Source organism: Victivallis lenta (assembly GCF_009695545.1).
Taxonomy (GTDB): Bacteria; Verrucomicrobiota; Lentisphaeria; order Victivallales; family Victivallaceae; genus Victivallis; species Victivallis lenta.
In genome coordinates this window covers 57,672-110,831 of sequence record NZ_VUNS01000020.1, presented here as the reverse complement: position 1 = coordinate 110,831, position 53,160 = coordinate 57,672, and the positions used below count along the sequence as shown (strand labels likewise).

Here is a 53,160-nt window from a genome sequence, read left to right as displayed (position 1 = left end):
GGCGGCGCGCGGGGCCCCCCGCCCCCGGGGGGGGGGGGGGGGGGGGGGGCCCCCCCCCCCCCCCGCCGGAGGCTGCCTGCGGGCGGAACGACCAGCTCACAAACCGAATCGAAGATTCGGACGGGGAGCACGCACGGTCTGTTGCGCGAATGCGCAAAAAGACCGCGCCCCGGAAGGGGCGCGCCTCCCCCAGTCTGCAACATTGATAGCTCGCATTTTAACAAGGTTCGCGGCTCCGGTCAATCATGGTTGACCGGAATTGCAACGCGGCGGAGCCGCCGTCGGCACCGGCACCCTGCCGGTCTGGGGTCCGGGGGCGAAGCGCCCCGGACGCCGGAGGCAGTCTGCGGGCGGAACGATGCAGAAGCTGACCGTAAAGATAATGAAGTAAAAGTCAAGGCGGCGAAGCCGCCGTCGGCGCCGGCACCCTGCCGGTCTGGGGATCGGGGGCGAAGCGCCCCGGCCGCCGGAGGCAAGCTGCGGGCGGAACGACCAGCTCACAAACCGAATCGAAGATTCGGACGGGGAGCCCGCACGGTCTGCTGCGCGAATGTGCAGAAAGACCGCGCCCCAGAAGGGGCGCGCCTCCCCCTGTCGGTAAGTTTGCAGGCGCGCGATTGTTTCGACTTTATTCCGCAGCGGCGAGGCGAATTCCGTGGTGGGTGAATTCATCCGGCGCCAGCTGCAGGAACGGCAGCGCCGCCGCGAAAAATGCGGCGTCTCCTCCGGTCGCAATCACGGTTACCGAATCAAGTCCGCCGTACGGCTTCGCGGCGGTCTCGACCAGCTCACGGACCAGCCCGATCGCTCCGCGATCCACACCGAACCGGATCGACTCCATCGTACCGTTGCCGATTCGATCCGGCAGTTCAGTCGAAAACGGAACTTCCGGCAGCTGCGCGGTTCCTGCTGCGAGTGCGTGCCGCATCAGTCTCCGGCCGGGTGCAATCGCTCCGCCGCGAAAAATCCGCTCCGCATCGACCACTTCAAGCGTGATCGCCGTTCCGCAGTCGACCGCAATCGCCGGCAGCGGGTGGAACGCCGCCAGCGCAATCGCATTGGCAACCCGGTCCGCTCCGAGCGTCGATGTGTCGACCTGCGTGAAATCGACCAGGCAGCCGCAATGGCGGGAATCGATAAAACGGATATCCGCACCTGCCAGGCGCTGCTTCAGTTCCGGCACTACTGTGGCCGCGACGACCGGCATCCCGGCCGGCAGGGCTGCCGATGTCAGTCGCACGGTTTCGATGCGCGGCAGAAATTCGAACGCGCTTCCGTTCCATAGTGCCGCGCGGCTGTATGTGTTGCCGATGTTCAGGATGACGGTCAAAACCACACCTCACTGAAACGGATGAAGTTCCGGACGCAGGCCGAATGAGCTCAACAACTCCTTGATCCGCTGTGCCTGCCCGGCATGGCAGACAAGCGTCGCATCCGACGTCGACACAATGACGAGATCATCGACTCCGATCGCTGCAATCAGGTGATCCGGGCGCCCCGAAACGATCAGATTGTGCGAGTCGATTTCCGCGAAAAGACCAGTCGCTACGTTTCCGTCGCTGTCGGCGGTCAGGTGATTGCGCAATGCCGTCCAGCTGCCGATGTCATCCCAGTCGAACCGGCATTCAGCCACGGCCATATGCTCTGCTTTTTCCATGACCGCGTAATCGATGGAGAGCTTTTTCTGACGGCAGAAGAGCTCCGGCAGCACTTCCGCCAGTTTTCCGGACCGGCTGAGTTCACAAATCTGTCCGAGCATGTCGGCCAGCTCCGGGCATTGCCGCTTGAGTTCGAGCTCGAACGCTTTTATGCGGAACAGGAACATCCCGCAATTCCAACGGTAGTTTCCAGCCTTCAGGAACTCTTCCGCCGTAGCGAGATCCGGCTTCTCGCGGAAGCCGAGGCTCCGGCAGAGCCGGGTCTCCCCGGCCAGCTCCAGCAGCTCCCCGCACCGGATGTAGCCGTAAGCCGTGGCCGGCTCTGTCGGCCTGACGCCGATGGTGCAGATCCATTCCGGCCTCCGTTCCAGAAAATCCGTGATATCCGCCAGCACCGAAACCAGATCGTTCGCCCGTTCGATGACGTGATCGGCCGGCAGCAGGATCATGACTGCATCTTCCCCGCCGCGCGCTTTTACGATTCCGGCCGCCAGGGCGGCGCAGGGCGCCGTGTCGCGGGCCGCCGGTTCTCCGATGATGTTTTCTCCGGGGAGCGACGGCAGCAGCATGCGGACCGTATCCACATATTCGCAGTTCGTGAGGACCAGGATATGTTCCGCCGGCAGCAGCGGCTTCAGCCGTTCCACCGTCTGCTCGATCATGGTGCCTTCACCGAGAAGCTGCAGGAACTGCTTCGGGCGGCAGCTCCGGCTCTGCGGCCAGAAGCGTTCTCCCCTGCCGCCCGCCATGATGACGGCATAGACATGATGCAGCATAACGAACTTTCCCTCCCGTTACGGAATAAAGCGCCCCCCGGAGCCGGGGGGCGTTGAAATACCGGATTGATCCTTTTTGCCGTGTCAGCTCATCTTTTCGATGATCTTTACCAGCGGCGCGAACAGCGCGACGACGATGCCGCCGACGATCACGGCGAGGCCGACGATCATCAGAGGCTCGATCATCGAGGTCAGCGCACTCACCGCGTTGTCGACCTCTTCGTCGTAGGTATTCGCAATCTTGTCGAGCATCTCCGGCAGTTTGCCGGTCTCCTCGCCGACCTCCACCATGGAGATCACCATCTCCGGAAAGATCTTGGTCGCCGAAAGCGGGGCCGCGATGCCTTCGCCCTCCTTCACTGCGTCGTGCACCTTCTGGATGCCTTTCGCGACGACTTCGTTGCCGGAAGTCTCCTTCACGATGGAGAGCGCCGACAGCACCGGCACGCCGGACGCCATCAGAGTGCCGAGCGTACGGCCGAACCGGGAAATCGCCGTCTTTGAAATAATCGGCCCGAACAGCGGCATATTGTACTTGACCCAGTCCACTCCGTATTTCCCGGCCGGTATCTGCACGGTTATCTTATATAGAATGATGATGCCGATGATGCCTGCCAGATACCACCACCACTGCTGCACCATCGTATTGCTGACGTCGATGACGAACACCGTGATGCCGGGCAGCGGCTCGCCTTCGAGCAGCTCCGCGAAGATTTTCGTGAAGTTCGGCACGATGAAGATCATGAGGCCGATCACCGCGCCGATGGCGATGGTCAGAACCACCGACGGGTAGATCATGGCCGACTTCACCTTGCCGGAAATGCGTGACGCCTTCTCCATGAAGCTCGCGAGACGGTCCAGAATCGTCTCCATCGCACCGGAGGCCTCGCCGGCGCGCACCATGTTCAAATAGAGCTTGTCGAACGATTTCGGATGCTGCGCGAGCGCTTCGGCGAAGGTCGAGCCGCCTTCGACCGTTTCGGCGGTCCGGCCGAGAATCTGTTTGACTGCGGCGTTTTTCGACTGCTTTTCAAGTGTGCGGAGCGAGCGGATCAGCGGCAGCCCCGCGCTCAGCAGAATCGCCAGCTGACGCGTGACCACGGTCAGATCCTTGCGTTTGATCTTGACCGCGCCGATGGTCATGTTGAGGGCGCTCTTCTTTTTCTTCGAGCCGGTTTTCTTGACATTCTTCGCCCCGCCGACCTGCTTGATCATCGTTGGGAACATTCCCTTGCTCTTCAACTCTGCGGCAACGGCGTCTTCGGAAGCGGCGGTCGTCTTGCCCTTCTGCTCCTTGCCGGACGCATCCATCGCTGTGTAAGTGAATTGCGGCATTTTATCTTCTCCGGATTGATATAGTTCTGAGAAATCTTATATTAAGTGTAACGAACGACTTCGTCCACGGTTGTCTCACCGTTCATCACGGCGGCGAGGCCGTCTTCGCGCAAGGTCCGCATGCCGAGCTCCCGCGCTTTTTCGCGCAGGTGGTTGGCCGGAGCCTCGTTCGCGATCATTTCACGGATTTCGTTGTTCACCACGAGAAGCTCGGTCAGCGCTTTCCGGCCTTTATAGCCGGTATGGTTGCAGTTCGGGCAGCCGCGGCCGTAGCAGAACTTGTGGTCGCCGACCACGCTGCGGTCGATTCCGAGGCGCTCCAGGTCGCTGTCGCTCGGCACGTAGTAGGTCTTGCAGTTCTTGCAGACCCGGCGCACGAGACGCTGGGCGAGAATGCCGGCCAGCGAGGAACAGATCAGGAACGGCTCGACCCCCATGTCGACCAGACGGGTGACGGTGCTGGCCGAATCGTTGGTGTGCAGCGTGCTGAACACGAAGTGGCCGGTCAGCGACGCTTCGATGGCGATCTGGGCGGTTTCGAAGTCGCGGATCTCGCCGACCAGAATCCGGTCGGGGTCCTGGCGCAGGAACGCACGCAGCGCCCGCTGGAACGTCATGCCGACCGCGTCGTTGATCGGTACCTGAACAATCCCTTCAATGTCGTATTCGACCGGGTCTTCCGCCGTCAGGAGCTTGTCCTCAACCGTATTGACCTCGCCGAGCGCGGAATAGAGTGTCGTCGTCTTGCCGGAGCCGGTCGGGCCGGTCACCAGCAGAATGCCGTTCGGCAGGTGGATCATCTCGCGCAGCTTGTCGAGCACGTCCTGCCCGATGCCGAGCGAATCGAGCTGCAGGTTCACGACCGTCCGGTCGAGCACGCGGAGCACGACCGATTCGCCGTAACTGGTCGGCAGGCACGATACGCGCAGGTCAACCGGACGCCCCTGGAACTTCAGCTGGATACGTCCGTCCTGCGGACGGCGGCGTTCGGAAATGTTGAGCCCTGAGATGATTTTCACGCGGCTGATGACCGGAATCGCCAGGCTCTTCGGCGGCGGCGGCATCTCATAGAGCGCGCCGTCCACACGGTAACGGATGCGGAACTCCTTTTCGAACGGCTCGAAGTGGATGTCCGATGCCTTGTCTTTGATCGCCTGCTGCATGACCACGTCGACGAATTTCACGATCGGTGCGTCGTTCGCGCGCTCCTCGTCGGATTTCGTCGAATCTTCGAGCAGCTGGCTCGGTCCGAGCTCGGCGATGATATCGGCCACCGAATCGACCTCTTCCGGATAATAGCGTTCGAGCTCTGAGTCGAACATATCCGGATCGACCGCCACCGGCAGGATGTTCTTGCCGAGGATGAAACGCAGCGATTCGACCGTCTGGTAATCGAGCGGATTGCGCATCGCCAGGTGAAGCGTGTCGTCTTCGAGCGCCACCGGAATCACGCCGTAGCTGCGCGCGGTATTCGTGTCGATGCTCGCGATGACCTCTTTTTTTACATCCGCGGACCGCGGGTCCCAGACGTACGAACCGAGACTGTTCGCGATGACCTGAAGCAGGTCGGCCCGGGAGAAGAGGCCGTAGTTTTCGATGATCTCCATCACCGGCTTGCCGCTGCGCTCGACCTCTTCGGCCACCTCGTCCAGCTGTTCCCGAAGGCCGGGATTGCCGGGGGCGTAGTCGGTTTTCAGCAGGTCGATCAGGGCAGAATTTTCAATATCCAGCATAATTACACCATCTCGAAATTAATTTTCATCCATCAGCGTCACGAAGATCACCTCTTCCAGCGTCGAAATGCCCGCGGCCGCCTTGCGCATCGCGTCGTCGCGCAGAGAACGCATGCCGTTGCGCCGGGCGGCGTCGCGGATCACGCCGGTGGGTTCGTTGGCGAAGATCAGTTTGCCGATGTCTTCCGTGATCTGGAAAATTTCATAGATGCCGATACGTCCCTTGTAACCGGTGCGGCCACAGCGGTCGCACCCCTTGCCCTTGTAGAACTGATGGTTCTCGAGATATTCCGGCGAAAGCCCGAGCATGCGGATTTCCGTCGCGGTCGGCGTATAGGGCGCCTTGCAGTTCGGACAGATCCGGCGCAGCAGCCGCTGGGCCATGACGGCGCGCAGCGCGGTCGCCACCAGGAACGGCTTGACCCCCATATCCACGAGTCGGGTGATGGCGCCCGGCGCGTCGTTCGTGTGCAGCGTACTGAATACGAGGTGGCCGGTCAGAGCGGCGTTGATGGCGATTTCGGCGGTTTCGAGGTCGCGGATCTCGCCGACCATGATGATGTTCGGCGCCTGGCGCAGCATCGAGCGCAGCGCCGCCGCAAAGGTCATCTCCACATGCCGGTCCACCTGCACCTGGTTGATGCCGGAGAGCTGGTATTCGACCGGGTCCTCCACCGTGATGATTTTGCGGCTGGTCGTGTTGATCGTGTTCAGGAACGCGTAGAGACTCGTGGTTTTGCCGGAACCGGTCGGGCCGGTCACCAGGAAGATGCCGTCCGGCAGACTGATGATCCGGTTCACGATTTCGAGGTCGTCGGCGTAGAAGCCGAGTTTCGGCACGTCGAGCTGGATGCTCGATTTATCGAGAATACGCATGACGATCGATTCGCCGTGAACGGTCGGCACCGACGATACGCGCAAGTCGATGTCGCGGTCGCCTACGGTGACCTGGATGCGGCCGTCCTGCGGAATCCGTTTCTCGGTGATGTCGAGCCGCGCCATGATCTTCACGCGGCTGGTGAAGTTCGCCTGCATGTATTTCGGCGGTCCCTCGACCTCGCGGAGCGCGCCGTCGATGCGGTAACGGACCCGGTAGCGCTTCTCCATCGGCTCGAGGTGGATGTCCGACGCTTTCATCTTGAAGGCGTCGATGATGAGCTGGGTCACGAGGCGGATGATCGGCGCGTTTTCATCGTCCAGCGATTCGGCCTGGCCGATGTTGCTGACCAGCTCCGTGTCGAGATCGGCGTCTTCGGTCATCTCCTGCAGGTAGCCTTCCACGCTGTCGGCGCCGGTACGGTAATGGCGGTCGAGGATCGCATCGATCTGCGATTTGCTTGCGACCATCGCATCGACTTCGGTGCCGAGCAGGTAACGGAGCGCGTCGAGCGTCTCCATGTCAGTCGGGTCGCTCATCGCGATGGTCAGCACGTCGTCGTGTTTCATGACCGGGACGACCTTGTAGCGCGACGCCACCTCGGGGGTCAGGCACTCAAGAATTTCCGGGGGGATTTCATAGCTGTTGAGGTCGAGGACTTCCATTCCGTACTGCTGCGCGAGCATCGCGAGCAGATCCTGTTCCCGCACCGAGCCGTCTTTCTTCAGGCATTCCACCGGATCGAGTGTTCCGCCGGAGGCTTCCGCCTCCTCCCGGGCTCTTGCGACCTGTTCCCGGGTAACCATTCCGTACTCCACAAGGAGTTCGAGAATATATTCCGTATCTCTGGCCAAAGTTACATCTCCTGTATAATGCAGACAGTAAAATCATCCTTGACTGAAAGTTAATCCATGCTTCGGCAAATTTCAAGCGATTGTTTCGATATCTGCGATTATTTTTTCCAATACGGCCGGATAATCCGGGATTTTCCGCTCTTCCGCTTCGGCCAGGGATTCCGGTGTCGCGGTGGCGGGCGAGGAGGGGGCGAAAACCGTGCAGCTGTCCGGCACCTGCGTGTTGGACAGGTCGTAGCTGCCGATCATTTCGGCGATCCGGATGGTTTCGAGCTTGTCGGTTCCGACCAGCGGCCGCAGCACGAGCATGTCGATCGCCCGGTTGATCGTATTCATATTGACCAGCGTCTGCGAAGCGACCTGCCCGACCGCTTCGCCGGTGACCAGCGCGCGGCAGTCGGTCTGCCTGGCGACCTGTTCGGCGATCCGCAGCATGGCGCGGCGGTAGAGCACGGTGCGGAACCGTTCGGTGCAGAAGTCCCGGATCAGCTTCTGGAGCGGCGCGAGGTTGCATAAATGGAGCTTGCCGTGAATCTGCCAGCCGTTCAGGAATCCGGCGATGCCGCGGACTTTGTCGGTCGTCTCAGGCGGCGTGTACGGCGCGCTGTGGAATGTGATGAAGTCAGTCGGGCAGCCGCGCTTCATGATCATCCAGGCCGCGACCGGAGAATCGATGCCGCCTGAAAGCAGCGTCAGCACGCGCGGATTGCTGCCGACCGGAAGACCGCCGGGCGCCTTGAATTCATCCCAGTAAAGCAGCGCGAATTCGTCGCGGACTTCAACGCCGAGCGTGTATTCGGCATGCTTCAGATCGATCCGGAACCGGTCGTCGCCGAACGGCTTCGCAATGGCGCTGACGAGGTCGATTTCGATTTCCTGCGAACGGAACGGAAATTTTTTGAAACTGCGGCGGGCGCGGACGCGGAATGTGACGGCGGGCTTTTCGGCGAACACCGGGTTCAGCACCTCCGGCGCGAGCTCGACCGCTTTGGCGCGGATCGCATCCATATCGACGGCGACACGGGCGGCCGGCGAGAACGATTCGAGTCCGAACGCCTTCGCCAGCTGCGGCCTGATCGCCTCGAGCTCCTCTCTGGTGAAGTCGCCGTCATGGGCCGGTTCCACCCAGACCCGGCCGCGCACACGGTGGACGCGGCAGGGTGCCGCGTCGCGCAGCAGGTGACGGATATTTTCAACGAGACAGCGCTCGAACATGTTCCGGTTGTTGCCTTTGGTGGCAATTTCGTGGTAACGGCAGATGATGGAATTATACATGGGAAGGAGCTCCTTCGTATCGCTTCAACCGCAGTCCGGCAGGACCGGACCGTCCTCAAAAAAACAAAGCCCCGGCCTTTCGGCGGGACTTTGTAACATGCTCTGCATTCCGCGAAAGCGAAATCAGCGCGCGTAGTATTCGATGACGCTCATGATCTTCACGCCGACCGGAATTTCTTCGAGCTGCGGCGCCCGGGTCAGGGTCGCCTTGAGATTCTCGAGATCGACTTCCATGTACGGCGGAATCGTCGCATTGCCCTTCTTGGCCATCTCGGCGACAGCCGGAGATTTGGCGGCATCGATGGAGATGGTCTGGCCTTCCTTCAGCTGATAGCTGGAACGGTCGACACGCTTGCCGTCGACGAGGATGTGACCGTGGTTCACAAACTGCTTCGCGGCGAAAATGGTCGGGGCGAAACCGGCACGGTAGACCATCGCATCCAGGCGCTGCTCAAGGCTGCGGAACAGCTTTTCATGCGCCTGGCCGATACCGGCCTTCGCTTTGGCGTAGGCGATCTGCAACTGCTTTTCGCTGATCGCGTAGTAGTTCTTGAGCTTCTGCTTTTCCATCAGGAGTTCGCCGTAGGTGGAGAGCTTGACCCGGCGGCCCTTTCCGTGCGGACCGGCCGCATACGGACGCTTTACGCTCGGGCAGGTCGCATCTCCCCAGATGCACTGACCCACGCGACGACAGAACTTGTGCTTCGCTCGACTTGCGGTTGGCATAACCAATCCCTTTCTTTTTTCCCCGGAAATCCGGGAATTTTGATTGATACGCGGAATCCGGGTGTCAAGCCTGCAATGTTATATTGGGGCCCGGAATCCGATCGGTACAGAAAACTTAATATATCACGCCGTCGCGGCTCCGTCAAGCCGCAAATGCCGGATAATTGCCGGAAATACGATGAAAGCTGCCGTATCCTCATGCTCCGGCGCATGCGGACGGTAAGGATCAGAGCCAGTCCCGGAGGCCTTTGCCGAATACGAAGTCCGAGCCTTTTTCCGAGCGTTCGCGGTTTTCCCGGCGGATCGCCTTGATTTCGTCGTCCTCGATCCGTTTCGAAGCGGCTTCGCTCTTTTCCAGCACGGCGCGCTCCTCCGGCGTCAGGGACGAGCTGAGGAACAGGGAGTCGTTTCTCTTTCTGGGGGAGAAGACGGAGAAGATGTCGGACTCCTCTTCCCCGGAACGTTTCCGGGCCTCCCGCCGCTGCTTCGCCTTTTCGCGTTTCTGCTGCGTCACCGCCGGATCTTCGTCGAAGAGCGCACGGAACGTCGAGCAGCCGCCGCACAGCAGCAAGGCCGCAAGCGCGCCGCATATTCCGAGGGATACTTTCATTGCAACTCCATTTTGCCGGATTCAAAAAAGGCGCCGCTCGGATGCGGCGCCTTCGGGGGGAATTACTGGAGAATTCCGCTGATGCCCAGCCACTGCTGGATCGTCGGCGAGAATTTGATGATGACCGGCGCGAAGACGATGCAGACCATGCTCATAAGCTTGATCAGGATGTTCAGCGCCGGGCCGCTCGTATCCTTGCACGGATCGCCGACTGTGTCGCCGATCACTGCGGCGCCGTGGGTCGGGTTCTTGCTGCCGTCCGGCAGTTTTTTGCCGCCGTGCGCGCCGTTTTCGATGTATTTCTTCGCGTTGTCCCACGCGCCGCCGGCGTTGTTCAGCATGGTCGCGAGAACGAAACCGGTTGCAAGTCCGCCCGCGAGCAGGCCCATCACGCCCGGAATGCCGAGCACGAGGCCGGTCACCACCGGAATCACGATCGCCAGCAGCGACGGCAGGATCATTTCACGCTGGGCGCCGGCGGTCGAAATCGCCACGCATTTCGCGTAGTCCGGCGTCTCCTTGCCTTCCATGATGCCCGGCTTGTCCTTGAACTGGCGACGGACCTCCTCGACCATCGACCCGGCCGCGCGGCCGACCGCCTTCATGGTCATCGCGCAGAAGAGGAAGGCGACCATGCCGCCGAGGAAAAGACCGCCGAGCAGCAGCGGATTCATAATGGTCAGCTGGTACTGGTCCACGAAACTCAGCAGCGACATCTTGCTCGCTTCGGCGACGTTGATGCCTTCGCCGAGGCCCGAATCGAATTTGCCGATCCAGATTTTCGCTTCTTCGATGAAGCTTGCCAGCAGCGCCAGCGCAGTCAGCGCCGCGGAGCCGATCGCGAATCCCTTGCCGGTCGCGGCGGTCGTGTTGCCGAGCGAATCGAGCGCGTCAGTCCGCTGACGGACTTCCGGCGGCAGGCCGGACATTTCGGCGTTGCCGCCCGCGTTGTCCGCAATCGGGCCGTAGGCATCGGTCGCCAGCGTGATTCCGAGGGTCGAGAGCATACCGACCGCCGCGAAGCCGACGCCGTAGAGCCCCTGCGCAAACGCACCGGCCTGATCGCCGAATCCGCCTGCGAAACCGAAGGCGCAGAGAATGCCGATGACGATGGTGACGACCGGGAGCCCGGCCGAGTACATGCCGGTCGCAAGACCGTCGATGATCGTGGTCGCCGGACCCATCTGCGCCTGGAAGGCGATGCCGCGGGTCGGCTTATATTCGGCGCTGGTGTAGTATTCGGTCGCCTGACCGATGATCACGCCGGCCACGAGGCCGGAAACCACGGCGCCGAAAACACCCCAGCTGATGAAGTCCAGGAAGATCAGGAAAAGCAACGCGATCAGCACGAAAATCGAGCTGCCGAGCGTACCGGTCAACAGGCTGCGAAGCAGTTGCTTCTGCGAGGCCCCCTCCTTGCAGCGCACGAGCCCGATGCCGAGGATCGAGAGGAACGTGCCGAAACCGGCGACGATCATCGGGGCGAGCACGAGCTTGGTCGCCTGTTCGGCTTCGAAGGTGCCGCTCTGGGCCGCGACTGCCGCGCCGAGAGCCGCAGTGGCGAGGATCGAGCCGCAGTAGGATTCGTAAAGGTCCGCGCCCATGCCCGCGACATCGCCGACGTTGTCGCCGACGTTGTCCGCGATGGTGGCCGGGTTGCGCGGGTCGTCCTCCGGAATGCCGGCTTCGACTTTGCCGACGAGGTCCGCGCCGACGTCGGCCGCTTTCGTGTAGATGCCGCCGCCGACGCGGGCGAAGAGCGCCTGGGTCGAAGCGCCCATGCCGAAGGTCAGCATGGTCGTCGTGATATGGACGAGTTTTTCAGCTTCGGTGCATCCCTGCGAGACAATGTCCATGCCGAGGAACGAAAGCCCTTCGGCCATGTGGACCGGCGTATAAACCAGTTTGTCGAGGATCAGGTACCAGAGGCAGATGTCGATCAGGCCGAATCCGACCACGACCATGCCCATCACGGCGCCGGAACGGAAGGCGACCTGCAGCCCGCGGTTCAATCCTTCGCTGGCTGCCTGCGCGGTCCGGTTCGACGCGCGGGTCGCGGTTTTCATGCCGATGTAACCGCAGAGGCCGGAGAAGAAGCCGCCGGTCAGGAAGGCGACCGGCACGAACGGATTCTGGATATGGAACAGCGCGAGAAGGGAAAACAGGACGAAGAGAGCGATGAAAACGAATCCGACCACCTTGTACTGCCGCCAGAGGTAAGCCATCGCGCCTTCGCGGACGTAACCGGCGATCTCCTTCATCCGCTCGGAACCTTCGCTGGCGGCCATCATCTTCTTGTAGAAGACCATGGCCATCAGAATGGCGAGAATTGCCGCCAGCGGCGCTGACCACCAGATTGCGGGCATGCCCCACTGCATCGGAATTGACCACGTGGCCGGCACGGCCGCCGCTTCTTCAGCGGCGCCGGCGGTGATCGCTCCCAAGGCGAGGAGCAGACAGGAGAGTGAGAGTTTTTTCATCCAAACCACCTATATAATTATGTTGCCGGTCCAAAATCTGAACCGCCGTTCGGGGAACACTCATTCAATTTCGCGGACCCGGAACTCAGGCGAAAATCTGCCGCCGGGGCAAAAAAAATTTGCGGCGGCTTTCATTCCCGGAAAATCATATTCGGTTTTAAAATAGTTTCATTTTTTTGAATTGCAAGATCACCGGAATGGTGATACATTAATTTTATTGCATTTTATCTTTTTCAATTCAGAAACACAGGCAGGGAAATGAGTGAAGAAAATCTGGCCCCCGCGGCCGGTCAGGCCGAATCCGGCGCCGTCGAGCAGGAAATGAACAATCTGATGCAGCAGCGCATGCTGAAGGTCAGGGAACTCCGGGAAGCCGGCGTCGAGCCGTTCGGCCGCGCCTTTCCCGGAGCGCAGATGATCGGCGACGTCCGCGACACGGCCGCACCGGCTGAAGGCGAGGAGTTCGGCCCGGTCGTGACCGTTGCCGGACGGCTCATGGCCAAGCGAGGCATGGGCAAGTCGATTTTTGCGGACCTGAAGGACAGCTCGGGCAAGATCCAGCTTTTCGTCGGCAAGAGCGAAATCGGCGACGATGCCTTCGCCATGTTCAAAAAGCTCGATATCGGCGATATCATCGGCATCTCCGGTCCGACCTTCGTGACCCGCATGGGCGAACTGACCGTCCGGGTGAAGGAGTGCACGCTGCTTTCGAAGTCGCTGCGGCCGCTGCCTGAGAAGTTTCACGGGCTTCAGGATGTCGAGCAGCGTTACCGGCAGCGTTATCTCGACCTGATCATGAACGACGAAAGTTTCCGGGTGCTGAAGCTCCGCAGCCGGATTCTTGCCGAGATCCGCAACTTCATGAACGACCGCGGCTTCCTTGAGGTTGAGACTCCGATGCTGCAGCCGCTGGCCGGCGGCGCTTCGGCCAATCCGTTCAAGACCTATTACGAAGCGCTCTCGTCGACGATGTACATGCGCATCGCGCCGGAACTTTATCTGAAGCGGCTGCTGGTCGGCGGCTTCGAGAAGGTTTACGAGCTGAACCGAAACTTCCGCAACGAGGGCATGGACCGCCGTCATAATCCGGAGTTCACGATGATGGAGGTCTACCAGGCCTACGGCGACTGCCGGACCATGATGGAGCTCATTGAATCGCTGGTCACGACCGTGGCCATGAAGACGGTCGGCACGCTGAAGATCGATCACGGCAACGGCAAGGTCATCGATCTCACGCTGCCGTGGCGCCGCGCGACCTACAACGAACTCTGTGAAGAGAAGGGCGGGGCCGACTGGTTCAAGATCACGCCGGAGGAGCGCGTCGCGCGCGGCCGGGAGATGGGGCTCGACATTCCGGACGGGATGTCCGATCTCGACGTGACCAATGAGCTTTACGAGAAGATGGTCGAGCCGACGCTGATCCAGCCGACCTTCGTCTGCCGCCTGCCGGTCGAGCTGCTGCCGCTGGCAAAGGGCTGTCCGGACGATCCGCGTTATGTCGACGTGTTCGAGCTCGGCATCAACGGCGTCGAAGTCGCGCCGGCCTACAGCGAGCTGAACGACCCGATCATTCAGCGGCAGCGCTTCATGGAGCAGTTCGAACGGACGAAGGAGGAGGGCGACAAGCTCTCCGACAAGGTCGATGAGGATTTCCTCAACGCGCTTGAATACGGCATGCCTCCGGCGGGTGGCATGGGAATCGGCATCGACCGTCTGGTCATGATCCTGACCGGGGCGGAGACGATCCGTGATGTGCTGCTTTTCCCGCAGATGCGCCTGAAGAAGCAGTAAGCGATGAAGGTTCTGTTTTTTTCGGACGTTCACGGTTCACCGGAGAGCGTGACGCTGCTCCGGCGGCAGATTGACCGGCTGGCTCCGGAGCAGCTGGTCCTGCTGGGCGATGTGCTTTATCACGGGCCGCGGAATCCGCTGCGGCCCGACTATGCGCCGCAGCTGGTGGTCGAACAGCTGAACGGGCTGAAAGAGCGGATCACGGCAGTGCGCGGCAATTGCGACAGTGAAGTCGATCAGATGCTGCTGGCGTTCCCGATCATGTCGGAGTACGCGACGCTGCTGGCCGACGGGCGTCGTTTCTTCCTGACGCACGGCCATCATTGGGGGCCCGGCAATCCGCCGCCGCTGCCGGCCGGGGCTGTGCTTGCCTGCGGGCACACCCATATTCCGCAGCTCGAGGTGCTGGAGAACGGCATCGTCGCCTTCAACCCCGGTTCTGTCTCGCTGCCGAAAGGCGGTTGCAAAGCGAGCTTCGGTGTTTACGAAGACGGAACGCTCCGGATCTGCGAACTGGAGTCCGGCGACGAAATGATGTCGATGCAGTTGCAGCAATCGTAAGGGGAGCGAAGCGACCGGGTTCAGGGCCTTTCGGCCCTGGCGAGGTTCCAAGGGGCGCGGAGCCCCTTGGCGGAGTCTGAGGCGGCGCCTCAGGTTGACCCGGGCAAAGCCCCAGCGCAAAAATCCGCAACGAAGTTGCGGTGCTTTGCCCAGTGTGAGCGACGCGGCGAATGCCGCGGAGCGGTCAAAGGGTCTATTGCGTTGCAATTCCGGCTAACCATGATTGATCGGAGCCGCGAACCTTGTTTGAATGCGCCTCCCCCTGATGTTACAACACGCCTGTGGGGAGCGAAGCGACCGGGTTCAGGGCCTTTCGGCCCTGGCGAGGTTCCAAGGGGCGCGGAGCCCCTTGGCGGAGTCTGAGGCGGCGCCTCAGGTTGACCCGGCGAAGCCCCAGCGCAAAAATCCGCAACGAAGTTGCGGTGCTTCGCCCGGTGTGAGCGACGCGGCGAACGCCGCGGAGCGGTCAAAGGGTCTGCCGCGTTGCAATTCCGGCCAACCATGATTGACCGGAGCCGCGAACCCTTGTTAAAATGCGAGCTGTCAATGTTGCAGACAGGGGGAAGCGCGCCCCCTCCGGGGCGCGGTCTTACTGCGCATTCGCGCAGCAGACCGTGCGTGCTCCCCGTCCGAATCTTCGATTCGGTTTGTGAGCTGGTCGTTCCGCCCGCAGCTTGCCTCCGGCGGCCGGGGCGCTTCGCCCCCGGACCCCAGACCGGCAGGGTGCCGGCGCCGACGGCGGCTCCGCCGCGTTGCAATTTCGGTCAACCATGATTGACCGGAGCCGCGAACCCTTGTTAAAATGCGAGCTGTCAATGTTGCAGACTGGGGAAGCGCGCCCCTTCCGGGGCGCGGTCTTTTTGCGCGTTCGCGCAACAGACCGTGCGTGCTCCCCGTCCGAATCTTCGATTCGGTTTGTGAGCTGGTCGTTCCGCCCGCAGGTAGCCTCCGGCGGCCGGGGCGCTTCGCCCCCGGTCCCCAGACCGGCAGGGTGCCGGTGCCGACGGCGGCTCCGCCGCCTTGACTCTGCGGTCAACTTCTGCGTCGTTCCGCCCGCAGGTTGCTTCCGGCTGCCCCGGTCCCGGTTTTTACGCCCGCACGTCGGCGATATCGGTTGCGCCGCACATGACCATCGTCAGGCGGTCCAACCCCATTGCGCTGCCTGAACTCTCCGGCAAACCGCGTTCGAGCGCAGCGAAAAACTCCACCGGCTCCGGATAGGTGTGCATCCCCGCTGCCGCCCGGAACTTCAGCGCCGCCTGGAAGCGCTCCCGCTGCTCCTTTGCGTCCGTCAGCTCGCCGAACGCATTCGCCAGCTCGATTCCTGCGATGTACAGTTCCCAGCGCTCCGCCACCGACGGATCGTCCGCCCGCAGCCGCGCCAGCGATGCGCGGTTTGCCGGGTAGTCGCACAGAAAGGTAAGCTTCCCGTTTCCCAGCTCCGGTTCGATTTTCGTCACCATCAGCTCGTCAAACCGATCCAGCGCATCCGCCTCGGATGCGGTACAGCCCGCATGGAGACGGAACGCGTCATCCACCGTCACAAACTCATAAGCCGACAGGTCGATCTGTTTTCCGCCGTATTCAATCCGGGTGCTTCCAAGCACCCGCTCCGCCGCCTCCGCCACGAAACCGGCGGTGAATTCCGCCAGTTCGCGGTAGCCGGTCCCGCGGCTGTAGTACTCGAGCATCGTGAACTCCTCGCGGTGCCGGCGCCCGGATTCATTGGCACGGAAGCACGGACCGATCTGGAAGATCTTCTCCATGCCGTCCGCCAGCAGCACCTTCATGGCGAGCTCCGGACTCGTTCGCAGGAAATCCTTTTCCGCCCGCACCGATTCGATGTACTCTTCAGGAGCCGGGGCATGGATTTTCACGGGAGTTTCGACCTCCAGATAACCGGCCCGGTAAAAACAATCCCGGATCGCCCGGAACAGTTCCGAGCGCAACCGGAGATTGCGCATCTTTCCGTCATCCATATCCATTCTCCCGGAAGGAGCAGGGGAGGGCGAAGCGCCTTTCTTCCGTTCCCTCCCCCGCGGCGCAGTTACTTCTCGTCGTCGATATGGGCGGTGCAGATGTTGCAGTGACGGCAGTCGAGCCCTTTCGGGGGCACGTAGAGTCTGCCTGCTTTGACCGCCTTGCGATAGCTCGCATAATTTTTGAGCGCGAGGATGACGCCGACGAGGATGAAAGCGCCGGGCGCGGCGGAAGGCAGCAGGAAATCCGTGGTCCATGCCGTGATGAGCTTGACTTCGAAAACGGAGCCGGAGCTCAGGAACTCACGCGCCGCGCCGAGCATGGTCAGCGTCAGCGTGAAGCCGAGTCCCATGCCGAGGCCGTCGAGCACGGAGCTGAGCGGTCCGTTTTTCGAGGCGAACGCCTCGGCGCGGCCGAGCACGATGCAGTTGACCACGATGAGCGGAATGAAGATGCCGAGCGCCGTGTACAGAGCGGGCGGCGCGTACGCCTTCATCAGCAGGTCGACGATGGTCACGAAAGTCGCGATGACGACGATGTAGACGGGAATGCGCACCTTTTTCGGCACGATTCCGGCGATGAGCGAAATGACGAGGTTGCTGCCGAGCAGCACTCCGGTCGTCGCCAGCCCCATGCCGAGGCCGTTTGTGGCGCTGCTGGTGACCGCCAGCGTCGGACAGGTGCCGAGCAGCAGAACGAGAACCGGATTTTCCTTCCAGATGCCTTTGGTGAAATCGGTAAGCAGACTCATTATTTGTTCCCTCCCGACGGAGCAAGTTTACGGATGATCTCCTCGCGGTTGGCAAGGTAGCACTGGGCGATCTCGTCAGTCAGGGCGGTGATCGTCCGGCTGGTGACGGTCGCTCCGGTCACATAATCGATGTTGCCGCCGTCCTTCTTCACCTTCCAGGTGACGCCCTTTGCGGCGCTCTTGCCGTCGAACTGGTCGAGGAACGCATTCGGCGCGATTCCTTCCGGCCGCTTCTGGAAGAGATTGAAGATCGTCTTTTTGAATTTGCGTTCGCAGACATTTGCGCCGAGCCCCGGCGTTTCATTCTGTTTGGTAATGAGAACCGCGCGGATTTTTCCGTCGACATCCAGACCGACCAGCGCCTGGACCGGACCGGCGTAGCCTTTGCGCTCCCCGCGGGCGGCGAGGGCGACCAGCCTGCCGTCCTTCACCGCGCCCATGAAGGTGATGGCCGAGCCGCCGGCTTCGATTTCAACCTTGTCCTGCGACGGCTGGTTGTCGAACGGCGGCAGGATCTGTTCGAGCGCCTTGTTCGTGTTGCGCAGCTCGGCGGCGGCGATCGGCTCCCTGACGATGTCCGAAAAGACCGCCAGCAGCACGGCCGAGATCAGCCCGAGCACTGCGAGGAAGAGGCCGAGAACGATAAAATTTTCACTGTTTTTCAGGCTCATTTCCGCTTACCCCCGTTTCGCCACGTAGCCGAACGGCCGCACCGTGCAGTAGCGGTCGATGAGCGGCACCAGCGCGTTCATGAACAGAATCGAGAAGCTGACCCCCTCCGGATAATTGCCCCAGATGCGGATCACGGTAGTGATGACGCCGCAGCCGAAGGCGAAGACGATGCAGCCGGTCGGCGTGATCGGACTGGTGACCATATCCGTCGCCATGAACACGGCGCCGAGGATCAGGCCGCCCGTGAGAAGATGGAACAGCGGCGGCGGCGTGACGCCCGGGAAGAAATAGTGCACGATTCCGGCAAATACCGCGACGGTTCCGATGTAGACCACCGGCACGCGCCAGTTGATGAGCTTGAAGAGCACGAGGATGATGCCGCCGATCAGCAGGGCCAGGACGCTGGTTTCCCCGATGCAGCCGCCCTTCTGCCCGAGAAAGTAACGGAACATCAGGTCGTTGTTCGAGACCGCTTCGAAATTCGATTCGGCCTCGAATGAGCGGTCGGTGATCTTTTTGGTCGTGCCGACGACGCCGAGCGGAGTCGCGCAGCTGACCGAGTCGAGCGGCTTGCCGTCCTTCAGCTCCTGAATCGTCGCGGGCGAGTACCAGAGTTCCGCGTCGGCGCTGTCCGGACTCATGCCGCGGGCGGGCTGCCAGGTCGTCATGATCGCCGGCAGCGCAATCAGGAGCCCGACCCGCGCCACGAGCGCCGGGTTGAACGGGTTGTTGCCGATGCCGCCGAACACCTGTTTGCCGAGCCAGATGGCGAGAAACGCGCCGATCAGGCAGACCCAGTACGGCACCTGCGGCGGAAGGTTCAGCGCCAGCAGCAGCCCGGTCAGAGCGGCGCTGCCGTCGGAGATGGTTCCGGTGACCGGCTTCTTGGCGAGGAAGCACCAGAGCGCTTCGGCGCCGACGCAGAAAGCCATGGTCAGCAGCATGACCAGCGCCGCGCGCCAGCCGAAGAAGTAGACGCCGGCGATGCAGGCCGGCAGCAGGGCCAGGATGACCTTGTACATGATGCGGCGCACGCTGTCCGAATCCTTGATGTGGGGCGATGAGCTCAATACGAGCTTGTCGCCGGTCGGCAGCTTGATTTCATTGTTGATTTCGTCAGACATGATATGCTTGATCCCGGTAGGTTACTTTTTGCTCTGTTTGCGGATTTCGGCTTTCGCGCGGCGCATGTGCTGCACGAGCGGCCGGTGGGCCGGGCAGACGTAGGCGCAGGAGCCGCATTCGAGACAGTCCATGACGTGATTCTGGGCCGCGAGCTCGAAGCGTTCGGCCTCGATCGCGTTGCCGAGGAGGCATGGCACGAGGTTCATCGGGCACCCTTCCACGCAGCGGCCGCAGCGGATGCAGCCGGCCGAGCCGTAGGCGATGCTTTCGGATTGCGGCAGCAGCAGCACGCCGGAGCTGTTTTTGCAGATCGTCACGTCGAAGTTCTTCTGGGCGAATCCCATCATCGGGCCGCCCATGATGAGTTTGCCGGGCTCGGCGGTTACGCCCCCGGCGAACCTGATCGCCTCGATGACCGGAGTTCCGAGCTTCAGCAGCCAGTTGCCGGGATTCTTCACGACTTCACCGGTCACGGTCGTGATCCGTTCGACCAGCGGAATGCCGCGGCAGACCGCATCCGCCACCGCGGCGGCGGTTCCGACGTTCTGGACCACGCAGTGCGCGTCCATCGGCAGTCCGCCGGTCGGGACCTCGCGGTCGGTGATCGCTTTGATCAGCTGCTTTTCGGAACCCTGCGGATACTGGACCTTGAGTCCGACCACGCGGACGCCGAAGTCGGCGGCGTTTCTGTTCAGCGCTTCGATCGCATCGACCTTGTTGACTTCGACGCCGATGTAGATATTCTTGACTCCGAGGATCTTCGCGGAGATCGCCGCGCCCTCGAGAACCGCACCCGGATTCTCGAGCATGAGCCGGTGGTCGGCGGTCAGGTACGGCTCGCACTCGGCGCCGTTCAGAATCAGCGTATCGACTTCCTTTTCCGGCGGCGGGGAGAGCTTCACATGGGTCGGGAACGCCGCGCCGCCCATGCCGACCACGCCGCAGTCGGTGATCCGCTTGAGCAGATCGGAAACCGGTGCGCAGCGCCAGTCGAGCGCCGGCATCGGTTCGGCGGCCTCGTCTTTGCCGTCCGCCTCGATCTGGATGGCCGGGACCGGCATGCCCATCGCGCCCTGCACGTCGACGATGCCGATGACCTTGCCGCTGGTCGGCGCGTGGAGATTCGCGGAGACAAAACCGTCCGCTTCGGCGATCAGCTGATGCTTCTTCACTTCATCGCCGGCCTTCACGACCGGTTTCGGCGGCTTGCCGACGCTCTCGGAGATGACGACGGTATAACGGTCAAGCAGCGGCGCTTTCCGGACGGGACTGCCCGCGCTGAGGCTCTTGCCGTCGCCGGCGGGGTGGATTCCCCCGTCGAAACTCATGACATTACGGGAATTCTTGCTCATTTTTCAGCGCTCCATTCCGGATCGTGCTTTTCAATATGGAGATGCTCTTCTGCGGTGAGCAGCGCTCCGGTCGGACAACCGGCCGCCTGGACGTCTTCCTGCGTCGGCAGCGGGGCATGCGCATAGTTGACGGCGGCCTTGAATCCCTCGATGACGAATTTCTCGGGTGCGGCCTTCGCGCATTTGCGGCAGCCGATGCAGGCCACCTTGCAGACCTGCCGCTTGGCCGGAGCCTTCAGCGGCGAGTTGCAGTAGACGTGGACTTCGGCGTCGGCCGGAACCAGCTTGATCACGTTGCGCGGACAGACCGCCACGCAGCTGCCGCAGCCGACGCAGAGCTCCTTATGGACGACGGCCAGGCCGTTGATCATCTCGATCGCGCCGAACGGGCATTTCCGTGCGCAGGAGCCCATGCCGAGGCAGCCGTAGGCACACCCCTTCGGTCCTCCGGCGACCAGCGAAGCCGAGACGCAGTCGGCGACACCGTTGTAGCCGGCCAGCCGCAGGGTCTGCTCGCGGTCGCCGCCGCAGACCACGACGGCCTTCTGTTTGAACGCTTCGCCGGCTTCGATGCCGAGCGCCTTCGCGATCGCGCTGACCTGTTCGCTCGAGGAGACCGGGCATTTCGACGGCGCGGCTTTGCCGGAGACGACCGCCTTGGCGAAGTCGGAACAGCCCGCCATGCCGCAGCCGCCGCAGTTCGCACCGGGCAGCAGCTCGACCACAAGGTCGATCCGCGGATCGGTTTCGACCCGGAACAGCTTTGCGAAAATACCGATGACGATGCCGAGGACAAGCCCGACCCCGGCCATGATGATGACGGCTAAAATCAGAGTATTCATGTCGCTACCCCGTCAGCAGAGTCCCGAGAAGCCGACGAACGCCATCGCCAGGATTCCGGCTGTGATGAGGGCGATCGGGGTTCCCTGGAACGGTTTCGGAACTTCGGCGAGGTCGAGCCGTTCGCGCAGGCTCGAGAAAAGCAGCAGTGCCAGCGCAAAGCCGATGCCGGAGCAGAGGCCGAACACCGTCGCCTCCGGCACCGTGTAATTGCTGTCGGCGTTGATCGTCGCCGCGCCGAGCACCGCGCAGTTCGTCGTGATGAGCGGCAGGTAGATGCCGAGCGCCTGATAAAGCTTCGGGCTGAGCTTCTGGAGCATGATCTCGATCAGCTGCACCAGCCCGGCGATGACCAGGATGAACAGCAGCACCTGCAGAAACGACAGATCGTACGGCGTGCCGTCGATCTCGAATTTCAGCAGGTAACGGTAGATGAGCGAGGTGATGAACGACGCGATCGTCATGACGAATACGACCGCGCCGGACATCCCCATGGCGGTGCCCAGACGTTTGGAGACCCCGAGAAACGGGCAGATCCCCAGGAACCGGGCCAGCACGAAATTGTAGACCAAAATCGCGCCGATGGTGAGTTCCAGATACTTCATTCCCTTTTGCCTTCCCTAAAGTGCATTTTCAAGAAAACACAACAGCTGTTTAATGTAAACCGGCATGCCGTGTTTGTCAAGACTTTTTTGCATGAAAACGGCATCCGGCGCCCGGATGCGGCGGCATCGCGGGCTTTTTGCGGTCCCGGGCTTGCAGGAACGGCCGGAATGTGGTATAATATAAACAAGACGAGGGTGGGGGAGCAATACGGTGCCGCGAGTTCCGTCCGGGCCTTGCGGAACTGTTGTCCGGGAGGAGGATGGAAGCGGGTTGCGCCGTCCGTCAGGCGTACAGAATCCGGCGGAGCCGGTTCGGCCTTTCTCCGCCGGCATTCAGACACATCGAGGAACGACAGGACGGCGGGAAATGCTTTCCGCAACTCATGGAGGAGGTCGGAGTATGAAACACTGGTTCGGTGCGGCGGCGGCGCTGCTGCTGGTCTTGTCCGGCACGGGCTGCGCGGCGGTTTATTCCCTGAAACCTTATTATACGGAGGCAAATGCCGTCGAACTTCCGCCCGAAACGCGCGGACTATGGCAGCTCAAAGGCAAGCAGGACGGGGAAATCGAGACGGTCCGTCTCCGAATCCTGCCTGACGGAGAAGTCAACATTCACGAATTTCACAAGTCGAAGGACGGAAAGGAACGGGTGTTTTCGACCACCTGCAAAGTACGGTTTTTCAAGGTGGAAGGAAGTTTGTATGCCGACTGCCTGCCGGAAAAAACAGATTGTGCGGGGGATTCGGCCATCGGAACGGCCATGCTCCTGACCCGGATTCCGGCCCATATGCTGCTGAAGGTCGTCGCGGCGGACGATACGCTCCGCTTCTTCTATCCGGAACTGCTGCCCGATGCACTGAAGAAGGGACTGCTCCCGGCCGACCTGACCTGGACGACGCTGGAAGAGACGCCGGGAAAAAATTCGCCCGCGCTCATCTTCACCGCCCCCGGCAGCGTCTGGGAGAAGGTGCTGCGGAAGTCGTCCACCCTGCTCTTCTCCTCCGATCCGGACGACGGAATGCTGTTCGAACGGGTGCTGGTCCAATGACCGCAAGGCACGCTCTTCTCGTGAAACGTTGCAGGAAATATGCCGGGCTGCTCCTGCTTCTCGCCGCTTTTTCCGCCGCGGCGGAGACGGCCGGGGAACGGCGCTGGATCATCACAATGACCTGGCTGCCGCAGGCGCAGTTCGCCGGCGTTTATTATGCGAAAGAGGCCGGGATTTTTGAAAAATACGGCCTCTCCGTCGAAATCCGCCACAAGACCGCCGAGCTGTCGATCATCGATTACCTGACGCAGAAGCGTTCGGAATTCATCGTCGCTCCGCTGGCGACCGCGCTGCTCGCCCGGTCGGAGAAGGTTCCGCTGGTCAATATCGGCCAGGTCAGCCAGAGCGGCGCCGTCATGCTGGTCACGGCCGGAAAAAACGGCATCCGGAAAGCGGAAGACCTGAAAAAGCCGGATGCGGCCGGAAAACCGCGCCGGTTCGGCATCTGGTCGGTGGATTTCGGCATGGCGCCGCTGGCCTTTCTGCGCAAACAGGGCGTCGCCGGAGAGATCGTGCCGCTGAATACCGACATCGCGCTTTTTCTCTGGGGCGCGGTGGATGTGATTTCCGTCATGGAATACAACGAATATTACCAGATCCTGGCCTCCGGCCGCCAGCCGGCGGAGCTGACCGTATTCCGTCTCCGAGACTACGGCATCGACGTTCCGGAGGACGGCGTCTATACGCTGGAGAGCACCGCCGCGGAGTATCCCGGCGTCTGCCTCGCATTGCGCCGCGCCGTGATGGAGGGGTGGCGCGAGGCCGTGAAACATCCGAAAAAGGCCCTCGAATACGTCTGGAAATACTGCGCGCGGGACAACGGGCGCTTCGACCCCGCCCATCAGTACTGGATGCTGACCGTGTACGGCAAACTGCTCGGGCTCGGCACGCCGCAGGCGGGTGTGCTCTCCCCCGCCGCATACGATGCGGCCGTGAAGCTTTTCCGGCGCAGCGGTCTCATCGCCGGCAGTGTGGATTACCGGCAGTTCTGCCCGAATCTCGCTGAAACGTCAGGAGGCCGGCCATGAAGGCGTTCCGCGACTGGGATCTTGCGTGCAAGATCAATGCGGCCATTCTGCTCTTCCTGCTGGTCGCCGGCGGACTCATCGGCGGCGTGCTGTACTGGAAGACCCGGCAGATCCTGAGCGAGGAGGTCGATACGTCCGCCCGCGCCGCCGTCCGGCTGGCGGCGGAACGGATCAACCGGGATTTTCCGGTTGTCGAGGCGGCGGCGCAGGAGCTGGCGCTCTCCATCGAACTGCTGCGCCCGGATGAAGCGCAGCAGAAAGCCATGATCCGCGCGACGCTCGAACGGCTGCGGAAAAGCGTTCCGGCGCTCTGCGGCATCAGCATCGCCTATATTCCGTACGGCGCCGACCCCGAATCGCGGTATTATATGCTCTACACGCATGTGAACAAGGCCGGAGAGATCGAGGTCGCCCGGATCGGCGGGGAGGAGTACCAGTACTTCAAGTTCGACTGGTTCACGATTCCGCAGCTTCTCGACCGCGCGGTCTGGACCGAGCCGTATCTGGATCTGTATGCCGATATCCTTATGAGCACCCGCTCCCAGCCGATCCGCGATGCGGGCGGGAAGTTCATCGGCATGACCGGTTTCGATCTGTCGCTCGAGGCGATCAACGCCCAGGTTGTCGCTGCCGACGTTTACGGCTACGGACAGGAGTTCCTGATTTCACGGTTCGGCCGGTTCGTCGCTTTCCCGGAGGACCCGGCGCATCCGTACGAGACGAAGGAGCTCCGCGACGAGGCCGCGCATCTGTCCCAGTCCACCATTTTCAGTTATGCCGACCTGCTGCGGGCGAAGATGTTCTCCGGCGACGACGCCTCCGGGCGGCTCCGCCAGATCGGGCAGGAGATGCTCCGGGGCAGGAGCGGCGAAGCGCGCGGCCGCATTTTCAATCGCCGCGCCGGGGTGGAACGGATCTTTTACGCTCCGGTTTCCGCCCCGGGATGGAGTCTCGGTGTCGCTTATCCGGAGTCCCTGCTGATGGCGCCGCTGAATTCCCTGACTTACCGCATCGTGCCGGTCGCGGCCGCGGCGCTGCTTCTCTGCCTGGCCGCAACCGGCATCCTGATCCGCATCCTGACCCGGCCGCTCGGCAGGCTCGCCGACGCCGCCGGATCGATCGGAGCCGGCAACTTCAATACGCCGCTGCCTGTGCCGAAAGGCGGCGACCAGATCGGCAGGCTCGCCGAAGCATTCCGCGCCATGCAGCAGGCGCTCGGCAGCTACACGGAGAAGGTCCGCGAAACGACCGCGGCGCGCGAACGCATCGAGAGCGAGCTTGAAGTCGCCCGACAGATTCAGATGGGCATCCTGCCGCGCATGCTGCCGCCGCTGCCGGACGCCCGGGAATTCTCTCTGTTCGCAACGCTGCGCCCGGCCCGGAAGGTCGGCGGGGACCTCTATGACTTCTTCTATCTCGATGAATTCCACTACTGCTTCATCGTCGGGGATGTTTCCGACAAGGGGATTCCGGCCGCTCTTTTCATGGCGGTGACCCAGACCCTCCAGCGCAGCGAGGCGGAGAAGCTCCGGGAGCCCGGCCCGCTGGTGTCGCGCATCAACGAGCTCCTGAGCCGCAACAACGAAACCATGATGTTCGTCACTTACTTCCTCGGCATTCTCGACGTGCGCACCGGGGAAGTCCGCTACACGAACGCCGGACATAATCCGCCGTGCATCCGCCGCGCCGGCGGCGCGCTCGAGCTGCTGTCGACCCGCCACGGGCCCGCGCTCGGCGTCGTGCCCGGCACGGTTTACGGTTCCGGCAGTGTTCGGCTCGGCGACGGCGATACGTTTGTGCTCTACACCGACGGCGTGACCGAGGCGGAGAATCCGGGGCACGACCCGTTCGGCTCCGGGGCGCTGCTGCGGGTACTCGCGTATTGCCCGGATTCGTCGCCGGCCGGGCTAGGGAAGGAGATCCTGCAGGCGGTCGACCGTTTCGCGGGAGAGGCGGAGCAGGCGGACGACATCACCCTCCTGATTCTGAGGTTCAATGCATTTGCAGAGAAAGGGGCGCCATGTTTGAATTCCTGAAAGCTTCCGTTTATGCGCTGATCATTTATCCCGGCATCGCCTGCATTCTCTCGCTGGTGCTGACCCGGCTCTGCATCGGGCTGCTGCCCCGCGCCGGATTCGTCGATATGCCGGATGCGCGGCGCGTTCACCGGAAACCGACGCCGCGCGGCGGCGGCATTGCGATCATCGCCGCGTTTTTTCTGACTTCGGTCCTCTATGTGGAGCGGCATGCGTCGGCGCAGATGGGCGGCTTCGTCGCCGGTTTTGCGCTGCCGGCCTTTGTGATCGTCGTCTGCGGGCTGCTCGACGACCGGTTTTCCCTGGCGAGCCGGACCAAGCTCGTCATTCAGATTCTGGCCGGCGTGCTGGTCTGGGTGGTCGGCGCACGGCTGAAGTTCATCCTCTCCGTCGAGCTGCCGGATTATCTGGCGCTGCCGCTGACCGTGCTCTGGGTCGTGACGATCGTGAACGCCTTCAACCTGATCGACGGAATGGACGGCGTGGCGGCGGGGCTCGGCTTTCTGTCGGCGGTCTGCCTCGGTCTCTGGGGCGGGCTGCAGAACTCTTCCGCCGGGCTGGTGGCGATCGCCTTCATCCTGGCCGGCAGCTGTGCGGGATTCCTGCGCTACAACTTTTCTCCGGCGTCGATTTTCATGGGGGATACCGGCTCCATGTTCCTCGGGCTGTTTTTCGCCTATGCCGGACTGACCTGCTTCGGCAAGCCCGCGACGCTGACTTCTCTGCTGATTCCGGTGCTGGCGGTCGGAGTTCCGCTTTTCGACGTGGCGCTCGCCTTCTGGCGCCGGCTGGTCCGCAAGCTGCTCGACCCGAGCAGCTCCGGCATCATGACGGCGGATATGTTTCATTTGCACCACCGGATTCTGAAGCAGGTCAGCAGCCAACGCAAGGCGGCGATCCGGATCTATCTGCTGGCTTGCCTGCTGGCCGGGATGGGATTCGTCGTGCTGCTTTTCGAGCAGACCATTCCGGCGCTCGGATATATGGCGCTGCTGCTCATTCTGCTGCTCGTCGTGCGCCGGATCGCCGGAGTCGAGCTTTACGATTCCGCCCGGCTGCTGAAGGAGGGCATCTCGCGCCCCCGGAAACTGCTGCTCATCCTGCTGGCGGTTCCGGCCGTCGATCTGCTGGTTCTCTTCGTCGCGGATCTGGCCGCGCGGCGGCTGCTTCACATCGGCTTTCACGAATTCTGGTATGATTTCGTCTGCATTGCCGCGCCGATTCCGCTGCTCTTCCTGATCAGCGGCAGCTACCGGGTGCTCTGGCTCCGGGCCGGGTATGAGGAGTTCCGGCAGGCAGCCGAGCTCACATTGACCGGGCTGATCATCGGCAGCTGCCTGTTCGCCTTTTTCTGCGACAAATTCGACCGCGAGCAGTTACCGGCGTACCTGGTGCTTTTTTCGCTGCTGGCCGCGTTCGGCATCGGATTCGTGCGGTTCGTGCTCGTCTATCTCGGCATGCGCATGATGTGGCAGCTGCGGCAGACCGGCGTCCCCGGCGTGCGGAATACGCGCGTTTTGCTCTACGGCGGCGGTTTGAATGCAACCTTGTACCTGAACTATGTATCGGGCTGCGCCACCTCGGAAAACATGAGTTTCATCGGCATCGTCGACGACGATCCGGCCCTGGCCGGCATGCGGGTGTTCGGTCTGCCTGTGCTCGGTTTCAGTGCGGATCTCGAACGGATTCTGGCGCGTTATTCAATCGATAAAATCGTCCTGACCGTCCGCCGGACTTCGCCGGAGCGGGAGGCGCACGTTCTGTCGATCGCCGAGCGGGCCGGAGTCTCGCTGTGCCGCTTTCAGGCGGAGGAGCTCCGGATCGGGGATTTCAGGGTGGAATGACGGTTTTCCGGCGATCCGGTGCGAATGACGCATGAAAGATAAATTTTTTTCATTTGTTCTGTTGCAAAATCGGAAAGCGGGAGATATCTTAAAGAAAAATTTATATCATGTCAGGCATACCCGGCTGTACGATTTCGATTGGCTGTTTTGGCACAGGTGGGGCCACAAGCGTGTTTACGGAGATAAAAAATGAAGTATGATTTCACTCAGTACGTGACCAAGGATTCGGTGATGTCGCTCGACGGGCGGAACAAGCTCGAAGTGATGGACCAGCTGATTACCCGTGCCGCGGATCTGACCAAACTCAACCGGGACGTGATTTTCCGGCTCACCTGGAAGCGGGAGCAGATGATGACCACCGGGGTCGGCGGCATGCTTGCGCTGCCGCACATCCGGGTCAACGACATCAATCACCCGTATGTGATCGTCGGCGTCTGCGAGAATCCGATCGAGGATTACCAGAGCCAGGACGACCAGCCGGTCCGGGTTATCGTCTTCACCGTCGCGCCGGATGAGAATCAGGAAGCCTACCTTCAGCTGCTCGGCAGCATCTCCCGCAAGCTGCGCAACACGTCGCTTATTCAGGAACTGGTCGATGCGGCCGGCAATCCGGCCCAGATTCTCGATCTCGTCCACCGGGACGAAGTGAAGTAAGCGCGGAGGAGTTCAGGAAAATGAGCAGACCGGCCAGCCAGCTCGGAGCGAAGGCGCAGATCGATTTTCACTGTTTTTCTCCGGAGTGCGACGGAGTCGTCAAGTTCAATCTGGCGGACATCGCCGGGCGGGATTTTCAGGCGGTCTGCCCGAAATGCCACCGGAGCTATGCGCTGGATTCGGGTTTGAAGGACAAGCTCGGCCGGATGCTCGAGCTGATCATCGCGATCCGCAAGGCCGAGGATATCCTCGGCGACAGCAACGTGTCGGTCAATGTCGCCGGCGGAGAAGTCAAGATACCGTACGCGCTTCTGCTGACGCGCCTCAACACTTTGATTACGCTTGAAGTCGGCGGCCGCAAAGTGGATTTCCACCTCTGGGTCGAACCGGCTTCTCCGGATACGTTCCGCTGAAAACGACTGGTTCGAGAAAAAAAGTGGGGCGGGTCATCCGCCGTGCGCCGGCAGGTCCGGCCGGAGCGGATTCCGGCGGAGAAAGAGCCGGCGTTTGTTTTTTTACAGTGCCGCCGCACGGAGAAGAGGGCGGTTTTATCGTTACGGTTGTCAGGATTTAACATAAACAGGAGAAAAGGTTCACCATGACGGAACAGGAAATCATCAAAATTCTGGAAGATTCCGGTGCGCTTCTGACCGGTCATTTTCAGCTTCGCAGCGGACTGCACAGCAGCCGCTTCTTTCAGGCCGCTCTGCTTCTGCAGTACCCGGACAAGGCCGAAACGGTCTGCCGGTTCCTCGCCGATCAGTTCCGGGGGCAGGGGATTGAGACGGTGATCTCTCCGGCGGTCGGCGGCCTGATCGTCGGCCAGGAGGTCGCCCGTGCGCTCGGAGTCCGCGCGATTTTCGCGGACAAGGAGGACGGCCGGCTGGTCCTGAAGCGCGGTTTTGCGATCAAGCCGGGGGAGAAGGTCCTCGTCGCCGAGGACGTGGTCACCAAGGGCGGCCGGGTCCAGCAGACGGTCGATCTCGTCCGCGGCATGGGCGGGGAAGTGGTCGGCATTGCGGTGATCGTCGACCGTTCCGGCGGCGATGCGAAGTTCGATGTTCCGTTCAGAAGCGCCCTCAAGCTTTCGCTGCCGACCTACGAGCCGGCCGAATGTCCGCTCTGCAAACAAAATATGCCGATCGATCGGCCGGGGTCGAAATAAGATGCTGACTTCCATTCTCAAAGCCGTATTCGGCACGAAATCGAAACGCGACCTCAAGAAGATGGCGCCGCTCGTCCGGAAAATCAACGCCATCGAAGAGGAGTACCAGAAGCTCACCGATGACGAGCTGCGCGCCAAGACCGATGAATTCAAGGCGCGTCTCGCCAAGGGCGAAACGCTCGATGACATCATGTGCGAAGCGTTCGCCGCCGTCAAGAACGCCTGCCGCCGCCTGGTCGGCCGGGAGATCGAGGTCTGCGGGCAGCCGATGGTCTGGGACATGGTTCCGTTCGACGTCCAGATTCTCGGCGGCATTGCGCTGCATCGCGGCAACATCGCGGAGATGGCCACCGGCGAAGGCAAAACCCTCGTCGCGACCATGCCGCTCTATCTGAACGCCCTCACCGGCAAGAACTGCCAGCTCGTCACGGTCAACGACTACCTTGCGCTGCGCGACTCGAACTGGATGGGCAACATCTACAACTTTCTCGGCCTGACCTGCGGTTGCCTGCAGAACCAGCAGCCGCCGCACGAGCGCCGCGCCCAGTACGCCTGCGACATCACGTACGGCACGAACAGCGAATTCGGTTTCGACTACCTGCGCGACATGGGTATGGCCAATGATGCCTCCCAGCTGGTCCAGCGCGATTATTACTACGCCATCGTCGACGAGATCGACAGCATCCTGATCGACGAAGCGCGTACGCCGCTGATCATTTCGGGTCCGGTGCCGATGTCGACCCACCAGTTCGGCGAACTGCAGCCGCTGGTCGCCGATCTCCACAACAAGCAGAATATGCTCTGCTCCCGTCTGGTCCGCGAGGCGCGCGCCACGCTCTCCAGGGAGGATATTTCCGAGGATGACCGCGAAGTCGCGCTTCTGAAACTGCTTCAGGTCAAATTCGGCATGCCGACGCACAAGCAGCTGCTGCATGTGCTTGAGGACGGCGCGATCCTGAAGGCGCTTGAGAAGCTCGAGACCCGCGTGCGCAGCGACTCGAACCGCGGCATGCTGCAGGAGGTTCAGGCGGAACTCTACTTTGCAATGGATGAAAAGACGCATGAGGCGGACCTGACCGATCGCGGGCGCGCGGCGATTTCGCCGAACGACCCGAATGCGTTCATCGTGCCGGATCTGCTGAGCGAGCTTGCGGCGATCGATCAGGATGAATCCCTCTCGGAGACGGAGAAAACCGCGAAGCGCGAAGCGTTCCAGTCCGAGTTCGCCGCCAAGAGCGAGCGGCTGCACGACCTGTCGCAGCTGCTGAAGGCCTACTGCCTGTTCGAGAAGGACGTCAATTACGTCGTGCAGGATGGCAAGGTTCTGATCGTCGACGAACACACCGGGCGCATCATGCCGGGCCGCCGTTTTTCGGACGGCCTGCACCAGGCGCTCGAAGCCAAGGAACGGGTCCAGATCGAGCAGGAGACCCAGACCATGGCGACGATTACGATCCAGAACTACTTCCGCATGTACAAGAAGCTGGCCGGCATGACCGGTACGGCCGAGACCGAAGCGAACGAATTCCATCAGATCTACAAGCTCGACGTGATCGTGGTTCCGACCAACCGCCCCTGCATCCGCAAGGACGACAACGATTCGATCTTCAAGACCAAGCGCGAGAAGTACAATGCGATTCTGAAAGACGTCATCGAACGTCATGAAAAGGGGCAGCCGGTGCTGCTCGGCACGATTTCGGTGGAGGACTCCGAAATTCTCTCCCGCATGCTGAAAATGCGCAATATTCCGCACAACGTGCTGAATGCGAAGAATCACCAGCGCGAGGCCGAGATCGTCGCGCGCGCCGGCCAGGTCGGCGCCGTGACGGTCGCCACGAACATGGCCGGCCGCGGCACCGACATCAAACTCGGTCCCGGCGTGGCCGAGCTCGGCGGGCTGCATGTGATCGGCAGTTCCCGGCACGATTCGCGGCGCATCGACCGCCAGCTGCGCGGGCGCTGCTCGCGCCAGGGCGACCCGGGTTCGTCGAAGTTCTACGTTTCGCTTGAAGACAACCTCATGCGGCTGTTCGGTTCCGACCGGATCGTCAAAATTTTCGACCGGTTCGGCCTGGAGGAGGGAGACGAACTCCAGCATCCGTGGCTGACCAAGTCGATCGAAACCGCGCAGCGCCGGGTGGAACAGCAGCACTTTGCGATCCGCAAACGCACGCTCGATTTCGACGATGTCATGAACAAGCAGCGTGAAATCATCTACGGGCTCCGCAAGGAGGCGCTGCTTTCGGAGAATCCGCACGATGTGCTGTTCGGCGTGATCGAGCAGGTGATCGAGTCGCAGATCCAGCTGATCGCTTCCAAGCCGGAAGCCGGTGAAAAGGGCGGCGGCTTCAGCAAGTCGGCGCTTCTGGCCTATCTGAATGCGACCTTCCCGCTTTCGTTCAAGGACGAGGAGTTGACCGCCGGAATTTCGGAAGACGGGCGGCTGACCTCCGCCGACGACCTGACGCTGCAGATCGTCGACCGGATCGAGGAGGCGTACAAGGAGCGCAACGCCGATCTGCCGGAGGAGCAGGTGCAGTATCTCGAGCGTCACACGGTTCTCGAAGCGATCGACCGCCTCTGGCAGGAGCATCTCTACGCCATGGACGGGCTTCGTTCGAGCATGTCGCTGCGTGTTTATGCGCAGAAGGACCCGCTTGTCGAGTACAAGCAGGAGGCGTACAAGATCTTCAAAACGCTGATGGACCAGATTTACCACGATGTCGCCAATAACCTGTTCCGGGTGACGATGACGCGGCTGGCCACGCTGGAGGAGATTCTCGCAACGCTCCCGCAGGAGCTGATTCACCAGACCTTCGGCCAGTTCGACGGCGGTTCGATCACGGTTTCATCTCCGGAGCTTGGGCAGGGAATGATGAATCTTCCGCCGCTGCCCGGCATGCTCCCGCCGGAGCAGGGCGAACCGGTGGCGGAGGAGAGTGCGCCGCAGTCTCCGGTTCACCGTACAGCGCCGAAGATCGGCCGTAACGACGACTGTCCCTGCGGCAGCGGTAAAAAATACAAGAAGTGCTGCGGGAAAGAGTAACAGCACTTCCGCGCACGTAAATCAAGGCGGCTGAGGCGAAGCGCTTCAGCCGCCTTGATATGCAAGGCAAAACGGCTGCGCGTACACGGTCTGTTATGTGTATGGCGGCTGTGCTTTCGGCAGGCGCGTGTCTCCCGAAATCCATGATCCTGCCGGGTTGTCTTTCGACAATATCAGCGGTTTCGGTCAATCCTTATTTGCCGAGATTGCAATGCGGTATTCCTTGAGCGATCCGCGGCATTCGCCGCGCCGCTCACTCCGGGTACAGGCGTTAATTGATTGGCTTCTTTCAGAACAGCGTCGGCTGCTCGGGGGGCGGATCGATGATTTCCCGGACCGGCCGGAAGCTTCTGCGGTGGACCGGCGTGACTCCGAGCCGCTTCAGCGCCTCCAGGTGCATGGCGGTGCCGTATCCCTTGTGCGAGGCGAAGCCGTAGCCCGGATACTCCGCGTCGAGCTTCACCATCAGGCGGTCGCGATACACCTTTGCGACAATGCTGGCCGCCGCGATGCTGGCCGATTTTGCGTCTCCCTTCACGATGGCGCGGGACGGCAGGGGAAGGCCTTTGACCGGGCGCCCGTCCACCAGAATGAAATCCGCCTGTTTCAGCTGCTCCACCGCGCGCTGCATCGCCAGATGGGTCGCGTTCAGAATATTCATCCGGTCGATCGTTTCGACATCGATCTCTCCGATTCCGATCTGAATCCCGGGAACCGCGTAAATCGCATCGCGCAACGTCTCGCGCTCAAGCTCGGTCAGCTGCTTGGAGTCGTTGACCGGAGGCAGCGCCGCGCCGCGAGGAAATACAACGGCGGCGGCCACCACCGGACCGGCCAGAGGACCGCGGCCGACCTCATCGACACCGGCGACAAAACAAAACCCCTCCGCCCGGCATTCTCGTTCCAGGCGGAGGAGTTCGTCAGTTTCGGTCAGAAACCCGTCCAAGATCTTACTTCGTGCGGAGTTCCTTGACGCGGGCGGCCTTGCCGATCTTGTCGCGCAGATAGTAGAGCTTCGCGCGACGGACATCGCCGCGGCGGATCACTTCGATCTTCGCGATGCGGGGGCTGTTGATCGGGAAGACGCGTTCGACGCCTTCGCCGGCCTGAACCCGGCGGACGGTGAAAGTCTCTTCGATTCCCTGGCCGCGACGCGCGATCACGGTCCCCTGGAACTGCTGGATACGCTCGTTGCCGCCTTCGACGATCTTGACCGAAATCTTGATCGTGTCGCCGATGTTGAACTCGTGACGCTCGGGCTTCACTTGCTCGTTACGAATCTTGTCGAGTATGTTCATTTTGAACCTGCCTCCATTGTTTTCAAATAATGTTCCCATAAGTCCGGCCTCCGTTCCCGGGTCAGCCGTTCCGATTGAGCCTGCCGCCAGGCATCCACCCGCCCGTGATCGCCGGAAAGCAGTACCTCCGGCACCATCCGCCCCCGGAATTCCGGAGGCCGCGTGTATTGCGGGTATTCGAGCAGACCCGACGAATGTGATTCGTCGACGCTCGATTCATCGCTGCCGAGCACGCCCGGCAGCAGCCGGACAACCGCGTCGGCCATCACCATCGCCGCGAGATTCCCGCTGGTCAGGACAAAATCCCCCAGCGAATATTCACGGTCGACGGCGAGCTCAATCGCCCGTTCGTCAACGCCCTCGTAGTGGCCGGCGATCATGATCAGATGCTCTTTTTTCGCCAGCTCCCGGGCGGCTTTCTGAGAAAACCGCTCTCCCCTCGGGGACGTCAGGATCACCATACTGCCGGGCTTTCTCAGGTCCTCGACCGCTTTGACCAGCGGTTCGACCTTCATCAGCATGCCCGGCCCGCCGCCGTACGGCTTGTCATCCACCGTGCCGCGCGCATCGTCGGTATAGTTCCGCAAATCGACTGCGTTGATCCGGACCAGCTTCCTGGCCGCGGCCCGCCCGATGATGCTCTCGCCGAGCGGCCCCGGAAAAATTTCCGGGAACAGCGTCACGATATCGATTCGCATGATCCTCTGAACCGGTCAGTCGAGGACTTCGACCGAAACGCGCTTGCGTTGACGGCCGGCCGCGCCGGAGACCAGCGAACGAATCGCCATGATGGTCTTGCCGCGCTTGCCCACGATCTTACCGATATCCTCTTTCCTGCAGCTGATCTGGATCGAGCACCCCTCTTCCGTCTCTTCGGTGCGGATGCTCACGTCGCCGGGGTTGTCAACCAGCGCGCAAACCACGTAGCTGACGAACCCCTCCAAATCATGCAGACTTCCGCCGGAAGCCTGGCTTCCGGTCTTTCCGTTCCCGGTCTCCGCGCTTTTCGCGGCGGACCCGTTCCCGGTCAGAAAGTTCAATAATGCCTTAAGCATTGATCTGTTTCCTTCTCATTTGCGGTCCGGAAAGTATCTTCCCGTTCACCGATTCGTGCCGGGACTTCCCGTACCCGACTGTCAGGCCTCCGCGGGAGCGGCTTCCTCCGCCGGAGCTTCGGCAGCCGCCTTCGCGGCAGCTTCCGCCTCGGCCTTCGCGGCCGCTTCGGCTTCGAGTTTCGCCTTCGCCTTCTTCGAAATCGACGGCTTCTTGACGATGTCCTTCAAATTGCGGCCCTCTTTCGCGCGGTTCAGGATCGCTTCGACGGTGTCGCTGAACTCCGCGCCGACGCCCTTCCAGTAATTCGCGCGCTCGACGTTGATCTTTTCCTCTTTCTTGCGCGGATCGTAGAAGCCCAGTTCCTCGATCGCCTTTCCGTCCCGGCTCGAACGCTGATCCATCACAACAACCCGGAAACAGGATGCGTTGCGGGTACCGGTGCGCTTCAATCTGACTCTGACCATAAATTCAACCTCTTTTTTACGATTTCTCGCTTTTTCAATTCAATCGCCGTGTATCTTTCAGACACAGGAAACCATGCCGCCGCGGAAACAGCCACGTTATTTTCAACCGCGGCGGCACGCCTCCGGAACTCACAGGCCCGAGGATTGACCATAAGTCCTGATGCGTCTGCGATACAAAAACCTTTAATATAACAGCTTGAATACGATTATGCAAGACGGATTCCGCAAAAAAACGTTTTTTCACGCCGAAATCAGGAAAAGTGCTTGCATTTCGTTGAATCCGGGATATTTTAAACTGCAATACAACCGGTTGCATTATTATTTATCTTGAGGACAGTTTCACCATGCTTCAGCGAGAGTTCGATCTTTATCTGGACCGTGCACGCCATTTTTACAAACGTCTTGCGGACGAGCTTTTCTTCGAGACCGTGCCGATGGAGGCCGAGTTCCGGCATTGCGCCGACCCGGTTCCGTACGCGAAACGGCTCGAGGGAGAATACCGGCCGATTCGCGAAGGGGAGCGCTGGGGCGGTCCGTGGGACAGCGGCTGGTTCCGCCTGACTGCCGAGGTTCCGGCCGCCTGGGCCGGAAAACCGGTCGCGCTTGCGGTCAACCTGAACGGCGAAGCGCTGCTTTTCCGGGACGGAGTGCCGTATTTCGGCTTCTCCGGCGGCTCGGTGTTCGGCGAGAACTACCGCAAGGAGATCTTCCAGCTGCCGTATGAGGTCGCGGCCGGACAGAAGCTCGAATTCTGGGTCGAAGCGGCGGCCAATTCGCTCTTCGGCATGGAGATGAACGGCGAACCCTCTCTCCATACGCTGTACCCTTACGGCGACTATAAGGGCGTGGCGAACAAGCTGCGGATCGGACTTTTCAACCGCGAGCTCTGGCATCTGCGGCTCGATTTCGAAGTGCTGCTCGACCTCGTTTCGGTGCTGCCGCCGCGCGGCCGCCGCACCGACGAGATCGTCATGGCCATGAACGACGCCGCGAACCGCTTTGCGGAGAATCCGGCCAATGCCGGCATCGCGCGGGAGGCGCTGAAGAAAGTCCTGTCGCGCCCGGCCGTCTCTTCGGCCATGACCGCATGCGCGACCGGCCATGCCCACATCGACACGGGATGGCTCTGGCCGGTCCGCGAATCGATCCGCAAATGCGCCCGCACCTTTGCCAGCCAGCTGCTGCTGCTTGAGCAGTATCCGGATTACGTCTTCGGCGCTTCGGCTCCGCAGCACTACGCATTTGTCAAGGAACACTACCCCGAACTGTACGAAAAGATCAAAGCCGCGGTCAAATCCGGCCGCTGGGAGCTGCAGGGCGGCATGTGGGTCGAAGCGGACTGCAATCTCATTTCGGGCGAATCGATGGTCCGGCAGTTCCTCCACGGCAAGAATTTCTTTATGGACGAGTTCGGCGAGGACGTGAAGAATCTCTGGATTCCGGACGTGTTCGGCTACTCCGCCGCGATGCCGCAGATCATCCGGCAGGCCGGGTGCGACTATTTCCTGACCCAGAAGATTTCGTGGAGCTGGTCGAACAAGTTCCCGTATCATACCTTCAACTGGCGCGGCATCGACGGCAGCGAGGTGCTGACCCATTTCCCTCCCGAAGACACCTACAACGCCTCGGTCGTTCCGCGCGAGCTCGTTCCGGCCGAAACCAAGTTCAACGAGAATACGATTCTCGACGAATTCATGAGCCTTTACGGCATCGGCGACGGCGGCGGCGGCCCGAAGGAGGAGTATCTCGAGCGCGCGAAGCGCCTGGCGAACCTCGAAGGCTGTCCGAAGGTAAAATTCGGCCGCGCGGACCGCTTTTTCGAGCGGATCGCCGCCTGCCGCGACAAGCTGCCGACCTGGAGCGGCGAGCTGTATCTCGAACTCCATCGCGGCACACTGACCGTCCAGGCCCGCACGAAGCGCAACAACCGCAAGCTTGAGGAATTGCTGGCGACCGTCGAATTCGCCCATTCGCTCCTGCCCCTTTCCGAATATCCGGCCGAGGCGCTGGACAGGATATGGAAAACTCTTCTTATCAATCAGTTCCATGACATCATCCCGGGTTCTTCGATCCGGAAGGTTTATGAGACGACCGAACGCGAGCACGCCGAAGCGCTCGAAGCTGCCGCCCGGCTCGCAGGAGATGCGGTCCGGAAGCTCGGCAGGGCCGCTTCCGGCGCCGTCACGCTGGTCAATTCGCTCTCCGTCCCGCAGGATGATCCGGTCGTGCTGCCGGCGGAGTGGGACGGTTCCGCCGTGCTGGATGCGTCCGGCAGCGCGCTTCCGGCCCAGATCGAAGACGGGCGCGTCGTTGCGGCGGTCACCGTTCCCGCCGATGCGCTTACAGTTCTGGCGCGCGGTGCCGGGAGAGCGCCGGCCTGCGAACCGCTGGAGGGGCGTGTGCTCGAAAACGGGCTGATCCGCTACGAATTCGACGCGGACGGCCGTCTCACCCGGGCGTTCGACAAGGAGGCCGGCCGCGAGGTCCTGCCGCCCGGAGCTGCCGGCAACGAGTTTTCGCTCTACGTCGAGCGCGCGAACAACCATGAGGCGTGGGATATCGAAATTTTCTACGAGCAGCAGAAGTGCGGCACGGCGAAGAGCATCGAACCGGCGCGCGGCTGGCGCGGCCCGGTCCGCTCCGGCCTCGAATTCCGCCTCGGAATCGGCAATTCACGGCTGGTTCAGCGCGTCACGCTCGCCGAAGGAAGCAAGCGGCTCGACTTCGCGACCGAAGCGGAATGGCACGAGGAGCGCAAAATGCTGCGGGTCGCCTTCCCGGTCGCCGTATTCACCGAAGAGGCGAATTTCGACATTCAGTACGGCACGGTCAGGCGGCCGACCCACCGCAATACGAGCTGGGACGCCGCCCGCTTCGAGGTCTGCGGCCAGAAATTTGCGGACCTGTCGGAGGAGTTTTACGGCGCGGCGCTGCTGAACGACTGCAAATACGGCTACAAAGTGTTCGGCACGACGCTCGACCTCTGCCTGCTGCGCGCGCCGAAGTTTCCGGACTGGGATGCGGACCAGGGACATCACGAGTTCATTTACAGCTTCCTGCCGCACACCGGCAGTCTGAACAACTCCGGCGTCCGTTCCGAGGCCGCCAAGCTGAACCGGCCGGCTCTGGCGGTTCCGGGCGTTGCGGCCGAAACCGTCTCGCCGCTTTCGCTCGAGGCTGCGACGGTCGCGCTCACCGTCGTCAAGAAGGCAGAGAAGGAGGATTGCCTCGTCATCCGCCTTGTCGAGCAGGCCGGGCGGAATTCGCAGGCGGTCCTGACCGTTCCGGCCGGGAAGCGGCTGGTCGGGACCAATCTGCTGGAGTGGACGAACGATGACGTTCTCACGCCGGAGGCCGGAACGGTTGCACTGACATTCCGCCCGTATGAAATCAAAACCTTCAAGGTCGTCTGATGCCGGTGACCATACATGATCTCGCGAAGCTCGCCGGGCTGAATGCTTCGACGATTTCGCGGGCTCTGCGCAACGATCCGCGGGTCAGGAAATCGACCCGGGAGCTTGTTCGCGAGCTGGCGCGGCGGCACGGCTATACGCCGAATCTTCCGGCGCGCCAGCTCGCCGCGGGCCGGACCGGGAACATCTGGTTCAGCTTCGGCTCCCCGCAGGCCGCGATCGAGCTGGAGACCGCCATGGCGCTGAACGATCTCGTCACGCGCGGAAAGTACGACCTTCAGCTTGTGCTGCACAACAACTCCCCGGAGCGGCTGCGCCAGCACCTGAACAAGCTCTGCCAGAAAGTCGCGGACGGCGTGCTGGTCATTCCCCCCGGCGACACCGATGCCTGTGCCGGACTGACCGGGCTGGTGAATTCGCTGCCGGTCCCGGTCATCATGGTGGACCGTTACTGGGCCGAGCTCGAGTGTCCGGTGGTCACCAGCGACAACCGGGAGCCGGTTCGCCGGATGATCGACCGCTGTGTCGAATGGGGAGCCCGGAGTTTTTATCTCGAATATGCCGGCAGCAACCCGGTTTCGCGCAACCGGGCCGAAGCCGCGCGTGCCTGTCTCGCGGAACGGAATCTGCCGGTCCTGCCCTACCCGGATTCGGGGCGGATCGACAATGAGCTTCCGGCGGCCGTGCTCGGCAACTCCGGCAGCTTTACGCCGACTGGACGGGCGGAACTGTACGGCGCGTTTTTCGACGGCTGCGACAACTCCGCGCTCCGCAGCTTTCGTCACGTCATCGTCTGCCGCCAGAATTTTCCGGCGATCGCGGAGCGGGCCGCATCGATTCTTTTCGGGCTCCTGCACGATCCGGAGGCAGAGGCTCCCGCCTTCACGGAAATCCCGCCCCGCGAATTTCTCGAACTCTGAAAAGCCGCGGCCGGCCGGACTCTACTTCAGCAGCATGCAGTCGCCGTAGCTGTAGAAGCGCATTCTTTCGCGGATCGCCAGCTCGTAGGCGGCCAGCACTTTTTCGCGGTCGCAGAAGCAGGAGACGAGCATGAGCAGCGTGCTCTTCGGCAGATGGAAATTCGTGAGCAGCAAATCGACCGACCGGACCCGGTAGGGCGGGTACAGGAAAATCTGCGTATTGCCGTGCCTGGCGCGGACCGTTCCGTCCGGTTCGGCGCAGCTTTCGAGCGTCCGGACCGTCGTTGTGCCGACAGCCAGCACCCGTTTCCCGGCCGCGTGAGCCGAATTGACCAGTTCCGCGGTTTCGGGCGTCAGAAAATACTCTTCGCTGTGCATCTTGTGCTCTTCGGCGTTTTCGACCGACACCGGCTTGAAGGTTCCGGGGCCGACGTGCAGCGTCACCGCGCCTTCGCGCACCCCCGCCGCGGCGAGTTCCGAGAGAATTTCCGGTGTGAAATGGAGCCCGGCCGTCGGCGCGGCCACCGCCCCGGCCTTGTCTGCATAGACGGTCTGGTACCGTTCGGCGTCGGCGGTCTCGTCGCCGCGCGTGATATAGGGCGGCAGCGGAATATGGCCGTACTGCATCTGCAGCCGGTCGGAATCCGCCGTGTTGAATTCAATGATGAAACTGCCGTCGTCATTGCGGCCGAGCACGGTGAAGCGGTCGCCCGCCGCATTGAGGGCGCCGCCGCCGTCGAGAAGTACGGCGGAAACGCCGGGGAGCGCCCGTTTTCCCGGCTTCAGAAGCGCGTTCCACTTCCGCCGTTCGGGATCAAGCGCCTGAACGAGCAGCAGTTCGAACTTCGCGCCGGCAGGGTCGCCGTTTTTCCGGGCGTACATGCGGCCGCGAAGGACGCGCGTATCGTTGTAGATCAGGGCGTCTCCGGCCGAGAGATATTCGCGGATCGCGCCGAACGGCCGGATTTCACACGCTCCGGAGGCCCGGTCGAGCACGAGCATGCGCGAGCCGTCGCGACGCCCGGCCGGATGCTGGGCGATCAGCTCTTCCGGCAGATCGTAATCGAAAAGCGAGGTGCTGAGCATAAGGGGCCTTTCGCTATTTCCGGGTGCCGCGCATCTCTTCGCGCGCCTGCCGCAGCCGGGCGAGCTCATGCTCCGAAAGGCTGTTGATTCCGTATTTGGAGACCTTGTCGAGCAGTTCGTCGAGCTCCTTCGAGCCGACCGGGCCGCCTTTGAAATTGCGCGGCGGATCGGACATCACACTGAACCGGCGCGGCGCTTCCCCGGGCCGGGCCCGGTGACGGAACGGATCCCACGGCAGCGAACTGCCGTAGAGAGCTTTCAGATAGAAATAACCGCCGAGCACGCCGCCGAGGTGGGCGAGATGGGCGATGCCGTCCTGCGTGCCGCTCACCATCAGCAGGATTTCGAGGACCGTGTAGCAGACGACCAGCGTCCGGGTGCGCACCGGAAACGGAGCCGGAAAGACGATGAACTGCCGGTTCGGCTCGAACATCGCCGCGCCGACCATGACCGCAAAGACGGCGCCCGAAGCTCCGAGCAGCCGGACCGGCGAATACCAGTTCAGAATCAGGAACAGCAAATTGCCGGCCACCGCGCCGGCCAGGTAGAGCCACAGGAACCGTTTTCCGCCGAGATTGGGGGCGACCAGGCCGCCGAAGATGTAAAGACCCCACATGTTGAAGAAGAAGTGCCAGAAATCGACATGCAGAAATCCGGCGGTCACCAGCTGGAAAATCTTGAACTGCCGGATGCCGCCCGAGCTCAGCATCAGCGTGTCGAGCAGCGATTCCGGCATGAAAAGCGTGCTCAGGAACACGCCGAGATTGATCAGGATCAGCGTGAAAAGCATGCTCCGCCCGCTGTCGTCGCGGCGTTCGGCCCCGGCATACGGATTGCGCATATAGCCTCTGTCGAACAAACTCATAGAGTATTTCCTTTCGTTATGCCCATTAATATAATCCGCCCCGGCCGATATTCCAATTTCCGTTGCCGATAATTTTCCGGCGAATATCGGAGAGACCGGGCGGAAACGGCGGGGAGAGTACCGGGCTTCTCATTCCGGAACTTTCCCGACCGGCTGCGCATAAGCGGAATGGAATCCGTTATTCTTCCGTTTTATCCTGCGGCGCGCCCGGCAGCAGCAGGTTCAGCATCTTTTCCGTCGCGAAGACGGCGGCGACGATCTGGTCGGGGTCGATTCCGGTCGTGCTGACGGTTTTTCCGGGCAGCGCCCAGGTGATCGTGGTTTCGACCAGGGCGTCGGTCTTGCCGCCGGGCGGGATGCGCACCTCGTAGTCGAGCAGCTTCGGCAGCGTGAGGTTGAAAGTCTTCATGCACTTCCGCAGCGCCCGCATGAAGGCGTCGTAGCCGCCGTCGCCGGGCGAAGTCGCTTCGGCCCGGACGCCGTCCATTTCGACCGCGACCCGCGCCTTCGGCGTGCTGCCGGCCCGCGTGCTGATCTCGTAGTCGACGACCTTGAGCCGGGATTCGAGCGGCGAACTCAGCACCTCGGCGATGATGAACGGCAGGTCGGAGGGCGATACGCTCTTCTTTTTGTCGCCGAGCCGGATCACCTCCTGCAGCACCTTCTGACGGACCTCCGGCGCAAGCTCGAGGTTCATCTCCTCGAGGTTCTGGTCGATCGACGCCTTGCCGGAGAGTTTGCCGAGCGCATAGTTCCGGCGGCGGCCGAACCGTTCCGGCAGCAGCAGATTCGCATAGAGATTCCCCTTCTTGTCGCCGTCGGCATGGACGCCGCAGGTCTGGGTGAAGACGTCGGAGCCGACGACCGGGTAGTTCCAGGCGCACCGCTTGCCGGAGATGCTCTGGACCAGTTCGGAGGCGTGCTGGAGTTCCAGCTCGACCACGCGGATTTTCCGGTTCGTCATATCGTTGACGGCGACCACCAGCTGCGAAAGCGCCTGGTTGCCGGTCCGCTCTCCGAGGCCGTTGATCGTCGTGTGGATGCCGTTGACGCCCGCCCGCACGGCCGCGAGGCTGTTCGCGGTGACCATGCCGTAGTCGTTGTGGCCGTGAAAATCGAGCCGCAGATCCGGAAACGCGCGGTAGATCCATTCGAGGTAGGTCGTAACCTCGGCCGGTTCGAGGATGCCGAGCGTGTCAGGCAGCATGATCCGCTCGACCGGCAGGTCGCGGAGCCGGCTGAGGAACTCATGAACGTAGGCGAAACTGTGGCGCATGCCGTTGGACCAGTCCTCCAGATAGAGATTGACCTTGATTCCCTGCTTTTCGGCATAGAGGATTTCGTTCGCCACTTCCTCGAAATGCTTGGCCGGCGACTTCCGCAGCTGAACGCGGCAATGGTTTTCGGAGCCCTTGGTGAGCAGGTTGATGACCTTTCCGCCGCTCGCCTTGATCCAGTCGACCGACTTGCCGCCGTCGACGAAACCGAGGATTTCCATCGCCTCGAGGCAGCCGCGGTGCTCGGCCCACTTCAGGATGCCGACGACTGCGTCGCGTTCGCCCTCCGAAACGCGGGCCGAACCGATTTCGAGGCGGTCCACCTTCAGGCGGTTCATGAACATTTTGGCCAGTTCGAGTTTCTCGGCAGGAGTGAAGGCGACGCCGGGAGTCTGTTCCCCGTCGCGCAGCGTGGTATCCATCACTTCCACGTAATTGTCGGATTTATGCTTCGATTTCATCTGTCATTACCTTGTTTTTTCCGGTTTCGCGATACAAAAAGACCATGCCGTCAAAGTCCGGTCGGGGAGCGGCATGGTCAGAATTTCATCGGCTGATACACGCAGATTACACGGCAGCTCCGGGACGGGTCGCACGGGTCATCCCGGCGCGGGCGCCGACATGACCCCTGATAATGCCGATCGGAATCTGCATGATCCGGTTTTTCGGAACTGGTCTGGCAAATCGCATTTTGAACCCGCAATTCGGTTTGAAATTCACAAAAAGATAAAACCGTCGTTTTTTACAATATATCACGCTTCCCGGAAAAATCAACTTCCGTTTCCGGTTTATCGCCGCCTCAGCTTGAAAATCGGTGGTGCCGTGTTATTGTAAAATCTCAAATCCGGAATGGAGGAATATGCTCGAATACACCTATAAAGAACGTTTTTGCCCGACCATCCGTTATTCCGTCTCGGAGGATGGCAAATGGTTCTGCACGGAAGGCAGAGAGGGCGGAAATGAGTGGCGGAGCTGGATGTGGCTCCCTGAGTTGAATCCCGACTGCACCTGCATATCAACCTCGGCAGCCGGTTACCGGATCTGGTCGCTCTGCTGCGGCATCGCGGCATTGTTGTTTCTGGTCCTGGCGGCCGTCCAGTGGGGAATGGAGAATTTCACATCCCGCGGGGATCGGCTCGGAAATGTCTTTTTCGTGCTGGTGGTCTGTGTCGTTTTCGGCGGATTGGCACTTGTGCTGAATATCCTGTGGCGGAGGAAGCGCGGGACGGTTCTGAATTTCGACAGTTTTCTCCAAGACCGGCGGATCGTGCTGATCCTTCCGTACGGAACCGACCCGAAAGCGGTTCCGTTCGTCCGGGAGCTGCGCCGCCGCATGGCCGGAATGTTTCGTCATTACCGGCCGGACCTGAACCGTCCCGACAACGTCGAACAGCTTCGCAAGGCGTTCGATTCGCTGAAAACCGATGAAATTCTGACGGATGACGAATACGATGCCTTGAACCGGAAGCTGTTCGGCGGCAGCGTCCCGCAGCGGAATATAGGATTCGAACTGGCATGACGAACGCAAACAGCTGCCGTTTCGGAAAAATGCATCTTACGCTCGACCGGGCTTCCCTGCTGGTGGAAGAACGGTCCGGCAGCGGCGAGGCCCGATATACGGTTTCCCTGCGCAAGCAGTTTCCCGTCCTCTCTTACTCCTGCCGTGCCGACCGATTCTGGCGGATCATGCGCTGGGCCGGGCTTGCGGCCGGAGTCATTCTAATCCCGACCGCCGTCGCGGTTGCCGGCTGGAGCGATTCGCTCTCCATCTGGACCGGATTGTTCGGCGCAGGGGGCCTTATCCTGTTTCTGCTCTCCTTTTCGTCTCCGCCCGGCAGCGTATCCGGGCGGTGTCGGCGGGAAGCGTTCTGGTATTTGTCGGAATACGAAAAAAACAACTGTTTTTATATTCCGGCTCCCCGTCGTGTTTCCGCCGAACAGAAGGCGTTCCTGGCAGAGCTGGAGGAGGCTCTGAAGCGTTATTCCCAGTTCGAAACCATGCTTGAAAGCATCACCTGCGGCTGGCAGCCGGAGGCCTTTGAGATTCTGGAACGGCTGCGTGTGGAAGGATTGCTTTCGGATGAGGAGTTTGTCGCCGGTAAAAAAGAACGGATCGAACGGATTACGAACTCCGATTCCGGGCGCTGATTCCGTCTGCCGGGCTATTTCCGGAACCACTTCGGCACGCCGCGGCGGCGCAGCCGCGCGACGAGGGCTTCGCGGCGGCGGAACAGCTCCTCCCGCGTGCCGTGCAGCGAAGGATCGCGGAACGGGGTCCCGGCGGTCGATGCGAGGATGATCCCGCGCTCCTTTTCCGGCAGCGGCAGCGGCGGCAGCGACGGGTCGAAGGCGGCGACGGTTCCGCCGCGCTTCCGCCCGAACGGCTCCGACTCCCCGACCGCGAGCCCGGCGCGGAGCAGGGCGCCGCGGTACGGGTATGCGCTCGAGTAGCTGACCAGTACGCCGCCCGGTTTCAGGGCGCGGGCCAGGGCGCGCACGAAATCGTAGCTCCAGAGCTCCGGATTGCAGTCCGGCGAAAAACCGTCCTGGAAAATCACGTCGAAGCTCTGCGGTTCGAACGTCCCGGCCGCATCGCGCGCATCGCCGGGAATCAGTTCGACCCGGCAGCCGTTCTCCGCGAAAACGTTTCCGGAATCCAGCGCGGCGATCAGCCGGTGCTCGAGGCTCCCGCCCGGATAGAGCCGCAGGGCCGCGCCGAGGACGCGCGGATCGTTTTCCAGGGTGATGATTTCGAGCGGTCCGCCGCAGCGCAGAGCGGCGGCGCAGTTGACGCCGAGCCCGAAGCCGACATCCAGCACCCGTACCGGTTTCCCGGCGGCCAGCCGCTCCCGCAGGCGGGACGGGATCACGAATTTCCGTTCCGCTTCGGTCGCGGCCCCGGCCAGCGTGTGAAAGTGCTGCCGGAAACCGGGATGGTAGAGCGTCGGGGAGCCGTCGGCGGTCATGACGCTTTCGAATGCGCCGTCCTGCTCCGGATGCAGGAACTTTTCGTGGAAAAAAGCGAGGAACTGCCCCTTCGACATCCACCATTTCGGCGTGATGACCTGTTCCGGCTCCGCCTCGGCGGTCAGCCGCATGATCAGCCGGTCCTCCGGCAGTTCGCGCAGGAAGGCGGCCGCCCAGTCCGCATACTCGTATTCGTTGAGTCCGGCCGGTTTGACCGGGAAATCGGCGGAGGCGAGTGCGGTTCCCCGGATGGTCAGGAGCGGATGCAGTTTCACGGCCCGGAACGGGAGAACCGCGATTTTCCGGGCGGTTTCGACGAACATGGCGCGGTTTTCGCCCGGCAGTCCGGCGATCACATGGCAGCCGACGGCGATTCCGGCCGCGTCGAGCGCCCGGACGGCCCGTTCGACCGCCGCGAAATCATGGCCGCGCCGGATCAGTTCGAGGGTTGCGTCGTGGGCGGACTGAACGCCGAGCTCGACCCAGACCTCATACCGTTCCGCCAGTTCGGCCAGCAGCCGGACCGTCTCCGGCGGCAGGGCGTCGGGACGTGTGCCGATGATGACGACCGCGAAGGGGGCGGATTCCAGCACTTCGCCGTAGAGTCTCCGCAGCTCCTCCGCCGGTGCATGGGTCGAGGTGAACGCCTGAAAATATGCGATATACGGCGCTTCCGCCCCGTAGCGCTGCGCCGTGTAGGCGATGCCGGCGGCGACCTGCCCCTTCAGATCGAGTTTGCGGGCGAGATGGCGGGCGCGGTTGCCGTCCTCCGAACAGAAGACGCAGCCGGGTCCGAACCGGTTGACCCGGTTCGGACACCCCAGCGCAAGATCGATTCCGATCCGGTAAAGCCTCTTGCCGTACTTCCGGGCAATATAATCGCTGAAAAAATGAAGTTGATCCATTTGACTTGTGTTCCAATTCCGGTAATTTAAAAGAGAGGGTGATATTTTGCAAACGCGCTATGGAGGTTTTTCATGAAAATCGCGATCATCGGCAGCGGCATCGCCGCATTCGAGGCGGCCGGAACGGCCAGAACACTTTCTCCCGAAGCGGAGATCGTCCTGTACAGCCGGGAGAGAGTGCGGCCCTACCGCCGCCCGGCGCTTTCCCGCATGGCGTCCGAGGAGGTTTCCGAGGTCCAGTTCTACATCAAGCCGCAGGCGTTTTACGACGAGAACCGCATCCGGCTGGAACTCGGGCGCACGCTGACCGCCTTCGATCCGGATGTCAGGCAACTGAAATTCGATACGGGGGAAACGGAGAGCTATGACAAGCTGCTGCTGGCGACCGGCGCGCACTGCTTTCTGCCGCCCGTGCCGGGCATGGAGCTCGACGGCGTCATGTCGCTGCGGGAATATGCGGATCTCGAACGCCTCCGCGCCCGTCTCGACGCGGGCGTCGGGCGGGTCGTCGTGATCGGCGGCGGGCTGCTCGGGCTTGAGCTTGCGCAGAGCCTGCTCGAACGCGGCTGCGAAGTTACGGTCGTCGAAAGCTGCCCGGTCCTGCTGCCGCGCAACCTCGACGAAGAGGCGGCGGCCGTCGTGCAGGCGATGCTGGGCAAGGTGAAAAAACTGACGCTGCTGTTCGGCAGCAGCGTCAGTTCCATTCTCGGAGAGGGCGGCAGGGTCCGCGGCGTCGAACTGCCCGGGCAAACGGTTCCGGCCGATCTGGTCATGGTGTCGGCCGGCGCCCGCGCCAATATCGCCGAAGCCGCCGCCGCCGGGCTCAAATGCAATCGCGGAATCGTCACGGACTGTCTGATGAAAACCAGCGCGCCGGACGTGTATGCCGCCGGCGACTGCGCCGAGGCCGGCGGCGCCTCCTACGGACTTTACGAAGCCGCCCGGATGATGGGCGCCGCCGCCGCGCGGAATATGCTCGGCGAAGCGCAGCCGTTCGTCCCGCAGATTTATCCGGCCCGGCTCTCGGTGTTCGGGCTCAAGATTTTTTCGGCGGGGACGCTCTCCGGCGCCCGCTGCGAAGTCGAGCATAATCCGGAAACCGGCGTGTTCCGGAAGCTTTTCTACAATGAAGCGGGCTGCCTGGCCGGCTGTATTCTGGTCGGTGACCTGCGCGACGCGCTCAAGCTGCAGAATCAGATTGCCGTCTCCTGAGGGCCTGCTCCGGGCAGAACGGCGGAAAGACGGTCTCCGGCCGGAATTTCCGCCGTTTTTCCCGGTTCCGGATTTGCATTCGCGCGATTTTCCGGTACAGTAGGAGATTATGACCGTGCAAAGTGAAAAACGCTCCTGGCTCTGGGTTCCGACCGCTTATTTTGCGGAAGGCGGGCCGTATATGGTCGTGTCGCTCGTCTCGGCGATCCTGTTCAAATCGCTCGGCATGGAGAATGACGACATCGCGCTCTGGACCGGGCTCATGATGCTGCCGTGGTCGATCAAGCCGCTCTGGGCGCCGTTCATCGACCTGTTCCGGACCAAGCGGCAGTGGATTCTCGCCACCCAGCTTCTGATGGCGCTTCTGTTTGCCGGCATGGCGGCGCTGATCGTCCGGGAGAGTCTGTCGGCTGTTCTCATCGGGTTCTTTTTCCTGCTCGCCTTCGCCTCCGCCACGCACGATGTCGCGGTGGACGGCTTCTATCTGATCGCGCTCGACAAGCACACCCAGGCCCTGCTGGCCGGAATCCGCGGAACGTTTTACCGCATCGCCTCCGTCTCCGTGCAGGGCGGGCTGGTCATGCTGGCCGGGCTGATCGAAAAGCACGGCGGCAGCCTCCGGAGCGGCTGGGCGTACTCCCTGCTGCTCGCTGCCGGGGCGATGCTCGCCCTCTTCCTCTGGCACTGTCTGGTGCTGCCGCGTCCGGCGGATGACGGGCCGGTCGGCGGAGGCGACCGGTTCCTGACCGATTTTCTGTCCCCGTTCGTCAGCTTCTTCCGCATGAGGGGAATCGTGTGGATTCTGCTCTTCCTGCTCTTCTTCCGTCTGGCGGAGGCGCAGCTCGGTAAAATCGCCGTCCTCTTTCTGCAGGACAAACCCGAAGCCGGCGGGCTCGGCCTCGGGCTCGACACGATCGGGATTCTCTACGGGACCGTCGGCCCGGTCGCGCTGATTGCCGGCGGAATTCTCGGCGGCGTCGCCGCTGCGTACTGGGGATTCGGCAAAACCGTCTGGCCGCTGGTCTGCGCGATCAACCTGCCCGACATCGTCTATGTCTATCTCGCGGTGGAGCGTCCCGCTTCACTCTGGGCCGTCGGCGGCTGCATCGCGGTCGAACAGTTCGGGTACGGACTCGGCTATACGGCGATTCTGCTCGTCATGGTCGCCCTCGCCGAAAACTCGGGCAGGTACAAGACCAGCCACTTTGCGATCATGACCGGGATCACGATTCTCGGCATGATGCTGGTCGGCATTCTCTCCGGCTACGCCGAGAGGCATCTCGGGTACGTCACGTTCTTCTGGTACGTCATGGTCTGCACGATCCCGAGTTTTCTTGTGGTCTATCCGGTCTCCCGGCTGATTCCGGCTGATTTCGGCCGGAAAAACCGCTGACCGGGCTGCCGGCGGCTGTCGCCGGGCGCTTTCCCGGAAGGCTCCGGGGGTGGTTCCGGCGGCGCGCCGGAAGAGCTTGTAGAAGTTGCTGAGGTCCGAAAATCCGCAGCGGTAGCAGACTGTTTTGATCTTCATTCCGGTTCCGGCGAGCAGCTTTTTCGCCTCCTCGAGCCGGATGGCGAGCAGCGTCTCGCCGATGGTGCGGCCGGTTGCGGCGCGGTAATAGCTGAAAAGATACCCCTTCGACATGCCGACTTCGCGGGCGGCTCTTTCGCGGTCGAACGGCTGTGCGAAGTTTTCGCGCAGGAACCTGTCGATGTGTCCGGCGGCATTCTGCCGCCGCTTGCGGTTGAACACGCGCGCGCTCTGCCGCGAGAATTCGATGAGCAGCCCGACGAGCATATGCCGCAGCATTTCGCCGGAATTCGCGTCGGTATGGGTGTACTCGTGGTGAAGCCGTCTGATCTCGAGATAAATCCGGCGGTTCGAGTCGATCAGGTGCAGCAGATTGTGGCTGAGCGACTGCTCCGGCCGGAAATCAGGGCGGAAGATCGAAAAGAAGCTGTTGTCGTTGTAGAGCCGGGCGAGGTCGTTTTCGATCGTTTTCTGCAGGAACAGGATGTTGCAGAGCTCAACCGGCCTGTCGAGCGCGAGGTTGGTCAGGTCGTCCGGATGGTTCAGGCAGACGAAGCCGGGACCGAACGGATACTCCCGGTGGTTGATCTTCAGCAGGCCGGTTCCGTCGATGATGTACAGAATTTTCCAGAACTGCCGCCGGTTCAGCGACTCCGGCGGGTCGAAGTCGGCGGGCGAATGGATGTTGTGCTGCACGACGATCGGCAAATCGTCCTTGAAATAATCCGCCGCGCGGTAGAATCTGCCCGAAATGTTTGTCATGGAATTATTATATGCCGGCGTGTTTCGCTTTTCCAGTCCGCATTTATGGTAAATCGTCAGAATTTCCGGCTTTATGCAGAATTGTGCTCAAGCACCCAATCCGGCCGGGAGCTTCTGTGATATAATTATCGTTGGATGACAGGACGCGCGTTTTGTTCGGAAGACGGGGTATCGATTTTGGGCGACGGGCCCGGAAGACCCGAGGTCCGGAACAACTTTTTGAGGGGCATGGAAGTCATGAAACGGAAATTTACCCTGATAGAACTTCTTATCGTAATTGCGATCATCGCGATTCTCGCCGCCATGCTGCTGCCTGCGCTGAACCAGGCGCGCAGCCGCGCCCGCAGCACGCAGTGCGTTGGAAATCTGAAGCAGCTCGGCACCTGCCTGATGGTTTACTCCGACTCTTTTGACGGCCATCTGCTGCTGCCGAAATGCAACAACGGCGTCACCACCTTTCAGGGAACCTGGCTCTGGATTCTTCACCATTACATTCTGGCGGACAATCGCGCGGCGCAGGAGGTCAGCGACGCCCGTCCCTATCGGGGAACGATCTTCAACTGTCCCGCGGACACCTACGAAGCCCATGCTTCCGGCGGCTGCTCGTACGGCGTCAACGGTTTTCTCCAGACGCCCCCGGGTTCCGGCGGCAATTTCGACGTTTCGGTGATCCGGCGGAAGAAGATCACGGCTTTCCGCAATCCGTCGGCCACGCTGCTGGCTTCCGATATCGGGCATTTCGGTGGCTGCGTTCCGCACTGTCTGCGCGGCCATATGAGCGCGCTGCTGAATGCCCGCGAACGCACCCGCGGAGGCTCCTTTTCGCTGGCGATCAGCCCCGACGAAGCGCAGCTCCGCCACAATGGCGGCAGTTCGCTGAACGTCCTCTATCTGGGCGGAAACGTAAAAGCCGCGTCCGGCGGAGACATGCCGTTAAGCGGATACGAGAACGACAAGGAAAAGGGCTTCTGGAAAGGCCTTTGAAACGCAACCCGAAGGAATCATCCGATCATGAAAAAGAGACCCGTTGTCTGCGCCTACTATTTTCCGAACTGGCACGTGGACCCGCGCAATGAAGCGATTCACGGCGGAAACTGGACCGAGTGGCGCGTGACGCAGCACGCCACGCCGCGTTTCCCCGGACATGAGCAGCCGAAAATTCCGCTGCTCGGTTATGGCGACGAGGCCGATCCGCAGGTCATGGCCGCGAAGATCAGGATGGCCGCCGAACACGGCATCGACGCGTTCATCTTCGACTGGTACTACTTCTTCGACGGCCCGTACCGCGAGCGCTGCATCCGCGACGGATTTCTCGGCGCTCCGAACTGCGCAGACCTGAAGTTCGCGCTGATGTGGGCGAACCACGACCCGATCTACGCGCATCCGGGCAGCTACCGGAAACCTGCGGAGAAACTCTGGAGCGGCGACGTCGACGCCGAGACCTTCCGCAAATGCACGGATCACTGCATCAGGCATTACCTGAACCGGCCGAATTATCTGCGGATCGACGGAGGGCTCTATTTCTCGTTTTTCCGGGTGAAGGCGCTGGTCGAACAGCTCGGCGGTCCGGCGGCCGCCCGGCAGCTCTTCGACGATTTCCGGTTCCGCGCCGAAAAAGCGGGACTCGGCAAGCTCACGCTCGACGGCATGGCCTCCGAGCTCGCCCGGGGCGATTTCGATGCCGGAAACCGCCTGATTCGCGAAATCGGGCTCGACTGCTGCAGCAACTACGGCTGGGGCAAGTGGGGCGAACGCTTTCCGGATCTCTCCTACGCCGACTGGTTCGAGCTGAACCGCGATGAGGACCGCAGTTTCACCCGCGGGCTCGAAGTTCCGTACAATCCGGTCGTGCCGACCGGCTGGGACAGCTCTCCGCGCACGGTTCAGTCCGACATGTACGACAAGCGGCATTATCCGTTCGGCACGGTCATCACCGGCAACACGCCGGAGCTCTTCAGGGCGGCCCTGCGGCGCACCGCCGATTACATGGCTGCCGAAGGCACCGGCGGGATCGTGCATATCGCCTGCTGGAACGAGTGGACCGAGGGAGCCTATCTCGAGCCGGATACACAGTACGGCTACGGCCGGCTGGAGGCGGTCCGGGAGGTGTTCGGGCTGCGTTCCGAAACCGTGGAAGCCGGAGAGGTGGCCGTATGTCCGATGTGATGCGAACTGCTCTGTTCGGCTGCCTGCTCGCGGCCGCTTTTTCCGCCGCCGGGATCGAAATCCGCGGTGCGAATTTTGCGAACTGGTTCGTCGCGGGCGAACCGGTCCTTTTCCGGGCAAAGAAAACGCTGCCGGAGAGTGCGAAGGTCGCGGTCGCGGTTTTCGACTCAGCCGGGAAAGAGGCCGCCCGGCAGGAGTTCTCCGGCGCGGTTTTCAACCGGGAAGGCTGGCGCTGGAACGCTCCCCGGCCCGGTTTTTACGAGGCGGAGTTCAAGGTGGACGGCGAGACCGTCTCCGAGCACTATCCGGTCGGAATCCGGCGGCAGGACCCGGTCGATAAACGCAAATACACGTTTGTCGGCAAACGCGACTTTGCGGTGTCCCGCCACGCTTTCGCCGTCGCTCCGGCAAAGACGGCC

At 61.9% G+C, this 53,160-nt stretch carries 45 protein-coding genes and 1 pseudogene (1 of these 46 cut by a window edge); 20 read left to right on the top strand and 26 right to left on the bottom strand.

Annotated elements, in window-relative coordinates:
* Window positions 1-628 precede the first annotated feature (628 nt).
* The 9 genes from FYJ85_RS16325 to FYJ85_RS16285 form a co-directional block, all read right to left on the bottom strand.
* On the bottom strand, window positions 629-1,330 hold the full coding sequence (locus tag FYJ85_RS16325; protein ID WP_154419521.1) for a type III pantothenate kinase: 702 nt from the start codon (window positions 1,328-1,330) through the stop codon (window positions 629-631).
* Window positions 1,331-1,339: 9 nt separating this feature from the next.
* Window positions 1,340-2,434, bottom strand: a complete 1,095-nt coding sequence (locus FYJ85_RS16320) for a mannose-1-phosphate guanylyltransferase (protein WP_106054033.1) — start codon at window positions 2,432-2,434, stop codon at window positions 1,340-1,342.
* An 84-nt stretch (window positions 2,435-2,518) separates the two neighbouring features.
* A complete protein-coding gene (locus FYJ85_RS16315) occupies window positions 2,519-3,769 on the bottom strand; it encodes a type II secretion system F family protein (protein WP_154419520.1) in 1,251 nt (416 codons plus the stop codon).
* A 41-nt stretch (window positions 3,770-3,810) separates the two neighbouring features.
* Window positions 3,811-5,502: a GspE/PulE family protein gene (locus FYJ85_RS16310; protein ID WP_106054035.1), complete on the bottom strand. Its 1,692-nt coding sequence runs from the start codon at window positions 5,500-5,502 to the stop codon at window positions 3,811-3,813.
* An 18-nt stretch (window positions 5,503-5,520) separates the two neighbouring features.
* Window positions 5,521-7,233, bottom strand: coding sequence for a type II secretion system ATPase GspE (gene gspE, locus FYJ85_RS16305; RefSeq protein WP_177996264.1), 1,713 nt, complete (start codon window positions 7,231-7,233; stop codon window positions 5,521-5,523).
* A 72-nt stretch (window positions 7,234-7,305) separates the two neighbouring features.
* Window positions 7,306-8,508: a tRNA uracil 4-sulfurtransferase ThiI gene (gene thiI / locus FYJ85_RS16300; protein WP_106054036.1), complete on the bottom strand. Its 1,203-nt coding sequence runs from the start codon at window positions 8,506-8,508 to the stop codon at window positions 7,306-7,308.
* A 123-nt stretch (window positions 8,509-8,631) separates the two neighbouring features.
* Complete coding sequence (gene rpsD / locus FYJ85_RS16295; protein WP_106054037.1) at window positions 8,632-9,234, bottom strand: 30S ribosomal protein S4; 603 nt, start codon at window positions 9,232-9,234, stop codon at window positions 8,632-8,634.
* Window positions 9,235-9,460: 226 nt separating this feature from the next.
* Window positions 9,461-9,844, bottom strand: a complete 384-nt coding sequence (locus FYJ85_RS16290; RefSeq protein ID WP_154419519.1) for a hypothetical protein — start codon at window positions 9,842-9,844, stop codon at window positions 9,461-9,463.
* A 62-nt stretch (window positions 9,845-9,906) separates the two neighbouring features.
* Window positions 9,907-12,222 (bottom strand): sodium-translocating pyrophosphatase, encoded by a 2,316-nt coding sequence (locus FYJ85_RS16285; protein WP_418392789.1) that lies wholly within the window; start codon window positions 12,220-12,222, stop codon window positions 9,907-9,909.
* Window positions 12,223-12,582: 360 nt separating this feature from the next.
* Between FYJ85_RS16285 and lysS the strand changes: the two genes are divergently transcribed.
* Entirely contained in the window at window positions 12,583-14,115 is a 1,533-nt protein-coding gene (gene lysS / locus FYJ85_RS16280) for a lysine--tRNA ligase (protein WP_154419518.1), read from the top strand.
* Window positions 14,116-14,118: 3 nt separating this feature from the next.
* Window positions 14,119-14,676: a phosphodiesterase gene (yfcE, locus tag FYJ85_RS16275; RefSeq protein ID WP_106054040.1), complete on the top strand. Its 558-nt coding sequence runs from the start codon at window positions 14,119-14,121 to the stop codon at window positions 14,674-14,676.
* A 1,088-nt stretch (window positions 14,677-15,764) separates the two neighbouring features.
* Here the strand turns inward: yfcE and epmA are convergent.
* The 7 genes from epmA to FYJ85_RS16240 form a co-directional block, all read right to left on the bottom strand.
* Window positions 15,765-16,655, bottom strand: a complete 891-nt coding sequence (gene epmA, locus FYJ85_RS16270) for an EF-P lysine aminoacylase EpmA (protein WP_206213248.1) — start codon at window positions 16,653-16,655, stop codon at window positions 15,765-15,767.
* A 68-nt stretch (window positions 16,656-16,723) separates the two neighbouring features.
* Window positions 16,724-17,407 carry an electron transport complex subunit RsxE gene (rsxE, locus tag FYJ85_RS16265; protein WP_106054042.1) on the bottom strand — a complete coding sequence of 228 codons (684 nt, stop codon included), beginning with the start codon at window positions 17,405-17,407 and terminating at the stop codon, window positions 16,724-16,726.
* Entirely contained in the window at window positions 17,407-18,078 is a 672-nt protein-coding gene (locus FYJ85_RS16260; protein WP_106054043.1) for an RnfABCDGE type electron transport complex subunit G, read from the bottom strand. The genes rsxE and FYJ85_RS16260 overlap by 1 nt, the downstream gene beginning before the upstream one ends.
* Window positions 18,079-18,084: 6 nt before the next feature.
* Entirely contained in the window at window positions 18,085-19,203 is a 1,119-nt protein-coding gene (locus FYJ85_RS16255; protein WP_106054044.1) for an RnfABCDGE type electron transport complex subunit D, read from the bottom strand.
* Window positions 19,204-19,224: 21 nt separating this feature from the next.
* Complete coding sequence (rsxC, locus tag FYJ85_RS16250; RefSeq protein ID WP_106054045.1) at window positions 19,225-20,556, bottom strand: electron transport complex subunit RsxC; 1,332 nt, start codon at window positions 20,554-20,556, stop codon at window positions 19,225-19,227.
* A complete protein-coding gene (locus tag FYJ85_RS24215) occupies window positions 20,553-21,398 on the bottom strand; it encodes an RnfABCDGE type electron transport complex subunit B (RefSeq protein WP_106054046.1) in 846 nt (281 codons plus the stop codon). Before FYJ85_RS24215 ends, rsxC begins: the two co-directional genes overlap by 4 nt.
* A 12-nt stretch (window positions 21,399-21,410) precedes the next feature.
* A complete protein-coding gene (locus FYJ85_RS16240; protein WP_106054047.1) occupies window positions 21,411-22,001 on the bottom strand; it encodes an electron transport complex protein RnfA in 591 nt (196 codons plus the stop codon).
* A gap of 400 nt (window positions 22,002-22,401) precedes the next feature.
* On the opposite strand from FYJ85_RS16240, the gene FYJ85_RS16235 reads away from it, so the two are divergent.
* The 8 genes from FYJ85_RS16235 to secA all read left to right on the top strand — a co-directional run bounded on the left by FYJ85_RS16235 (window position 22,402) and on the right by secA (window position 32,822).
* Window positions 22,402-23,049 (top strand): hypothetical protein, encoded by a 648-nt coding sequence (locus FYJ85_RS16235; protein WP_154419516.1) that lies wholly within the window; start codon window positions 22,402-22,404, stop codon window positions 23,047-23,049.
* Window positions 23,050-23,069: 20 nt separating this feature from the next.
* A complete protein-coding gene (locus FYJ85_RS16230; RefSeq protein ID WP_206213247.1) occupies window positions 23,070-24,077 on the top strand; it encodes an ABC transporter substrate-binding protein in 1,008 nt (335 codons plus the stop codon).
* Entirely contained in the window at window positions 24,074-26,113 is a 2,040-nt protein-coding gene (locus FYJ85_RS16225) for a SpoIIE family protein phosphatase (protein ID WP_106054050.1), read from the top strand. The genes FYJ85_RS16230 and FYJ85_RS16225 overlap by 4 nt, the downstream gene beginning before the upstream one ends.
* Entirely contained in the window at window positions 26,098-27,957 is a 1,860-nt protein-coding gene (locus tag FYJ85_RS16220) for a hypothetical protein (RefSeq protein WP_106054051.1), read from the top strand. Before FYJ85_RS16225 ends, FYJ85_RS16220 begins: the two co-directional genes overlap by 16 nt.
* 189 nt (window positions 27,958-28,146) lie before the next feature.
* Window positions 28,147-28,611: a PTS sugar transporter subunit IIA gene (locus FYJ85_RS16215; protein ID WP_106054052.1), complete on the top strand. Its 465-nt coding sequence runs from the start codon at window positions 28,147-28,149 to the stop codon at window positions 28,609-28,611.
* Between the two features lie 20 nt (window positions 28,612-28,631).
* On the top strand, window positions 28,632-29,024 hold the full coding sequence (locus FYJ85_RS16210) for a hypothetical protein (protein WP_106054053.1): 393 nt from the start codon (window positions 28,632-28,634) through the stop codon (window positions 29,022-29,024).
* Between the two features lie 185 nt (window positions 29,025-29,209).
* On the top strand, window positions 29,210-29,776 hold the full coding sequence (pyrE, locus tag FYJ85_RS16205) for an orotate phosphoribosyltransferase (protein ID WP_106054054.1): 567 nt from the start codon (window positions 29,210-29,212) through the stop codon (window positions 29,774-29,776).
* A 1-nt stretch (window position 29,777) separates the two neighbouring features.
* Window positions 29,778-32,822 (top strand): preprotein translocase subunit SecA, encoded by a 3,045-nt coding sequence (gene secA / locus FYJ85_RS16200; protein ID WP_106054055.1) that lies wholly within the window; start codon window positions 29,778-29,780, stop codon window positions 32,820-32,822.
* 289 nt (window positions 32,823-33,111) lie between these two features.
* On the opposite strand, the gene FYJ85_RS16195 is transcribed toward secA, so the two are convergent.
* The 5 genes from FYJ85_RS16195 to rpsP all read right to left on the bottom strand — a co-directional run bounded on the left by FYJ85_RS16195 (window position 33,112) and on the right by rpsP (window position 35,640).
* Window positions 33,112-33,768 carry a ribonuclease HII gene (locus tag FYJ85_RS16195; RefSeq protein WP_206213246.1) on the bottom strand — a complete coding sequence of 219 codons (657 nt, stop codon included), beginning with the start codon at window positions 33,766-33,768 and terminating at the stop codon, window positions 33,112-33,114.
* Window positions 33,769-33,772: 4 nt separating this feature from the next.
* Window positions 33,773-34,120, bottom strand: coding sequence for a 50S ribosomal protein L19 (gene rplS / locus FYJ85_RS16190; protein ID WP_106054057.1), 348 nt, complete (start codon window positions 34,118-34,120; stop codon window positions 33,773-33,775).
* A complete protein-coding gene (trmD, locus tag FYJ85_RS16185; protein ID WP_106054058.1) occupies window positions 34,117-34,818 on the bottom strand; it encodes a tRNA (guanosine(37)-N1)-methyltransferase TrmD in 702 nt (233 codons plus the stop codon). The genes rplS and trmD overlap by 4 nt, the downstream gene beginning before the upstream one ends.
* A 15-nt stretch (window positions 34,819-34,833) precedes the next feature.
* A complete protein-coding gene (locus FYJ85_RS16180) occupies window positions 34,834-35,175 on the bottom strand; it encodes a KH domain-containing protein (protein ID WP_106054059.1) in 342 nt (113 codons plus the stop codon).
* Window positions 35,176-35,256: 81 nt separating this feature from the next.
* Entirely contained in the window at window positions 35,257-35,640 is a 384-nt protein-coding gene (gene rpsP, locus FYJ85_RS16175) for a 30S ribosomal protein S16 (protein ID WP_106054060.1), read from the bottom strand.
* 344 nt (window positions 35,641-35,984) lie between these two features.
* Here rpsP and FYJ85_RS16170 point away from each other — a divergent pair, with 344 nt between their 5' ends.
* Both FYJ85_RS16170 and FYJ85_RS16165 read left to right on the top strand, forming a co-directional pair.
* Window positions 35,985-39,053 (top strand): alpha-mannosidase, encoded by a 3,069-nt coding sequence (locus FYJ85_RS16170; RefSeq protein WP_154419513.1) that lies wholly within the window; start codon window positions 35,985-35,987, stop codon window positions 39,051-39,053.
* Complete coding sequence (locus tag FYJ85_RS16165) at window positions 39,053-39,973, top strand: LacI family DNA-binding transcriptional regulator (protein ID WP_154419512.1); 921 nt, start codon at window positions 39,053-39,055, stop codon at window positions 39,971-39,973. The genes FYJ85_RS16170 and FYJ85_RS16165 overlap by 1 nt, the downstream gene beginning before the upstream one ends.
* 21 nt (window positions 39,974-39,994) lie before the next feature.
* Here FYJ85_RS16165 and queA read toward each other — a convergent pair whose 3' ends face one another.
* The 3 genes from queA to FYJ85_RS16150 form a co-directional block, all read right to left on the bottom strand.
* Window positions 39,995-41,059, bottom strand: a complete 1,065-nt coding sequence (queA, locus tag FYJ85_RS16160; RefSeq protein ID WP_154419511.1) for a tRNA preQ1(34) S-adenosylmethionine ribosyltransferase-isomerase QueA — start codon at window positions 41,057-41,059, stop codon at window positions 39,995-39,997.
* A 13-nt stretch (window positions 41,060-41,072) separates the two neighbouring features.
* Window positions 41,073-41,924 (bottom strand): rhomboid family intramembrane serine protease, encoded by an 852-nt coding sequence (locus FYJ85_RS16155; protein WP_154419510.1) that lies wholly within the window; start codon window positions 41,922-41,924, stop codon window positions 41,073-41,075.
* Between the two features lie 178 nt (window positions 41,925-42,102).
* Window positions 42,103-43,662: an alpha-isopropylmalate synthase regulatory domain-containing protein gene (locus FYJ85_RS16150; RefSeq protein WP_106054065.1), complete on the bottom strand. Its 1,560-nt coding sequence runs from the start codon at window positions 43,660-43,662 to the stop codon at window positions 42,103-42,105.
* Window positions 43,663-43,735: 73 nt separating this feature from the next.
* On the opposite strand from FYJ85_RS16150, the gene FYJ85_RS16145 reads away from it, so the two are divergent.
* From FYJ85_RS16145 to FYJ85_RS16135, 3 genes are read left to right on the top strand one after another with little or no spacing between them, the layout of a single operon-like run.
* Window positions 43,736-44,035, top strand: a complete 300-nt coding sequence (locus FYJ85_RS16145) for a hypothetical protein (RefSeq protein ID WP_154419509.1) — start codon at window positions 43,736-43,738, stop codon at window positions 44,033-44,035.
* 25 nt (window positions 44,036-44,060) lie between these two features.
* Window positions 44,061-44,720 (top strand): hypothetical protein, encoded by a 660-nt coding sequence (locus tag FYJ85_RS16140; protein ID WP_106054067.1) that lies wholly within the window; start codon window positions 44,061-44,063, stop codon window positions 44,718-44,720.
* The gene (locus FYJ85_RS16135) at window positions 44,717-45,349 is read left to right on the top strand and encodes a hypothetical protein (protein WP_154419508.1); all 633 of its coding nucleotides are present in this window, start codon (window positions 44,717-44,719) and stop codon (window positions 45,347-45,349) included. The genes FYJ85_RS16140 and FYJ85_RS16135 overlap by 4 nt, the downstream gene beginning before the upstream one ends.
* 14 nt (window positions 45,350-45,363) lie before the next feature.
* Here FYJ85_RS16135 and mnmL read toward each other — a convergent pair whose 3' ends face one another.
* Window positions 45,364-47,073 (bottom strand): tRNA modification radical SAM protein MnmL/YtqA, encoded by a 1,710-nt coding sequence (gene mnmL, locus FYJ85_RS16130; protein WP_154419507.1) that lies wholly within the window; start codon window positions 47,071-47,073, stop codon window positions 45,364-45,366.
* A gap of 72 nt (window positions 47,074-47,145) precedes the next feature.
* Between mnmL and FYJ85_RS16125 the strand changes: the two genes are divergently transcribed.
* Together FYJ85_RS16125 and FYJ85_RS23790 are read left to right on the top strand one after the other, a co-directional pair.
* Entirely contained in the window at window positions 47,146-48,285 is a 1,140-nt protein-coding gene (locus tag FYJ85_RS16125) for an NAD(P)/FAD-dependent oxidoreductase (RefSeq protein WP_154419506.1), read from the top strand.
* A 109-nt stretch (window positions 48,286-48,394) separates the two neighbouring features.
* Window positions 48,395-48,760 (top strand): annotated as a pseudogene (locus FYJ85_RS23790) (MFS transporter); the annotation flags it as partial.
* A gap of 606 nt (window positions 48,761-49,366) precedes the next feature.
* On the opposite strand, the gene FYJ85_RS16115 reads toward FYJ85_RS23790, so the two are convergent.
* Complete coding sequence (locus tag FYJ85_RS16115; RefSeq protein ID WP_154419504.1) at window positions 49,367-50,575, bottom strand: AraC family transcriptional regulator; 1,209 nt, start codon at window positions 50,573-50,575, stop codon at window positions 49,367-49,369.
* Between the two features lie 237 nt (window positions 50,576-50,812).
* Here FYJ85_RS16115 and FYJ85_RS24210 point away from each other — a divergent pair, with 237 nt between their 5' ends.
* The 3 genes in view from FYJ85_RS24210 to FYJ85_RS16100 are tightly spaced (at most 27 nt apart) and all read left to right on the top strand, a layout consistent with a single transcriptional unit that may run on beyond the window.
* Complete coding sequence (locus FYJ85_RS24210) at window positions 50,813-51,559, top strand: prepilin-type N-terminal cleavage/methylation domain-containing protein (RefSeq protein WP_206213245.1); 747 nt, start codon at window positions 50,813-50,815, stop codon at window positions 51,557-51,559.
* Window positions 51,560-51,586: 27 nt separating this feature from the next.
* Complete coding sequence (locus FYJ85_RS16105) at window positions 51,587-52,741, top strand: glycoside hydrolase family 99-like domain-containing protein (RefSeq protein WP_154419502.1); 1,155 nt, start codon at window positions 51,587-51,589, stop codon at window positions 52,739-52,741.
* A protein-coding gene (locus FYJ85_RS16100) for a hypothetical protein (RefSeq protein WP_154419501.1) crosses the window boundary here: on the top strand, window positions 52,729-53,160 show its start. Its footprint extends 2,331 nt past the window's final position; 432 of the gene's 2,763 nt are visible here — the first part of the coding sequence; it begins with the start codon at window positions 52,729-52,731; the stop codon falls past the right edge of the window. Before FYJ85_RS16105 ends, FYJ85_RS16100 begins: the two co-directional genes overlap by 13 nt.

Bases quoted from the DNA above. Each gene is read 5' to 3' on its own strand.
- FYJ85_RS16290 (WP_154419519.1), bottom strand. From the start codon at position 9,844: ATGAAAGTATCCCTCGGAATATGCGGCGCGCTTGCGGCCTTGCTGCTG.
- rsxE (WP_106054042.1), bottom strand. From the start codon at position 17,407: ATGAGTCTGCTTACCGATTTCACCAAAGGCATCTGGAAGGAAAATCCG.
- lysS (WP_154419518.1), top strand. From the start codon at position 12,583: ATGAGTGAAGAAAATCTGGCCCCCGCGGCCGGTCAGGCCGAATCCGGC.
- FYJ85_RS16150 (WP_106054065.1), bottom strand. From the start codon at position 43,662: ATGAAATCGAAGCATAAATCCGACAATTACGTGGAAGTGATGGATACC.
- rsxC (WP_106054045.1), bottom strand. From the start codon at position 20,556: ATGAGCAAGAATTCCCGTAATGTCATGAGTTTCGACGGGGGAATCCAC.
- FYJ85_RS24210 (WP_206213245.1), top strand. From the start codon at position 50,813: ATGAAACGGAAATTTACCCTGATAGAACTTCTTATCGTAATTGCGATC.
- FYJ85_RS16140 (WP_106054067.1), top strand. From the start codon at position 44,061: ATGCTCGAATACACCTATAAAGAACGTTTTTGCCCGACCATCCGTTAT.
- FYJ85_RS16225 (WP_106054050.1), top strand. From the start codon at position 24,074: ATGAAGGCGTTCCGCGACTGGGATCTTGCGTGCAAGATCAATGCGGCC.
- FYJ85_RS16315 (WP_154419520.1), bottom strand. From the start codon at position 3,769: ATGCCGCAATTCACTTACACAGCGATGGATGCGTCCGGCAAGGAGCAG.
- FYJ85_RS16170 (WP_154419513.1), top strand. From the start codon at position 35,985: ATGCTTCAGCGAGAGTTCGATCTTTATCTGGACCGTGCACGCCATTTT.
- FYJ85_RS16235 (WP_154419516.1), top strand. From the start codon at position 22,402: ATGAAACACTGGTTCGGTGCGGCGGCGGCGCTGCTGCTGGTCTTGTCC.
- yfcE (WP_106054040.1), top strand. From the start codon at position 14,119: ATGAAGGTTCTGTTTTTTTCGGACGTTCACGGTTCACCGGAGAGCGTG.
- FYJ85_RS16320 (WP_106054033.1), bottom strand. From the start codon at position 2,434: ATGCTGCATCATGTCTATGCCGTCATCATGGCGGGCGGCAGGGGAGAA.
- FYJ85_RS16145 (WP_154419509.1), top strand. From the start codon at position 43,736: ATGGTCAGAATTTCATCGGCTGATACACGCAGATTACACGGCAGCTCC.
- FYJ85_RS16310 (WP_106054035.1), bottom strand. From the start codon at position 5,502: ATGCTGGATATTGAAAATTCTGCCCTGATCGACCTGCTGAAAACCGAC.
- thiI (WP_106054036.1), bottom strand. From the start codon at position 8,508: ATGTATAATTCCATCATCTGCCGTTACCACGAAATTGCCACCAAAGGC.
- FYJ85_RS16165 (WP_154419512.1), top strand. From the start codon at position 39,053: ATGCCGGTGACCATACATGATCTCGCGAAGCTCGCCGGGCTGAATGCT.
- FYJ85_RS16220 (WP_106054051.1), top strand. From the start codon at position 26,098: ATGTTTGAATTCCTGAAAGCTTCCGTTTATGCGCTGATCATTTATCCC.
- queA (WP_154419511.1), bottom strand. From the start codon at position 41,059: ATGCTCAGCACCTCGCTTTTCGATTACGATCTGCCGGAAGAGCTGATC.
- pyrE (WP_106054054.1), top strand. From the start codon at position 29,210: ATGACGGAACAGGAAATCATCAAAATTCTGGAAGATTCCGGTGCGCTT.
- FYJ85_RS16240 (WP_106054047.1), bottom strand. From the start codon at position 22,001: ATGAAGTATCTGGAACTCACCATCGGCGCGATTTTGGTCTACAATTTC.
- FYJ85_RS16210 (WP_106054053.1), top strand. From the start codon at position 28,632: ATGAGCAGACCGGCCAGCCAGCTCGGAGCGAAGGCGCAGATCGATTTT.
- mnmL (WP_154419507.1), bottom strand. From the start codon at position 47,073: ATGGATCAACTTCATTTTTTCAGCGATTATATTGCCCGGAAGTACGGC.
- FYJ85_RS16135 (WP_154419508.1), top strand. From the start codon at position 44,717: ATGACGAACGCAAACAGCTGCCGTTTCGGAAAAATGCATCTTACGCTC.
- FYJ85_RS16180 (WP_106054059.1), bottom strand. From the start codon at position 35,175: ATGCTTAAGGCATTATTGAACTTTCTGACCGGGAACGGGTCCGCCGCG.
- FYJ85_RS24215 (WP_106054046.1), bottom strand. From the start codon at position 21,398: ATGAATACTCTGATTTTAGCCGTCATCATCATGGCCGGGGTCGGGCTT.
- trmD (WP_106054058.1), bottom strand. From the start codon at position 34,818: ATGCGAATCGATATCGTGACGCTGTTCCCGGAAATTTTTCCGGGGCCG.
- secA (WP_106054055.1), top strand. From the start codon at position 29,778: ATGCTGACTTCCATTCTCAAAGCCGTATTCGGCACGAAATCGAAACGC.
- FYJ85_RS16255 (WP_106054044.1), bottom strand. From the start codon at position 19,203: ATGTCTGACGAAATCAACAATGAAATCAAGCTGCCGACCGGCGACAAG.
- epmA (WP_206213248.1), bottom strand. From the start codon at position 16,655: ATGGATGACGGAAAGATGCGCAATCTCCGGTTGCGCTCGGAACTGTTC.
- FYJ85_RS16215 (WP_106054052.1), top strand. From the start codon at position 28,147: ATGAAGTATGATTTCACTCAGTACGTGACCAAGGATTCGGTGATGTCG.
- FYJ85_RS16125 (WP_154419506.1), top strand. From the start codon at position 47,146: ATGAAAATCGCGATCATCGGCAGCGGCATCGCCGCATTCGAGGCGGCC.
- rpsP (WP_106054060.1), bottom strand. From the start codon at position 35,640: ATGGTCAGAGTCAGATTGAAGCGCACCGGTACCCGCAACGCATCCTGT.
- FYJ85_RS16155 (WP_154419510.1), bottom strand. From the start codon at position 41,924: ATGAGTTTGTTCGACAGAGGCTATATGCGCAATCCGTATGCCGGGGCC.
- FYJ85_RS16285 (WP_418392789.1), bottom strand. From the start codon at position 12,222: ATGCAGTGGGGCATGCCCGCAATCTGGTGGTCAGCGCCGCTGGCGGCA.
- FYJ85_RS16115 (WP_154419504.1), bottom strand. From the start codon at position 50,575: ATGACAAACATTTCGGGCAGATTCTACCGCGCGGCGGATTATTTCAAG.
- FYJ85_RS16260 (WP_106054043.1), bottom strand. From the start codon at position 18,078: ATGAGCCTGAAAAACAGTGAAAATTTTATCGTTCTCGGCCTCTTCCTC.
- FYJ85_RS16105 (WP_154419502.1), top strand. From the start codon at position 51,587: ATGAAAAAGAGACCCGTTGTCTGCGCCTACTATTTTCCGAACTGGCAC.
- rplS (WP_106054057.1), bottom strand. From the start codon at position 34,120: ATGAACATACTCGACAAGATTCGTAACGAGCAAGTGAAGCCCGAGCGT.
- rpsD (WP_106054037.1), bottom strand. From the start codon at position 9,234: ATGCCAACCGCAAGTCGAGCGAAGCACAAGTTCTGTCGTCGCGTGGGT.